The sequence below is a fragment of the Hymenobacter sp. B81 genome (assembly GCF_044628455.1).
Taxonomy (GTDB): domain Bacteria; phylum Bacteroidota; class Bacteroidia; order Cytophagales; family Hymenobacteraceae; genus Solirubrum.
The window spans coordinates 362,213-419,376 of sequence record NZ_JBIYZW010000003.1; the positions used below are offsets into that span (position 1 = coordinate 362,213).

The following is a 57,164-nucleotide window of genomic DNA, read 5'->3' on the forward strand; positions in this document are numbered from 1 at the left end:
TGGTCGACCCGAGCTACTTCTACACCGAAGCCCGCTACCAGCAGCTGCAGAAAGCCTTGCGTACCAGCCAGGGCAGCGTGGGCGACCAGTTGAACACGCCCACTAAAGCGGCCACGCCTCCTGCCAAGGTTTTGCCGTCCGGCAAGCGTAGCAAAAGCAGTGGGGGCCGCAAACCCCAGGGCTACGCCGAGCCGCCGGTGTTTATTGAGGGGCGCAAGTACGGCACGGTAGGCGCCGTGGCGCTGGACCAGTACGGTAACCTGGCCGCAGCTACCTCCACCGGGGGCATGACCAACAAACGCTACGGCCGGGTGGGTGATGCGCCCCTGATCGGCGCTGGCACCTACGCCGATAACCAGTCCTGCGCTGTGTCATGTACCGGCTGGGGCGAGTTCTTTATTCGCGCTACTGTAGCCCGCGACGTTGCCGCCCGCGTGGAGTATCAGCAGCAACCTCTAACTGCGGCCGCGCAAGCCACGCTTGACAAGGTTGCCCGGCTGGGCGGCGATGGGGGCTTGGTGGCTGTGGACGCCGCCGGTAACGTGGCAATGCCTTTCAATACCGAGGGTATGTACCGCGGCTACATCAAAGCCAACGGGCAAAGCAATGTACTGATATACAAGTAAAGCCAAGGCTTCATCAGCGGGTATCCAGTGACGTCCGCTGATGAGAACAGCTATTAAAATCCCAATTCTGCAGAAAAATCCTGCGGGTTACATAACAAAACCCCATTTTTGCGGTCATACCTTTCCGTTTAGTGGGTTTTTGCTCCGTACCAGGTTCTTGGCTTGGTTGCCGGAACCTCGCCTAACTGAACTGTAAGGGCACAAAAAAGGCGGCACCCACCCAGATGCCGCCTCTTAAAAAGAACGTACCCACCCAGATACGTTCTGCTTTTTTCCCTCCTCACTTATCATCCCTAGCGGTAGAAGGAGGAGTTGAACCTCCGCAAGGCAATAGGCCAAGCTCCCGTTCGATTCTGCTTTACAAGCCCGACTGCTAAAGTCGATAAGCGGAATGCCTTTGTTCTACCAAATCTTCAACGCCGACTGCGTTGTGTTGTAACAAATGTAATAGAAGGATTGATGATGTAAAATTTTTGCATTCAAAACACCTAATTATTTTGATAAATTTATTCTAGACCTAGTTGCCTTGACACTTCTTCAACTAACTCCTTCCAAAATGGCCCGGAATTACGAACTTGACGACACCGACCGTAAGATTCTGGCTTTGTTGCTTGACGACGCCAAGACGCCCTACACCGAAATTGCCCGCAAGGTCCACGTATCGGGGGGCACGGTACACGTGCGCATGGCTCGCCTTGAGGAATTGGGCATTGTACAGGGAGCAACGCTCAAGATCGACTATCCCAAACTGGGCTATGGGGTCCATGCTTTCCTGGGCATCTACCTGCTCAAGAGTTCGGTTTATCACAGCGTAGCGGAGCAGCTCCGGACCATCCCAGAAGTGGTGAGCATTCACTTCACTACCGGAGCCTACGGTGTTTTTGCCCGACTGGTGTGCCGCGACACCCAGCACCTGCGCGACGTGCTGCACGACCGCATCCAGCTGATCGAAGGTATCGAGCGCACGGAAACCCTGATTTCGCTGGAGGAAACCCTCAACCGTCCCATTCAGCTAATCTAGGTTTGCCTACAAGGATTGTCTGCTTGACACGACAGCCCCCTGGAGTTGAAACTCCAGGGGGCTGTTTTTTATGGTAACGGTTTTAGGACATTGCTGACGTAGTTGGACATATTAAAATAAAGATCAGGAATTGACTTATATAAGTAAAGAAGTCCAAAAGTATATTTATATAATTACATCAACTAGCTCCGGCTGTAGAATGAAAAACAAGCGGAGCTGGGTGGTCTGTGGCAGCCATCCGCAGATCTAGTTGATTTTCTCCACCAATTCCATGCATTATGAACCCTTCTGCTACGCCGAAAGGTGCCCGGCCATACCGTTGTGGCCTGTGGTTGCTGCTGCTGTTTGGTCTGCTGATTGGGCCTTTTTTCACAGCTCAGGCCCAAAATGTGGGCGACTATCGATCCTTGAGTAGCCCGGTGGGCTTTGCCAATACCGCCGGCTGGCAGCGCCGAACGGCTACCGGCTGGGTGGCTAACAACACCCGCGCCCTGGACTTCTCCAAAACGTTTTACGTGCAGCACAGCAAAAACATTGGCGGCGCCGGCATTCCCTCCACCATCGGGCGCATTGTCATTGAGCCTTCTAACAACGGGTTAACCTTGGGAACTCTCACGGTCAACAGCCGGCTGCAGTGCGGTGCCGTTGAGGTGGCCGGGAGCGGAGCGCAGATGTGGGTCAACTCCGAACTGGCAAATATTGGCAGCACGCTGGTTAAAGACAACGGTTTGGTGACGTTGGCGAGTGAGGGCCGCTTGGGCAGCGTCACCGTACAGGACGACGGCGAAGTCAAGCTGGCGCTCGGGGTAACGCCATTCACGGTGCTGGGGCCAACAATAGTAGACGACGGCGGAACGCTGAGCGTGGATGCCGACGGGCCAACCTTCGAGGCCCTGACGGTGAAATCCGGCGGGCAGATGCTGGTCAATGCCGGGGTAACGCTTACGGAAGCTAGAGTGGAGAGCGGAGGGCTACTGGTGCAACTGCCGGCCGGTGCCATTACCATTTCGCATACCACAGGCTCGACCCTGCCGGATCTGATGATGCTGGGCCAGTTCCGCAACCAGAGCGACTCGCACGATATTCAGTTCGAGCTGGGCGCTTCCATGAAAGTAGGCGCCGGTGCGGTTTACACTCATTCGGCCAACGGTGGCTCCCTGCCCATAGCCGAATGGGACCCCCAGTCGACGCTGGAAATACGTCAGGTAGTTGACGCAAGCAGCTTCGGCAACGACAACCAGATTTTCGGCAACGTGGTGTGGGAAACGCCCGATTACGGCACGTCGAGCTCGGGCAGCAGCACCTTCTACCTCAACTCAATGGGTACCCTGCGCATTGCGGGGCGGCTGACCGTGCGCAGTACCGGGCTCGGGCGACTGCAGCTTTCCCCACCCGTCGGCTCGGGCCTGACCACTACCTGGCTGGGCAGCTACGAGCAAACCGGTGGCCAGGTCTGCATTTCCCGCTTTGGTTCGTCGCGCAACCGGGTAGTCAACGTGGCGGGCAACTTTACGATGAGCGGCGGCCGGTTCGAGCTGAGCAATACCTCTTCTTCGGGGCCGGGTACCCTGCAGGTGGCAGGTGCCCTGGAACTGACCAACGCGACGCTGCTGCTGAGCGGCGCCTCCGCCAATGGTACCCTGGATTTGCAGGGCGACCTGCTGCTGAACACCGGTAGTACGTTGCGCCGGGAAGCCGTTGGCGGTACCGCCGCCGTGCGAATTTCGGGCACCTCGGTGCAGCGCTTCCGCCGCGCTTCTTCGGCGGCCATTGTGGGAGCGGTGAATGTGGCCGTCATCAGCGGCGCAACGCTGGACATGGCCGACCAGACCCTGATTGGGAGCGGTACTTTTACCGTAAATAACGGCGGAGCCTTGCAAATCGGCCACTTTCAAGGCATTTCTGCGGGCACATCCGCCACGGGAAACATTCAGGTTACCGGCACCCGCACCTTTAACGCGGGAGCTACCTACCGCTATACCGGTACTACCAACCAGATTACCGGCAATGGGTTGCCCGCTACATTGGGGGCGGGCGGCCGGCTGGAAATGGATAACAGCGGCAGCAACGTAACCCTAAGCCAGGCCACGCAACTAGCCGGCGTGCTGGGACTGAAAAAGGGCCGCCTGCTCACAACCAACACCAACTTGCTGACGATGACGCCGACCGCAACCTGGCAGGACGCTTCCGACCTCAGCTACGTAGCCGGCCCGCTGGCCCGCCAGACCAACAATACGGCGGTGGTGTATACTTTCCCGGTAGGCAGCGGTAACCGCCTGAAAGTTGCCGGCGTGAAGCCCACCGCCAACAACCTGAGCACGTTCCGCTACCTGGCCTACGTAGCAGCTGCACCGAGCCTGAACAGCCTTAACCCGGTTTCCGGGTTGTACAAAGTCAGCAGCCGCGAGTACTGGGACCTGACGCGCACCGTGGGTACGGCCAATGCCACCGTGCGGCTGTACTACACCGTGCCCTTCAGCGGAATTACCGAAACCACGGCCGCGCTGCAGGACCTGCGCATTGCCGCGCTGGTGAGCGGGCAGTGGAGCAGCTACGGACAGGCCACCCTGCCTAATACCACCCAGCGCTACCTCGAAGCCGGTACGGCCGTGGCCCTCGCCACCAACTCGGTGGTGAGCACAACTTTCGGCTCGACTTCCGACCGCAATCCGCTACCGGTGCAGTTGGTGGAGTTCCGCGCAAAAGTGCAGGGTAGCGACGTGCAGCTGGTGTGGCGTACGGCCCAGGAGAAAGACTGCGAGAAGTTTGAGGTGCAAACCTCGGTTGACGGGCTGCAGTTTGAGGTGCTCAGTAGCTACCCGGGCCAGGGAAATTCCGCCACCCCTACCAGCTACGGGCACCTGCACGCCGGCGCTTTTGCCAGCGGACCCAGAGTGCGCTACTACCGCCTGCGACAGGTTGACTTCGACGGTCAATTCTATTTCTCGGCAGTGCTGCCCGTCAGCGCCACACCAGCCTCCGCCGCTAAAATGGACGTGCAGGCCTGGCCCCGACCGGCGGCCGACTGGCTGAACGTGCAGGTGCCCGCCGTCGAGCAGGGCGAGGTCCGGCTCAATGTCATTGACGCAGTGGGGCGCACCTGCCTCACGCATACCTATCCCGCCACGGGCCAGCCAGCATTGCTGCGCCTCGATGTGGGTCAATTGCACCGTGGACTCTACTTCGTGCAGGTGGAGACGAAGCAGGGACACGTGCAGGTGCGCTTCCAGAAATTGTGAGGCGCCCGGTACCGGCCGTGGGTGGCGCCGCGGCCGGTACTATTTTTTGTAAAAATCCCAGAAGCTTGACTCCTAAGCTGTTCAAGGGCCGTATATTTCGAAACCGTTGTCTGGTAGCGGCACTTTTCCTCCCTACGGCCATGAAAGCCTTGCTCCTTGTATTGCTGCTCGGCGGAGCATTCCAGGTTGCAGCGCAGAGCCTGCCCGCGGTATATCTGAATGAGCGGGACGAGGAAACCGTGCCCGACAGTGCCAGTCACTACCGCGTGGTCGACCGGCGCCCCGAAGCCGGCGGACTGCTGCCAATGCGCGAGTATACCCTCAACGGCACCCTGTTGCTGCGCGGCTTTCTGACTCCTCAGGAGCCGCCCGTACGCACTGGGCTGTTTACGTGGTACCATCCCAATGGCGCCAAGGCCAGTCAGGTGCATTTTCAAAACGACGAAGTGGACGGGCTGTTCGTGGCCTGGTACGAAGACGGGCGCGTGCGGGAGCGGGGCGAGTACCACGACGGGCAGCGCACGGGCCGCTGGCTGAGTGTGCACCGCAACGGGCAGAAACGCTCCGAGGGTCGCTACGTAGCCAGCCGCCCCCTGGGGGAATGGCGCTACTACTACGATTCCGGGCAGTTGGCTGCGGTCGAAAACATTGAGCGGGGCCTGCCCACGGCCCTGACGTTCTACAATCCCAACGGCACCCGCTTCGACGGCCTGCTCAAGCGGCGGGAAGCCCCGGAGTTTCCTGGCGGCGAAGCAGCCCTGCTCGAGTACCTGCGTACGCACACCGAATACCCCAAGGAAGCCCGCCGCAAAGGCATTACCGGCAAAGTATACGTGAGCTACACCGTGGGGGAAGACGGCCGGGTGGGGCAGGTGCGGATTGTAAACGGCCTGTCGGCCGATGTAGACAAGGAGGCGCTGCGGGTGGTCAGGAGCTTGCCGCGCTTCACGCCGGGGCGCGAATACAACGTGCCTACTGCCTTCACCTACACCGTGCCGATTTACTTCGCCCCCGACTTCCGCCTGTTCGGCGGACCCAAGCCCGCGCCGGTTCCTCCCGTGGAAGCCCGCGCCAACTGGTAGAATCCGGCAGTAACAGCAGTGCCTGCGCAGCCGGCCTGGGGCTGGTTGCGTCCACGGCAAACGCCCGACGGCCCCGCACCTGCATGCAGGGCGGGGCCGTCGGGCGTTTAATGGGGCCTGGGCGAGCTTAAGCCGTTACCTGGGCTTCCAGCTTCTGGGCCAGCACGTGCTTGGGCACCGCGCCAACCTGCTTGTCAACTACCTGACCGTTCTTGAACACCAGCAGCGTGGGAATGCTGCGGATGCCGAATTTGGCCGAGGTCTGGGGGTTGGCGTCCACGTCTACTTTGCCGATAACGGCGCGGCCTTCGTATTCGCCGGCCAGCTCTTCTACTACCGGGCCGACCATGCGGCAGGGGCCGCACCATTCGGCCCAGAAGTCCACCAGCACGGGTTTATCCGAGTTAATGATTTCGTCGAAGTTGGCGTCGGTGATTTCAATGGCTTTGTGTCCCATTGTCGTATTCAGGTTTGAAGTGGGTGTCAGAAGAAGTTACAGTCTGCTTACGCGAGTTGGGCGCGCAAGGTAGCAGATTGGGTGTCAAACATGCGCGGCGCGGGAAAGTTCAGCGGAGCCTGCGGCCGGTTTAAATCAGCTGGCAGGCCTCGATTTCCATCTCGCGCATGCGGCGGATAAACTCCTTGGGCTCGATGCGGTAGCGGCGCGAGTAGGTGTCCACGGTGAGCTGCTCGTGGGGCTCGGCGAACTTGATTTCCAGCTTCTTGGAGCCCTGGCAACCCTCCACGGCCTCCATGAAGCGGTCCATGAAGGGCTCGGTGATGGTGCGCAGATCCAGCTGCACACGCACGCCGTTGGCCAGCTTCTCGGCCACGTTGAACAAGGGCTCCATGGTCAGGATCTTGAATTCGAACTGGTCGGAGTCGCGGAAGCGCTGGGCGTATTTGCCGCGGATGAACATGGGCGGCACCTGCTCCTTGTCGTAGTTGCGCGGGTTGATCAGGGCCGAAAACTTGCTGTAGTCGTCGCGGAACAAAGCCAGGTTGATGCTTGAGTCGTAGTCTTCCACGTTGAACGACACGAAGGGCTGGCCGGTCTTGGTGGTTTTGAACATCACGTTGGAAATCAGCCCCGCGACCGTGATGTCGCGGTTTTTGTAGGTTTCGATCTTGTCCAGCCCGCAGGTGCAGTACGAGTCGATTTCTAGCTTGAACTCGTCGAGCGGGTGGCCCGAGAGGTAAAAGCCCACCACTTCCTTTTCGCGGCGCAGCTGCTCGGTAGCGGGCCAGGGCTCCATGTCCTGCACCTTGGGCAGGGGCATGGCCACGGCCCCGAAGGCCCCACCGCCAAACAAGCTCTGCTGGGCCGAATCCTGGTCGGCCTGGTACTGCTGGCCCAGTTTCACGGCCTTGTCGATCAGGTTCTGGTCGCCCGTGGGGGCTTCCACAAACTGCCGGCGGTGGTAGCGCTCAAAAGAGTCGAAGGCGCCGGCCAGGGCCAGGCTTTCGAAAGTTTTCTTGTTGACGGCGCGCAGGTTCACGCGCTTCGAGAAGTCGAAAATATCGGAGTATGGACCTTTTTTGTCGCGCTCGGCCACGATGTTCTCGATGGCCGCTTCGCCCGCGCCCTTCACCGCGGCCATGCCGAAGCGAATCTGCCCCTTCTCGTTTACGTTGAACTTCAGGATGGATTCGTTCACGTCGGGGCCCAGCACCTCCACGTTCTGGCGGCGGGCTTCCTCGATGAAGAAAGTTACCTTCTTGATGTCCGACATGTTGTTAGTCAGCACCGCGGCCATGTACTCGGCTGGGTAGTTGGCCTTGAGGTAGCCGGTCTGGTAGGCCACCACCGAGTAGGCGGCGGAGTGGGAGCGGTTGAAGCCGTAGGCCGCAAACTTCTCCATCACGTCGAACACCTCGTTGGCTTTCTTCTCGGGAATGTTGTGCAGTTCCTTGGCGCCCTTGCAGAATTTCTCCCGCTCCTGGGCCATCTTCTTCATGTCCTTCTTGCCCATGGCGCGGCGCAAGAGGTCGGCGCCGCCCAGGGAGTAGCCAGCCAGAATCTGGGCGGCCTGCATGATCTGCTCCTGGTACACCATGATGCCCTGGGAGTAGTTCAGGATGGGCTCCAGCAGATCATGCGGGTACTCGATTTCCTCGCGCCCGTGCTTGCGGTTGATGAAGTTCGGAATGAACTGCATCGGGCCCGGGCGGTAGAGGGCGTTCATGGCAATCAGGTCCTCGATGTTGGTGGGCTTGAGGTCCTTGAGGTACATGCGCATGCCCTCCGACTCGAACTGGAACGTGCCGATGGTGTCGCCGCGCTGGTACAGCTCGTAGGTTTTCGGGTCGTCGAGCGGAATGTCGTCGATGTTGATGTCGACGCCGTGGTTCTTCTTGATCAGGGCCAGCGCATCCACGATAATCGTGAGCGTCTTGAGCCCCAGAAAGTCCATCTTCAGCATCCCGGCCGACTCGATGACCTTGCCGTCGAACTGCGTCACCAAGAGGTCCGAATCTTTCGATGTCGAGACCGGGATGTACTTAGTGATGTCGTCGGGAGCGATGATGACGCCGGCGGCGTGGATGCCGGTGTTGCGCACCGAGCCCTCCAGCTTTTCGGCCAGGCGCAGAATCTGCCCGCGCAGGTTGTCCGGCGCGTCGTCGCGGCGGATCATGTCCAGCTCCTGGTTTTCGGCGAAGGCCCCGGCCAGCGTGGTGCCGGGCTTTTCGGGTACCATCTTGGCCAGCTCGTTGGTGAGCGGCAGCGGCAGCTCCATGGCCCGGGCCACGTCCTTGATGCTGGACTTGGCGGCCATGGTGCCGAAGGTGATGATCTGGGCCACCTGCGTCTTGCCGTACTTGTCCACCACGTAGTCGATGACGCGCTGGCGGTTCACGTCGTCGAAGTCGATGTCGATATCGGGCATCGACACGCGCTCCGGGTTCAGAAAACGCTCGAACAGCAAGGAGTACTTAATGGGGTCGATGTTGGTGATGCCCACGCAGTAGGCCACCGCCGAGCCGGCGGCCGAGCCGCGGCCCGGGCCCACGGCCACGCCCATTTCGCGGCCCTTGTTGATAAAATCCTGCGTGATGAGGAAGTAGCCGGCGAAGCCCATCGTCTGGATGATGCGCAGCTCGTAGTCCAGGCGCTCCTCAATTTCGGGCGTCCGCTCGGAGTAGCGGGGCGGCTTAGTCATCGTCACGACCCCCTTGCCGGCACTCGGCCCAAACGCCCCCACGTACGTCAGCTCACGCAGAAACTCGTCGGCGTTGGCAAACGCCGCCGGAATGGGGAAGTTGGGCAGCAGAATATCGCGCTGCAGCTTGGGCGGCGTGATTTTATCGACGATTTCGTTCGTATTATCCAGGCTCTCGGGCACGTCGTGGAAGAGGGCTTCCATCTCGGCCTGGGTCTTGAAGTAGAACTGGTCGTTGGGGAAGCCGAAGCGGGAGCGGGGCTTGGGCATCTGCGCCTCCTCGTCGATGCGCATGAGCTGGCGGCGCACCTGCGCGTCGGTAGCGGCCAGGGGGCGCAGGCGGTCGAGGTGGTCGTAGAGCACCTGGTTGTCCTGCGACATCAGGCGGAAGTACTTGGTCTGAAAGTCCCCTACCGGAATGCTGTGCTCCTCGCCGGTATTCACACACAAGAGCAGGTCGTGGGGCGCGAAGTCCTGCTGATCCACGTAGTGCGAATCGTTGGTGCAGATAACCTTCACGTTGTACTTCCGGGCCCAGCGCAGCAGAATCTGGTTCAGGTCTTCCTGGCTCTTGCCCGTGTTGTCGATGTTCTCGATGCCGTGGCGCTGAATCTCGATGTAGTAGTCGTCGCCGAACACGTCGAGCCACCACTTCAGCTGCTGTTCGGCCTCGGCCTCCGATTTCCACAGCAACGCCTGCGGAATCTCCGCCCCGATGCAGCAGCTGGTGGCAATCAGCCCCTCATGGTACTGCAGCAGCAGCTCCTTGTCGATGCGCGGGTACTTGCTGTACACACCCTCGATAAAGCTCATGGAGCAGAGCTTGGCCAGGTTCTGGTAGCCGGCCTGGTCCTTGGCCAGCAGCAGCTGGTGGTGGCGCACGTCCCGCTCGCCCTTCTCGCGGCTGAAGCTTTTTTTGTGCCGGTCTTCTACCAGGTAAAACTCGCAGCCCACGATGGGCTTCACGTTGTACTTGTTGGCCTCGGCCACGAAGTTGAACGCCCCGAACATGTTGCCGTGGTCGGTCAGCGCCACGGCCGGCATGCCATCCTTCTGGGCCTTTTTCATCAGGGCCGAAATGCTGGCCTGGCCGTCGAGCAGGGAGTATTGGGTGTGGCAGTGCAGGTGCGAGAATACGGGCATGGGCAAGCGTTGCTCGGGCGCCTTAGTGAGCCGAACAGAAGGTAAAGTTACCGCCGCGGCCGGGGAAAGGAAACCTTGCGCCGGCGGTTGTTTTTGTGTAATACCCTAACCTGGAAGAGCAGTTCCCGCCACGAATTAGTCAAGCACGTTAAGGAGCTCAGCCTGGTCGAGCTGGCGCATGGCTTCGGCCAGCGCCGGATTAGTCTCGACGCGCCGGTAAAATTTCTTTAGCGCCCGGCTGGCCGCTATTTCGTTCATTCTACGCCACTGCGAACTACGCATCAGGCGGGCTTTGGCTTCCTGCTTTTGTTGGGCCGTAAGAGAAGTGTGCCACTGCTGCACTTCGGCTTTTAAAGCGGGCTTGCGGGTATTCAAAGAGCTATGCATCTGACTGATGACGCGCAGAGCGGCGGAGTCGCTGCGTGTTTCGTGCAGGCGGATAGTATGGGTGAGATAATCGTCGAGGTAAGTAAGCAGATGAATTTCAGCAGCTGAACTGGGGAGCCAGGCCGACAGGACACTGGCTGGCGTTGGCGCACCCAAAGATTGAGCCGTCGCCAGCCCGGGTAGGAGCAGCAAAAGCAAGCAGAGTAGTCGACGAAGCATAGCGGGAGTAAATGGTACGGCGCAAGTAAGCCGTTGAGACGGGATTTTGCATTGCCAAAGGGCATTTTGGCCGGTACAGCGCCTCAAGGCTGTTCGGTAGGAACCAGCACCTCCAGCTGAGCCGCGTTGAACCGATTCAGGGCCGTTTCCAGGGCGGGGTTGCGGGCGGCGCGCTCAGCCATCTTGACCGCGGCGGGGCTGCTGAGTACGGCTTGCTGCTCGCGGGTCCAGTCAGCGTCGGGGGCCGTAGCCAGTGGCGGCCGCAGCTGGCCCAGCTCCTGGCGCAGGGCGCGGCGGCGGGCCCCGAATTCGTCGACGGCGGTGCTCAGCAGGGCAATGGCGCGGCCGTCGCTGGACGCGAAGTACGCCTCCCGCAGCCGCCGGGCCAGGTCGGCATAGTATTGCTGCACGCGGGCTTCCAGGCTGGCGCGGTAAGCGGCCAGGGCCGCGGCCGGCGCTTGCGCCGCCACCGGCCGGGACCAGGCCAGCAGCGCGAATACAACCAAAGCAAGCAGTTTCATAGGCAGGCAAGGTGGGCCGACGACCCGCAGAAGTTACGGCAAAAACCTGGGCGACTAGGAGGCCGCCGCGCCCACCCGGTCGAAGCCGAAGGTATCGGCGTAGGGGTGCGGCCGGCCGGTGAGGGCGTCGCGGATGATTTCGGCGGCCAGCAAGCTGTAGGTGGTGCCGTTGCCGCCGTAGCCCAGGGCAAACCAGGTGCGCGGAAAGTCCCGGTGCCGGCCGATGTAGGGCAGCCCGTCGCGGGTTTTGCCGTAGATGCCGCCCCACACGAAGTCGCGGGTGAATGGCACGGGCTGGTCGAACAAACCGCGGAATTTCTTTTCCAGGGTATCGACCTTGCTTTCGAGCAGGGCATTGCGGATGGAAGCCCCGCTCACCGGCTCGTCGGCCCCGCCCACCATAATGCGGCCGTCGGGCGTGGTGCGGGTGTAGAGGTAGGGCCGGGCGGTTTCCCAGATCTGCAGGTCGCGCGGCAGCCCTGCTTCCGTTTCGCCGGGCCGGCTCACCACCACGTAGGTGGAGTGCAGACTCACGAGGTCCTGCGGGACCAGCTTCTCGGCGTAGTAGCCGGTGCACATCACCACGTACCGGGCCCGCACGCGGTGGTTGCCGGCCCGCAGCGTCACGCTTTGCCCGTCGGGCGCCAGCTCGTAAGTGGCCACGGGCGTGCGCTCGAACACGCGCAGACCCTGGCCCGTGGCCGCGCGCAGCAGCGTGTGAGTCAGCTGGTAGGAGTTGACCTGGGCCGTGTCGCCGGAGAGCAGGGCCGCCGAAGCTTTTAGCCGCCAGCGGCGCTGCAGCTCGGTTTCGGGTAGGAACTCGGCCGCAATGCCCAGGCCACGGCGGGCGTCGCCCTCGGTTTCCAGCGCGGCCACCTGCCGGCGCGAGCTGGCCAGGTACAGGCTGCGGCAGGGCTGATAGTCGCAGTCGTCGGGCAGCCGGTGGCAGAGGCGGCCCAGCTCGTGCACGGCGTAGCGGTTGGCCAGGTAGGCGTCGTTGGCGCGCTTGATGCCGATCTGCTCCCGGAGCTGGTGCAGGTCCACGTCGAGCTCGTACTGGCACATGGCAGTGCTGGCCGAGGTGCTGCCCGCGCCCACGTAGGCCGCGTCGAATACGGCGGCTGACACGCCGGCCTGGGCGAGGTAGTAGCCGACCAGCGCGCCGGTGATGCCGCCGCCCACGATGGCAACGTCGCAGTGCAGGTCGGCGTCGAGCACGGGGTAGCGCACGAGCCCCTGCAGGGTTAGCCAAAAGGGTTGGCCGGTAGTCAGAATCATAGCAATGAATGGGGCCGGGAAGCGGGCCGGTGGATTCGGCAGCTTCTCCCTTACGGCGGGCGGGGCCGCGCTGTTGAGCTGCCTGCGCCGATGCTGCCGGGGAAATAGTCACCTTTAGGCAAGCAACCGCCGACTCTCGTCGTTGTTGATAAGGGAGCTGCGCCGTGGTGGCCGCTGCCACCCCGTCAGCTTGCGCCCCCAACCACCAGCCCTGTCCCATGAAACCTTTGACTGCCCTTACCGACCGGACGCATCAACCCGACGAGCCGGTTTCGGCCCTGGGCCGCGGGCTGCTGCGTTTCACCCAGGACCCGCGCGACCTGCCGTTTCTCTACCTCATCCTGCAAATCAGCGCCACGCTGATTCCGCTGGCGGTGCTGCTGTACCTGCCGGGGCTGCCGGGCTGGCTGTGGGGCGGGCTGGCGGTGGCCTACCTGTTCCTGAACAACATCACCTTCAAAGGGCCCTTCGGGCTGATGCTGCACTGCAGCTGCCACCGGCCCATTTTCAAGAAGCAGTACGGCTGGCTGAACCACTACCTGCCCTGGGTGATCGGGCCGCTGTTCGGGCAAACGCCCGAAACCTACTTCACCCACCACATGGGCATGCACCACGCCGAAAACAACCAGGAACACGACCGCAGCTCCACCATGCACTACCAGCGCGACTCCTGGCGCGGGTTTGCGCGCTACCTGGGCACGTTCATGTTCGTGGGCATCTTTCAGCTGGCGCACTACTTCATTCAGCGGCGCAAGCTCAAGCTGCTGTTCCGCTCCCTGCGCGGCGAGCTGCTGTTTTTCGGCCTCTTCGTCGGGCTGTGGCTGCTCAACTGGCCGGCCACGCTGGTGGTGTTCGGACTGCCCTTCCTCATCTCGCGCGTCATCATGATGCTGGGCAACTGGACCCAGCACGCCTTCGTGGACGCCGCCGACCCCGGCAACGCCTACCGCAACAGCGTTACCTGCCTGAACACCCGCTACAACCACAAGTGCTGGAACGACGGCTACCACACCAGCCACCACGTGCGCCCGGCCCTGCACTGGAGCGAGCATCCGGCCCACTTCCTGAAAACCCTGCCCAAGTACGTGCAGCACGACGCCATTGTGTTCGACGGCATTCACTTCCTGCACGTGTTTGCCTGGCTCATGACCAAGCGCTACGACTTGCTGGCTCGCCACTTCGTGAACCTGGGCGAGCGGTACCACTCCGACGCCGAGGTAATCGAGCTGCTGAAGGCGCGCACCTGCCGCATTGCCCGCACGCCCGCCCTGGCGGCGGCCGCCTGACCCAAGCGCTACCGGCGGCGGGCTAGCGGTTTTCCTGCCGCAGCAGCTTGCCGGCGGCCGAGTAGTGCACCTGCAGCTCGGCTTCGTCCGACGACAAATCGAGCGAGTAGTAGCTGCCGGCAGTGCGGGTGTGCACCAGCAGCGGGTTGCTGGGCTCGTAGCCCTTGCTCAGAAACCGGGTCTGCAGGTCCTGGCGCACGGCCGCCGGAAATTTCTCCAGGGCCACGATTTCGGAGGTGCGCTGCCACTTGCCATCCTGGCCGATGATGAGCTGGCGCAGCGCGGGGGCCGCGGCAATGGCCACGTAGTAGCCGCGTTGCTCATCGAGCAGCCAGCTGGCGGGCTTCTGGCCGTTATTTTGGGCTGTGGCCGCGGCACGCACGGCCGCCGGTACGTCCTTTTCCTTGAGCATCTGGGCGCGGGCACTCAGGCTGAGCAAACTCAGCAGCAGGCCAAGCAGGGCAAGTCGTTTCATCGGGAAGGAACTGAGCAGGGCGCATCGGGGCGGGCCGGGCAAGCTAAATCCCACCCGGCGGAAATGCAACAAGGTGGCCCGAGGACCACCTTGTTGCCGGAAAAAAGCGGGGGCGCAGCCTATTTCGTGGGGCGCAGCGTCAGCACTTCGCCGGGGCGCACGTTGAAATCGGGCTTGTTGTTCCACTCCATGATCTGCTTGATGGTGACGCCGTACTTGCGCGAAATGGCGTACATCGACTCGCCCGCGGCCACCGTGTGCTTCACCACTCCGCCCGCCGACGCCGGCGCAGCCGCCGAAGTCGGCGCCGGCGCCGCGGCCGGAGCAGCCGTGGGAGCGGGCGCATCGGGGGCGGTCAGGCGCAGCACCTGGCCGGTGCGCAGCGCGGGGTTGGTGGGCAGGGTGTTCCAAGCTACCAGGTCGGCGGGGCGCAGGGCGTAGCGGCGGGCCACTCCGTAGAGCGTTTCGCCGGGCTGCACCGTGTGGCGGCCGTCGGCGGGCACGGGCACTACCGTTACGCTGGGCGCCGGGTAGGCCGGCGGCACCACGGCGGGCTTGGCGGCGGCCGTCGGGGCCGCAGCGGCCGGTGCTTTCACCGGAGCAGGAGTTGCGGCGGGCGCGGCAGCTGCCGAAGCCGTGGTAGCCGTGGTTTTCGGGGCGGGAGCCGTCGAGGTCGGGGCTGCCGGAGTGGCCGTAGCGGTTGGCTTGGGCTGAGGTGCCGGGGTGGCCACAGGTTTGGCGGCCGGCTTGGCCGGCGCGGCGGCTACTACTACGGGCGCCGGCTCGGCGGACGAATCGGCGGCGGGCTCGTCGGCAATGGGGGCGGAGGCGGGCAGGGGCTTGCGGGCCGCGGTACCGGTGTATACGCCGCGCGAAACCGGGGGCTGGGGCTTGGGAGCGGCCGAGCCGGGCTCGGTGCCCACCTCGTTGAGGTTGTCGACGGTGCTGTCGGCCGCGGCTTCGGTGGTTTCGTTGGCAGCGGGGCGGCGCAGGCGGCCGAGCAAGCCTTTGCTGGCGCTGCTGTCGGCCTCCTCGGCTTCCACCGCGTCGTCGAGCACGCGCTGGGCGGCGGCGGTGCGGCCGGTGTACACGTCGGCTTCCACCGGCTTACGCTTGGCGGGGGCCGGGGCGGCGGGCGCCGCCGGGGCCGGCTCGCCCAGGGGGCGCTCCAGCGCGGCTACCCGGGCCCCGTCGGCCTGCACAAACTCCACGGCCACCTCGCGCGGGCGGGTGTGCTGCAGCCACAGCACCCGGCCGGGCTGCAAGGCCTCGTTCTGCGCCATGCGGTTTTTACCGCGGATGGCCTTGGCGCGCACCCCGTACTTCTGCGACACCGAGGCCACGCTTTCGCTGGCCTGGGCTACGTGGTACTCGGTGGCGGCCTTGTCGCGCTTTTTCTGCACGAAGTAAGGCTGGCCCACCACGATGTTGTCGAAGGGCATCAGGTCGTTGAACTGCATAAACTTGCGCAGCTTCACCCCGGCCCGGCGGGCCAGCTCCTCCTTCGACTCGTTGGGCAGGGCAATGACGGCCCGAATGCCGTTCACGCTCACAAACGCCGCGTTCTTGGCGTCCGTTTCGGGCTTGCTGATCAGCTTGGTGGCGTTCTGCTTCTGCTGCACGGCCATGGCCAGCAGCTGCAGCGAGTCGGTCACGGGCACCAGGGCAGTGTAGGTTTTGTCGGTGGGCACCGCGGCGGCCAGCAGCCAGCGGTTGTGGCGGGCCAGCTCGGCGGGGTTGGTTTGCAGGGCCTGGGCCAGCACCGCCAGCGACTGGCCCGCCACGGCCGGGTACTCGCGCAGGCGCATGGGCGGGCGCGGGTTGGCCCCCACGGCGGGCTCGTAGGCCAGCTTGTGGGCCAGGAAGGTGAGAATGTACTGGTGGGTTTTCTCGGTCAGCGCCATTTCGGTGGCGTTGGCGTCGGTGGGCAGGGTGTAGGGCTTCACGCCGGTGGGGCCCAGGTTGTAGCTCAGCAGCGTGTGCAGCCAGTTCTGGTACAGGCGCTGGCTGCGCTGCAGGTACTTGGCCGCCCCGCGGGTGGCCGTTACCAGGTGCTTGCGCTCATCCACCTGGTCGTTGACGAGCAGGCCGAAGTCCGAGGCCGACTCGATTTTGAACTGCCAGTAGCCCACCGCGTCGTGAATGCTCTGCGCGTCGCCCTGCAGGCCGCTTTCCTGCAAGCTCAGGTAGCGAAAGTCCAGCGGCACGCCCTCTTCCTGAAACACCCGGTCGATGAGCGGGAAGGCCGCGTCGGCCAGGGCCACGCGGGTGAGAAAGGAGGTGGGGTGGCGGCGCAGGGCATCGACTTTCTGCTGCACCGCGGCGCGGGCGCCGTCGTTGAGGCGCAGGCGCAGGCCGGCAAAGGCAATTTCGGCGGGCACCACCACGCTGGGCAGGGCCGGGGAAGCAGGTTGGGCAGCCGCCAGCAGGGGCAGCAGCCACAGCAGCAGGGGCAACAATCGTTTCATAAGCGGGCAGAGCGGGTGGGGGCCGCGCCACGGCGGGCGGGGCGGGAGTCCTCAGCCTACAAAATAGGCGAAAAAAACCCGGGCCTGCGGCGCTGAGGGCTCAGAAATAGGCCGCTACCGCTCCCGCCGCGGCCCAAAGCCTCGGCGGTAACAAGCCCTTGCCGACGCTCCGCCGAAACCGCGGCCCCAAACAATTCGGGACAAACAATTTCAAGTTGTTTATGCCGGATTGTTTGGGGCCGCGGCCGCACACTCTAACCCAGGCGCGGGACCATTCGGCCGGCCGTAGCGGCGCGGATGAACCGCCAGCCAACGCAACAGGACCTTGCCGCGGGGCCCGGGCAGTACCGGCGCGGCAAGGTCCTGAAGGGTTTTCGGGCTGGCCTGACCAGTCAGCCAGGAAGAGCGGGTGCTTAGAACGGCGCGCCGCCGGGGCCACCACCGGGGCGGCCGGGACCGAAGCCGTCGGGGCGGCCGGGGCGGTCGGCGCCGGGCTCGTCGGGGCCGGCGGGGCCGCTGCCGAAGCTGCGGATGTTGTAGGTGAACATCAGCATCAGGTAGCGCTGCAGGATGTTGGTGCGCACGTCCTCGGTGTAGGCGGCCGTGATGTTGCGCTGAATGCTGTTGTTCTGGCCCAGCAGGTCGAAGGCGTAGAGCTGCAGCTCGCCGTTCTGCTTCTTGAACACCTTCTTGCCGATGCTGCCGTTCCAGAGCACGAAGTTCTGGTTGAAGCCCGCCGACAAGCCCGAGAAGGAAATGTGGTTCACGTCGGACTTGATGGTGATGCCGCGGGCCACGATCCAGCTAAAGCGCAGGGTGGTGTTCTGGCGGAAGTACTGGTTGTCGACCTGCCCCTCGAGCGAGTTGCGCACGTAGCTCTGCTGCGAGTTCGAGGAAAGAGTGAAGTCGAACTGCGGGCTGATGTTGCTGCTCAGGGCCACGCCCAGCCCCAGGGTAGGCGTGCGGTTGTAGTTCAGCTCCTGGTTCACGATGCCCGGCGTCTGGGTGTAGCTGCCCGAGGCGTTCAAATTCAGGTTGGACTTGAGCAAGGCCAGCGGCAAACTGTAGTTGACGAAGGAGCGCAGCGAGTACTGCTCGTTGAGGTTGATGGGCTGGGTAACCTGCCCGCCCGCCGGCACCACCACCCCGCCGATGGCCGTGGGGCGGTCCACCACGCGGGTGCTGTTGGTGATGTAGTTGTTGGTGTAGGAGCCGCCGAGCAGGGCGAAAAACGAGCGGGACTTCTCGGGCTGGGCCGAGGAGTAGCGGGCAAACAGGTTGTGGCCGTACTCCTGGCGCAGGTTGGCGTTGCCGGTGGTAATCTGCAGCGGGTTGGCATTGTTGACCACCTCCTGCAGCTGGCTGATGCTCGGGGCCTGGGTGCGCGAGCGGTACATCAGGCGCAGGTTCTGCTGCTTGGAGAAGTTGTAGCGCAGCATGGCGTTGGGCAGCACGTTCACGAACGTGCGGCGGGTGGAGGCGGCTACCGGGAAGGTCTGCTCGTTGCGCAGCTCGGCCTGCTGCACCGCGGTGCCCACCATCCACTGCAGCTGCTCGCTGTTGTAGCGGTAGCTCAGCTCCCCGGCGTTGGTCAGGTAGCGGCTCTCAAACACGTTGCTCAGCGGCAGGTTAGGCAAATCGTAGCGCCCGGTCTGGGCGTTGTAGTTGAAGGCCGGCCGCTCCGAGTCGTTGGGGGTGTAGGCGAGGCGGTAGGTGGCCTGCAGCTGGCTTTTGGGGCTCAGCGGCTCGGTGTAGTTCACGTTGCCGTTCCAGGCCCAGCCCACCTGGTCGAGGCGGGTGTACTGGTCGGTGATGCTGCGGCGCACCGGGGTGCGGGTGAAGTCCTCGTTGTCGGAGTAGAGGTAGTTGCTGCCGTTGCGGCTGTTGTAGGTCGTGTTCAGCCCCAGCGAGAGGGTGCGCCCGCGCTTCAGGAAGCGGTGGCGGTAGAGCAGCTGGTTGCCGAAGGTGATGCCGGTCTGGGCCGCGCGGTAGTCGCTGCCGTTGGTGCTGCGCAGCGAGTCGGGAATGTCGCCGATGCCGGGGCGGAAGGCCTGCCCGTCGAGGGCGCTGCGGTTGGTGTTGCGCTGCACCGTCAGGCGGGGCTGCCACAGCAGCGAGTTCAGCGAGTCAAACTTGTGCTCCACGCGCAGGTTCACCCGGTTGTTGATGTTGCGGCTGCTGCCCTGGGCCTCTTCGCGGTAGAGCAGGGGCGACACCGTGTCGGGCAGAATGAAGCTGCGGTTGGTGCTGCTGCCGAGGGTATTGTCGGCCAGGTTGAAGAAGTAGCTGCCCTGCACCTCGGTTTTGGTGCCCAGGGTGTTGGAGTAGTTGATGCCCAGCGCGTGGGTGCGCGAAATGCCGTTGCTCTGGTTTACCAGAAAGTCGCTGGCATTGCCGCCGCCTCCGCCCCCGGGGTTGCCGCCGCCCTGGCCGCCGGGCCGGCCGCCCCCGCCGCCGCGGTTGCCGCCCCCACCTCCGCCGCCCTGGCGCGAGCTGCCCACCACGCCCAGCAAGTCCTCGGTGCCGAAGTTCTGCTCGTTCACGTTGTTGGACTGGGCCAGCACCGAGAAACGCTCCTTGCCCCGGAACGAGTTGATGTTGCCGCCCACCCGGTACTTGTCGTTGCCGTTGTCGGGGCCGTAGCCGGCCTGCACGCGCCCAAACTTGCCGTTGCGAAACTGCGGCTTGGTCACGATGTTGATGGTTTTCTGCTGGTTGCCGTCGTCGAAGCCGGTAAACTGGGCCTGGTCCGACGAGCGGTCATACACCTGAATCTTGTCGATGACCTCGGCCGGCAAGTTGCGCAGCACCGCGTCGGGGTCGTTGCCGAAAAACTCCTTGCCGTCGACCAGGATGCGCTGCACCTGCTCGCCCTGGGCCTGTACCTTGCCGTCGGCGCCCACCGTCACGCCGGGCATCTTGGTGATGAGGTCCTGGGCGTTGGCGTCGGGGTTGGTTTTGAAGGCCCGCGAGTCAAACTGGGCCGTGTCGCCCTTCTGCACCGCCGCCGCGGCCTGGCCCGTCACTTCCACGCCCTTGAGCGTGATGCCGCCGCTGCTGAGGCCCAGCGTGCCCAGCACCACCGGCCCGCTGTTCACCGTTACGGCGCGCTTGATGGCCTGGTAGCCCAGAAACGACACCGTGAGCCGGTAGCGGCCGGGCGCGTTGCCGGGAATGGTGAAGTTGCCCTCGGGGTCGACGGGGGCGCCGGTGCGGGCCGAGTCGGGGGCGAGGCGGGTCAGCAGCACGTTGGCGCCAATCAGCGGCGACTGGTCTTTGCTGTCGACCACGCGGCCGCTGACGGGAAAAGACTGGGCTGCGGCCTGGCCGGCCACGAGCAGGCAGGTCAGCAGCCAAAGTAGGCGTTGTTTCATGAGTATCCGGCGGAGTGAGCCACCGCCCTCTGACAGGTCGGCGGCCCCAATGTTTAACGGGCGTTGTATACGCAGGGCCGGTTGGCAGGGTCCGCCCAAGCTTGCAAGTAGGGGGAGCCGAGCGGCAGCCGGCTGAAAGCCAGGGGCTCGTGGCTAACCGGCCTCAGCGTTTGCGGACCAGGAAAAGTCCGTCGCGCAGGGGCAAAAACACGTTTTCCACCCGCTCGTCCTGCTGCACGAAGTCGTTGAAGTCGCGCACGGCCTGCCCGTCCTTGTCGGCGGCCTTGAGCGGGTAAGCGGGCAGCACCTTGCCGCTCCACAGCACGTTGTCGACCAGCACGAAGCCGCCGGGGCGTACCCGGGGCAGCACCAGCTCGTAGTACACGCGGTTGCGAATCTTGTCGGCGTCGATGAACACCATATCCCAGGTTTCGGTTAGCGCGGGAATCAGCTGCTCGGCATCGCCGATGTGCAGGTGCACGCGCCCCCGCAGCCCAGCCTGCTGTACGTAGCGCTCCACCCGGCTGCGCAATTCGGGGTTTTGCTCCACGGTGTGCAGCTCGCCGTCCTCGGCCAGGCCCTCGGCCAAGCACAGGGCCGAGTAGCCGGTGAACGTGCCCAGCTCCAGCACCCGGCGCGGGCGTACCATGTGGCTGAGCATGCTCAGGAGTCGGCCCTGAAAATGGCCCGAAAGCATGCGTGGCATCAGCGTCTGCAGGTGGGTTTCGCGCACCAGCTGCCCCAGCAGCGCCGGCTCGGGCGAGGTATGCGCGTCGGCGTACTGCTGAACCTCGGCTTCACTCACATTCATGGGTTTTCTTGAATTACGTAAACGGTGGACCCGGGCGCGGCAACCAAAGATGCTGCCGCGCCCGGGCCTGGCCCTCCTGTTCTGTTCTGCTTGCCGGATTTAAGGGACCGTTCAGGCTTGCAGCGGCCCGTTGGCTACGAAGAAATGCTCCCGGTGGTAGGCTACGCATTCCAGGTTCAGCGTGTGCCGCTGGTGCAGTTGCAGTTTCCCCGGCATTCCCAGTAGCTCCAAATCGTTCTTAAAAGTCCACGCACCCAGGTCAAACAACACGTGGTGGTTAGGGCAAAGACACAGGGCATTGGCCAGCACGTCGGGGCCGTGGTGCGGCGCCCCCAGTGGCCGAATGTGCGCGGCTTCGGCGTACGGACCGGCCGAACCTTGCAGCCGTGCTTGGCAGACTTGGCAATGGAAATCGTAAAGGCGCTTGACTTCCCGCGTCAGGGCTGTATCGCGCACAATGCGCAGCGTGGTGGTTTCCCGGCGTTCGGGCCGGCCGTACCCGGCCGCTGGCTCCTGCACCTGGGTGAACAGATCAGTTGTTCCCGGATGCAGGGCCGGCGGCTCGGCAGTGGTTTCCGGCAGTTGCTCCAGCTCAAAGCGCCACACCCCGTGGCCCGACTTGCCCGGCTCATGCCAGAAGCGCACTACCCGGTAAAGTCCGGCGTAACGGTAAAAGCTTTGCCGGTTTTCGGTCACTTTGCGCGTCACGCGCAGCGGCAGTCCCGTGGTTTGGTTGCGCGCCAGTTCCAGGTTGGCCCCGGTCAGGGTCTGGTCGGCTACCTGCTGCCCTGATTCGGCGCTCCGCCCTCCCTTGCCGGTGTAGATGATGACCGAGCCGTAGTCGGCGTCATCTTCGTAGCCGCCCGACAGCACAATGGATTCAGCGCCCACTCCTTGCCGAGCGCTGATGCCGGCCTGGGTTTGGCGGTGGACCCCCGCGCTCCACAGTTCCATACGGTTGCGGAATTCGTGGCCTGGCAAAATGCCCGAAATGGAGCCGAAAGTAGGCGGAGGCGCTGGTGACATAGCCTGGCTACTGGTCTTAGCCCCGGGCTTTCTTGCCCTCCGGCACGTACTGCAGCATGCTCAGCTGTTCCTCGCGCAGCACCTCGTTGGCCAGCTCCTGCAGCTCCGGCGAAGTAACCTGCTGAATGCGCCCGAAGATTTCGTTGAGCGACTCCACCCGGCCCAAATCCAGGGTGCTCTTGCCCAGCAGCTGCATCATGCCGCCGTTGCTTTCCTCGGCCATGGCCAGCTGGCCCATCAGCTGCTCCTTGGCTACGTGCAGCTGCGAGCTGGTCAGGGGCTTTTCGCGCAGGGTACGCAGCTCTTTCAGTACCAGGCCGGTGGTGCGCTCCAGCTGCCGTTTCTCGGTGGCGAAGTAAATGCCGAACAAACCCGTGTCGGTGTAGGGCGAGTAGCTCGCGTCGATGCTGTACACCAGGCCGTACTTCTCGCGCACGCCCATGTTCAGGCGCGAGTTCATGCCGGGCCCCCCCAGAATGTTGGTGAGCATGAAAAACGGCAGGCGCCGGGCGTCGGGCAGCGAGTAGGCCGCGCAGCCAATGAGCGAGTGGGCCTGGGTAATGGGCTTCTCCACCGTTTGCCGGGTGGGGGCGTGCACCGCAAACGGCACCCGCGGCCGCGCCCCGGTCTGGGCCGGCAGCGGGGCCAGGTACTTATCGGCCAGCCGCTTCACCTGCTTAAACGGCAGGTTGCTCACCGAGCTGAACACCAGCCGGTCGGTGCGCACCTGCTCGCCCAGAAACCGGCGGAAGTCGGCCTGCTGAAAGCCCGACACGCTTTCGCGGGTGCCCAGGATGTTGTGGCCCAGCGCGTGCTGCCCAAACACCACCGCGTCGAAGTCGTCGATGATGGCGTCCTCGGGCGCGTCGTGGTACATGGCCATTTCCTCCAGAATCACCCCGCGCTCCTTCTCAATCTCCTTCAGCGGAAACACGGAGTGAAACGTCAAATCCGTCAGCAGCTCAAACGCCCGCTCGAAGTGGGTGCTCAGCAGCGAGGCGTAGAAGCAGATTTTCTCCTTGGTGGTGTAGGCGTTCAGCTCGCCGCCCACGTTTTCCAGCCGGTTCAGAATGTGAAACGACTTGCGCTTCTCGGTGCCCTTGAAGGCCATGTGCTCCCAGAAGTGCGCCAGCCCGTACTGCTCGGGCTGCTCGTCGCGCGAGCCGATGTCGAGCAAAAAGCCGCAGTGGGCCACTTTGGTGTGCGGCACCTGCTTGTGCAGCAGCCGGATGCCGTTGGGGTATTCGTGCAGGTCGTAATCGAGCATGTATAGCAGGCAGGCCGCCCCAGGCGGGGTGGCGCGTACAAAAACAAAAAAGAAACGTGGCCCGGGTGAAGGCGGCCGGTCTACAAAGATAGCCCCGCGCCCCGGTCCCGGTCCCGGTGCGCGTTGGGTCGCTCCCGGGCGTGCAGAGTTCAACAAGCCCACCGCCGTTTTGGTTGGCCCATTCCAGGGGAAGCCCAACCGTTTCAGGCGACTCGCCTCAGCCGAGGCTACCCGCGCCGCCGCAATGCTCCCTCTCCCCCGCAGAAGGTGCCGGGGGAGAGGCCCCCACCCACTGCTCCGCCTCGGCCAGCACCGCCAGCAGCTGCTGGGTCTGAATGCCGTGGGCGCAGTGGAAGTGGCCCAGCGGGCATTTGGGGTAGCCGTGCAGCCCGCAGGGCCGGCAGGCCAGCTCCTCGGGCAGCTCCACTACCCGCGCAAACGAGCTCAGCGGCCCAAACCCGAAGTAGGGCACCGTCGAGCAAAACACCGCGCAGGTGGGCGCATCCACCGCCGAGGCCAGGTGCTGCGGGGCCGAGTCGTTCACGTACGTGAGCACCGCCCCGCGCATCAGCGCCGCCGAGGCCAGCAGCGAGAGCTGCCCCGCCAGGTTCACCACCCCCGGCCGGCCCGCTTCCTGCAGCAGCGCCGCGCACTCGGCCGCGTCGGGCGGTCCGCCCAGCAGGTACACCGTGTAGTGGGGGGGCAGGGCCCGCAGCAGCTTCACCCACTGCTCGCGCGGAAACTGCTTGGTAAACCACACCGAAGTCGGCGCAATGCACAGGTAAGGCCCCCCGGCCGCGTAGGGGGCCGCCGCCGCCTCGTCGGCCGCGGTGGGGTAGAGGCGCGGGCGCAGCAGCAGCCCCACGCTGTGCGGGTCCAGCAAGCTCAGGTTGCGCCCCACCTCGTGCAGGCCCGCCGCAAAGCCGTGCGGCACCCGCCGCGTAAAGGCCCAGCTCAGGGGGTTTTTGTCGAAGCCCACCCGCTCCGTGGCCCCCGAAAGCGCCGTCAGCAGCCCCGTGGAGGCAAAGCGCTGCAGGTTGTACACCCGCCCGTAGCCCCCGGCCCGAATCTGGCCCAGCAGCCGCCACAGCCCCCGGTACTTTTCCTGCTTCTTATCCCACACCAGCACCCGCCGCACGTGCGGGTGGCCCTGCAGCAGCCCCTCGTTGCCGCGGCGCACCAGCACGTCCACCGGCGTCTGCGGCTCGGTCTCGTGCAGGCGCTCCAGCAGCGCGGTAGCCAGAATAACGTCGCCGATAAAGGCGGTCTGAATCAGCAGGATGGGCGCGGCAGCAGCGGGGTGGGGCATGGGCAGGTAGGGCGGACCGCAAAGATACCGCACGGCCGGCTGGCGCGGAACACCCGTAGAAGCGCTTAAAACAAGTGGTGCCACGGCTCCGAGCCGTGCCACCACTACATTTACCCCGCACCGCCGTGGCGCTACTCCGGTTGCTTCAGCGTCACCAGCACCAGCTGCGTGCCCGGCTCGGCCCCGTATCCGGCCGATTCAGCCACCGTCAGCAGCCGAATGTCGCCGAGTTGCTTGCCAATGCGCCGCCGGGCCGCCTTCTGGTTGGCGTAGATGCGCGGCGGCCGACCCGGCACCACCCACGGAATGCGGCTGCTAACGATGAGGACCTCGCGAAAAGGCTTGCAGACTACCAGGCCCAGCCTCGTCACGTCTTTCAGCACCTCCACCCGCACAAGCTGAGCCGAATTAAGCTGATCCGGCGTGTTGGTGGGCGGTAGCAGAAACCCGTCAAGAATAAGTACCGGTGGCTCGGCGGGCTTCGAAGGTTGCGGGCGCTGAATTCTCATAATCCTAAAGGGGCCGGTGGTAGCAGCTTTAAGCGGCTCCGCCACCGTTGACTGGGCGCAAAGCGGGCAGCTCAGCAGCAGGGTGGCACCTAAGAAGAGGACAGGCCTTATCATCAATTCGGCAGGAAGCATCAGCCTACGCAAGATAAGCGGCCCCGCCAATTGTCACCCGAGCAATCTGCCAGGCTGGCAACCAGCCGCTCTGGCGCTTTGGTTAACGCGCTTCCCATCCCCTTCCATGCGTCGCCGCGGCTCCCCCCCCGGAGAGGGGGCTGGGGGGTGAGGCAATCAAGGGCGGGGAGAATACTTTCTACCCCGGGGGAAATACTTCCTACCCCCGGGGGAATACTTCCCACCCATGCCGAAACCGTTTCTACCCACGCCGAAGCAAGTCCTCCCCACGCCAAAACGATTCCGACCTCTGCCGACAAGCTTCCTCCCCATGCCGAAACGATTTCTACCCACGCCGACAAGCTTCCGACCCTCGCCCAACAGCCGCCAACTCCTTCTAACTTGCAGCCCGCCGCCCCCGCGGCCGTCTTTCCCGCATTTTCGCCCCCTTCCATGCGCTACGGCTCCATCTCCCCCGACCTGTTCACCCAAAACCGCCGCAACTTCGAGCGGCAGCTGCTGCCCGGCTCCCTGGCCATCTTTCATTCCAATGATGTGATGCCCACCAACGCCGACGGCACCCTGGCGTTCCGGCAAAACAACGACCTGTTCTACCTCTCCGGCGTCGACCAGGAAGAAAGCATCCTGCTCATCTTCCCCGATGCCAAGCTGCCCCAGTACCGCGAAATCCTCTTCCTGAAGGAAACCAGCGAGCATATTCTCATCTGGGAAGGCTACAAGCTCACCAAGGAGCAGGCCCGCGAGCAGTCCGGCATCCGCACCATCCTCTGGCTCGACTCCTTCAAGCAGGTGCTGCACGCGCTCATGAACGAGGCCGAGCACGTCTACCTCAACACCAACGAGCACATCCGCGCCGTCGTCGAAGTCCAGACCCGCGACGCCCGCTTCATCAAGGAAATTCGCGAGCAGTACCCCCTGCACAGCTACAAGCGCGCCGCTCCCATCCTGCACCAGCTGCGCGCCATCAAGCACCCTGAGGAAATCCGCCTCATGCGCCGCGCCTGCGAAATCACCGGCAACGCCTTCCGCCGCCTGCTCGGGTTTGTCAAGCCCGGCGTCATGGAGTATGAAATCGAGGCCGAAATCGTGCACGAGTTCCTACGCAGCGGCTCGCGCGGCCCCGCCTACGGCTCCATCATCGCCTCCGGCGAAAACGCCTGCATTCTGCACTACGTCAGCAACGACCGGCCCTGCCAGGACGGCGACGTGCTGCTGCTCGACTTCGGCGCCGAGTACGCCAACTACGCCGCCGACCTCTCCCGCTCCATTCCCGTCAACGGCAAGTTCACCCCCCGCCAGCGCGAAGTCTACAACGCCGTGCTGCGCGTGATGCAGTACGCCAAGTCCCAGCTCGTGGCCGGCAACAACATCGAGGAGTACCACGCCGGCGTGGGCCGCTTCATGGAAGAGCAGCTCATCGGCCTCGGCCTGCTCAGCCAGGGCGACGTGAACAACCAGGACCCCGCCGCCCCGCTCTACAAGAAGTACTTCATGCACGGCACCAGCCACTACCTCGGCCTTGACGTGCACGACGTGGGCGCCAAGTACCGGGTCTTCGAGCCCGGCATGGTCTACACCGTCGAGCCCGGCATCTACATCCGCGAAGAAGGCCTGGGCATCCGCCTCGAAAACGACGTGGTCATCACCCGCTCCCAGTGCGAAGACCTCATGGCCGACATCCCCCTCGAAGCCGACGACATCGAGCGCCTGATGCAGCGCTAACTGTCATTGCGAGGACGGAGGGCGAAGCAATCTTTTCTCACGCGGCACAATCAAATGAGCCTGGGCAACCGAAAACTATTCCGGTTGGCCAGGCTCATTCGGCTTCTGCTACTAGAGGAAAGATTGCTTCGCTCTGCTCGCAATGACAGCGGGTTTTCGGCTCGTCAGGCACACTCGGCTTCTACTACGAGGGGAAGGATTGCTTCGTCCTTCGTCCTCGCAATGACAGCCGGTGGAGCCGTTTACTTCGTGATTTCGCCCGAAAGGCCGGGCAGGATTTTGGTGAGCTGGTCGAACTGGCTCTGGGTGAAGTCGCCGCTCACGGCCAGCATCACAAACGAGTCGGGCGCGTCGGTCTGGCGGCCGGTGGCCACCACCTCGCGAATCCGGTCGCCGCTACGGCGCACGGCGTAGCGGTAGGCCGCGTTGCCGCCGCTCAGCTCCTTGGTGGGCAGTGGCTCGTACCGCTCGTTGCGCAGCAGGCCGTCCACTTCATTCAGCAGGCCGCGCTCCGTTAGGTCGCGGGCTCCGGCCGAGGTAGGCGTGAAGGTGAGGGCCCGGATGCTGCGCACCTGGGTCAGCGCCTGCAAGGCGTCGGCATCGGAGAGCTTGCCCACGCGGGCCAGCAGAATGCGGGTCAGGAAGTTGGGCTCGAAAGTGGTGGCATTGAAGCCCGAGCGGTTTTCGTACTTGCCGAAAAACTCGGCCACCGTGCGGGCGGGTTTTTCGGGGCCGGCGGCGCGGCAGGCGCCCAGCCACAGCAGCACCAGCAGCGGCAGTAGGCGAAACAAACGGTTGTTCATGGCAGCGAAGGTAGGCGGGGAAAGGACGCGCCCGCCCTGCCTACGCGCCGGGGTGGGGGTGGGGTTTAGTCAAAGGCCACCGTATTCACGAAAAACACCAGCCGGTTGTCGCCGCGGTCGGGGCGTACGCGCTGGTAGCCGTAGGCCAGAAAGCGGCTGCCGTACCAGGGCAAAATGCCCTCCCGGCTGGTCGACACGATTTTCTCGCGCTGCCCTTCGTGGTTGGTTTGCACCGGCACCTGCAAGTCATTCGGCGCCGGCGCGGTCCGGTCGATGATCTTATAGCGAATCTGCTCGTCGTCGAGGTAGGCCATGGCCAGGCGCTGGCCGTCGGGCATGGGGCGCAGGCGCACGGTTTCAGCCAAGTCGTAGCGCTCGGCGTTCTTCAGCACGAAGGTGTTGTCCCACAGCAGGGTACCGTTGCTGTCGAACCCGCACACCACGGCCTGGGTCGAGCGGTAGCCGTCGAAGGTGCGCATGGAGTACAGCATGAAGCCGCCCATTGAGTCGTAGCGGTAGCGCGGGTAGTACACCTCGGCCACCAGCACGTAGCCGCCCTGAAAGGGAATCAGCCGGTGAGTAAGCAGGCGGTAGTGCAGGCGAAACGGCCGGCCCGCAGCCCGGCGCCGGGCGCTGCGGGCCCGCAGCCGCTCGGCCCGCTGCGGCCGCATAAAGTCGAGGAAGTGCTTGAGGGTGAGAAAATCGTAGAAGCGCAGCGGGGCGCGCAGCTCGCCGCGGGGCGTGAGGTCGGTGGCAAACAGGCCCTGGGAGTAGCGTGGGTCGCGCAGGGTGTAAGTGCCGGTGAGCAGGCGGGAGGTGGTGTCGCCGGGGCTCAGCTCGGCCGTTATCAGCCCCCGCTCACTTTCGGCCTGCACAAACTGCGAGCCGACCAGCTGCCCCTGGGCCGAGAGCTGCTTGATTTGCAGGCGCGACCGAAGGCCGTTGCTTTCGCTGAGCACGAAGGCCAGCCGCTTGTTCACGGAGTCGGCCAGGAAGGTGAGGCGGGCGGGCAGCGGCTCGTAGAGCGAGGCCAGCAGCCGGAACTGCTCCTGCTCCATGTCGAGGTGCAGCACGGTGAGGTGCCCGTTTACTTCGACGGTGGCAAAGAGCTTGCCGTCGAGGGCCTCCAGGTGGTAGATGTCGTCGACCGTCTTGGTGTCGAAGCTATACTGGCGCAGGGCGCCGGTTTGCAGGTCTACGCGCAGCAGCAGCAGCTTGGCGGCGGTGTAGTCGGCGCGAAACAGGGCGTAGGCGTAGGGCAGCTCGGCGCAGGTTTCGGCAAACTCGTAGTCGCGCGGCACGGGCAGCTTGATTTCCTGCCGGGTTTGCAGCTCGCGGTCGTAGTGCAGCAGCGAAAACTGCTGGCGGGCCAGGCTGGGCGGGTAGCGCTCCACCAGCAGGGCCAAGGTGGTGTCGGCCAGCGGCAGCACGTGCACCGCGCTTTCGTCGGGGTCGAGGGCCAGTTCGAGGCGGTGGGGCTGCGTGGGCTGGGCCCGCAGGGCGGCTCCCGGCGCCAGCAGGAGCATGATCCAAAGCAGCAGTGGTTTCATAGAAGGGACGGGCCAGGGCAAAAGCGGCAGCACTCCCCAAGATACGGCGAAGCCGGCAGATGGTAATGCCTAATGGGCAAGTTCGAGCAGCACGTCGAACTCGGCCGGCTGCAGCGCCATTACCGACAGGCGGGACTGGCGCAGCAGGCCAATCTGGTGCAGGCGCGCATCGGCCTTGATGGCGGCCAGCGGCACGGGGCGGGGCAGGCGCAGGGCCGGGCGCAGGTCCACGGCCACCCAGGGGCTGCCGGGCTCGGCGGTGCGGTCGGGGTAGGCGGCGCGCACCACCTCGGCCACGCCCACCACTTCCTTGTCCGATACGCTGTGGTACAGCAGCACCTGGTCGCCGGGCTGCATCTGGGCCAGGCAGTTGCGGGCCTGGTAGTTGCGCACGCCGGTCCAGTCGGTCTGGCCGTCGCGCTCCAGGTCGCTCCAGCTGTACGCTTCCGGTTCCGATTTTACAAGCCAGTAGTTCAAAGGGGGTAACAGGTAACAGGTGATGAGGAGACAGGTAACACGCGCAACGCGCCGGAACCCGGGAAAAGACGGGCGCAAAAGTACGGCGCCGCCGCAACCCGCGCCGCCCGCTAGCAACGCCGGCCATTAGTGCACGGCAGTTAGCCGGCCCGAGCCGCAACCCGGTTAAGCCGGGACAGTACCACTTGTCACTTGTCACTTGTCACTTGTCACTTGTCACTTGTCACCACTAGGCTACTTCACGTCCGGCACGGGCAGGCGGCGCACCTTCAGCAGCTCGGGCTCCAGCGACACAATTTCCAGCAGGTAATCGGGCTCGCGGCCATCGGCCAGGGAAATGCGCAGCATCCGGTCGCTCTGGCCGCGCCACTGGCCCTTGTGGCCCTCCAGCCCGTCGGTGGGGGCTATGTCGTACTGGGTGAACAGGCCATTGGCGTCGAAGGCAAAGCCCGTGCGGCCGCGCGAGGGCGGAAAGGCGTAGGTGTTGGGGCGGTACACGAGCACGTCGCCCTGGTCTTCTTCGTGGGCGTGCAGCCAGGTGCGGTAGAGGGGTTTCAATTCGGGGCGGGCCGAGCCCGTGTTGGTATAGCAGGTGCCGGCGAGCAGCAGCATGCTCAGCGCAAAAAGGAAGGCGGTGAGTCGCATAGCCGGTAACATACGCAAACCCGGCCTCTTTTGCCGAGCCCCGGGCCAACGCGGGGCGGGTGGCTGCCGTTTTGGGCCTAGCTTTGCCGCTCTTTCTGCCCGCCCTAGCTTCTTTCTGCCGTGGAAAACCGTGCCCTGATTCGTGCCTTTCGCCTGATGGCCCAGCTGCTGGAGCTGCACGACGAAAATCCCTTTAAGGTGCGCGCCTACGAGGGCGCCGCCGCGGCCCTCGAGCGGCTGGAAGTGCCGCTGGCCGGGCTGCCCGCCGCCGAGTTTACCACCACGGCCGGGCTGGGCAAAAGCGCCGCCGTGGCCGCCCAGGAGCTGTTGCGCACCGGCTCCTTTCCCGAGCTGACGCGGCTGCGCGAGCAAACCCCGGCCGGCGTGGTCGACATGCTCGGCATCAAGGGGCTGGGCCCGAAAAAGCTGCGGGTGCTGTGGCGCGAGTTGGGCGTGGAGAGCGTAGAGGCCCTGCGCGAAGCCGCCGAGCAAAACCGCGTCAGCCAGCTCAAGGGCTTCGGCCAGAAAACCCAGGAGGCCATTCTGCAGGCCCTCGAGTTCACGGCCCAAAGCCAGGGCAAGCTGCTGCTGCCCCAGGCCGAGCAGCTGGCCGCCCAGCTGGTAGAGCTGCTGCGCCGCGCCCTGGGCACCGAGCAGGTAGCCGCCGCCGGCGAAGTGCGCCGGGCCCTGCCCGTGGTGGAAACCGTGCGCGTGGTGGCGGCCACCACCCAGCCCTGGCAGGCCCACGAGGCGCTCAACGCCACCGAGGGGCTGGTGGCCGACGACGCCCACTCGGGGCCGTTTGCCTGGCGCGGCACCGCCGCCGCCTCGGGCGTGCGGGTAGAGGTGCAGCTGGCCAAGCCCGAGGATTTTACCGCCTGCCTGTTTCTGCAAACCGGCGCCGACGCTCACCTGGCCGCGCCGCTGGAAAAAGCCCCGGCCGGCACCCTGCGCGAGCTGGTGCGACGCACGCGCTTTTTCACCGAAGAAGCCATTTACGAGGCTGCCGGCCTGCAGTACGTGGTGCCCGAAATGCGCGAGGGCGCCGGCGAAGTGGCGCAGGCCCAGGCCCGCCAGCTGCCCGTGCTGCTCGAAGAAAAAGACCTGCGCGGCTCGCTGCACAACCACAGCACCTACTCCGACGGGGCCCACTCGCTGCGGCAGATGGCCGAGTTTCTGCGCGACCAAGGCTACCAGTACCTGGGCATCTGCGACCATTCGCGGGCCGCGCACTACGCCGGGGGCTTGAGCATCGAGCGGGTGCAGGAGCAGCACCGCGAAATCGACCAGCTCAACCAGCAGCTTGGGCCGTTCCGCATCTTCAAGGGCATCGAGTCCGACATTCTCTCCGACGGCTCGCTCGACTACCCCGACGAGGTGCTGGCCGGCTTCGACTTCGTGGTGGCCTCGGTGCACAGCGGGCTGAAGATGGACAAGGAGCGGGCCACCGAGCGGCTGCTGCGCGCCATTGCCAACCCCTTCTGCACCATGCTGGGCCACCCCACCGGCCGCCTGCTGCTGCGCCGTGAAGGCTACCCCATCGACTACGAAGCCGTCATCAACGCCTGCGCCGAGCACCGCGTGGTCATCGAAATCAACTCCAACCCCTGGCGCCTCGACTTGGACTGGCAGTGGGTGCGCTACGCCCTGGACCAGGGCGTGCGCCTGAGCATCAACCCCGACGCCCACCACACCGACGGCTACGCCGACATGCGCTTTGGCGTGCTGCAGGGCCGCAAGGGCGGCCTCACCGCCGCCATGACCCTGAACGCGCTGACCGGGGACGAGCTGGACGCATTTTTCCGCCAGCGCCGCGAGCAGGCCCTGAAATTCGCCGGACCGGCCCCCGCCAAAAAGCCCACCGATTTCGGCCCGCTGTTCGGGTAAGAAGCTGGCGCCCGGCCGGGGCGCTGCAACCAAACCGGCCGCCGCGGCCTTCTTGCCAACGGGCCGCCGGCTTTTCGTTCCCGCCGGCCCGTCCGACCTTTGCTGCCGTGAAAATCCTGATTCTGCGCTTTTCCTCCATCGGCGACATTGTGCTGACCACGCCCGTGGTGCGCTGCGTGAAGCAGCAGGTGCCGGGCGCGCGGGTGCACTTTGCCACCAAGCCCGCCTACCGCGGCCTGCTCGAAGCCAATCCCTACGTCGACCGGGTGCACTGCCTCACGGGTACGCTGGGCGAGCTGGTGCGCGAGCTGCAGGCCGAGGAGTTCGACTTCATCATCGACCTGCACCACAACCTGCGCACCGCGCTCATCAAACTGCGCCTGGGCCGCCCCGGCGCCAGCTTCGACAAGCTGAACTGGCAGAAGTGGCTGCTGGTAAACACGAAAGTGAACGTGCTGCCGCCCGTGCACATCGTGCAGCGCTACCTCGCCGCCGCCGCGCTGCTGGGCGTGCAGGACGACGGCCGCGGCCTCGACTACTTTATTCCGCCCGCCCAGGAAGTGGAGGTGGCGGCGGTATTGCCGGCGGCGTTTCGGGGGGGCTACGTGGCCTTTGCCATTGGGGCGCAGCACGCCACCAAGCGCCTGCCCGTGGAGCGCATCATCGAGCTGTGCAGGCAGCTACGCCAACCCGTGGTGCTGCTGGGCGGCCCCGAAGACGAAACCACTGGCCACGTGGTGGAGCTGGCTTTTCAGGGCCCGGCCGTCCAAGCAACCGTAGTGTACAACGCCTGCGGACGATTTTCGCTGCACCAATCGGCTTCGCTGGTGCGGCAGGCGCAGCTGGTGGTCAGCCACGATACCGGGCTGATGCACATTGCCGCGGCCTTCCGCAAGCCCATCGTGAGCGTGTGGGGCAACACCGTGCCGGCCTTCGGCATGTATCCCTTTCGCACCCCGTTCCGCGCTTTAGAGGTGCCGGGGCTGGCCTGCCGGCCCTGCTCCAAAATCGGCTACGCCAAGTGCCCCCAGGGCCATTTCCGCTGCATGCGCGACATCCGCTTCGACCTCGACGTGCCGCCGGCCGCTCCCGGGGGCCAAGGCTGAATTCAGCGGCGCTTTCGGCCTGACGCCGGGTGCCCGGGCGCAGCTGGGCCGGTTTTCTTGCAGCCATTGGGCTGAGGGCGGGTCTTTTCAGAGGCAATAAAACCTTGGAAAATGCCTATCTTCCGCTGAGGCCAAACCCATCTGCTCATGGAAACGCAAGCCAAACACTACGATACCCTGCTACAGGCCGTGCGCGACCTGAACCGCCGCGGGTACACCGCCGACTTCAACGTGGTCGACGACCGCCTCTACTGCCCGGGACTCGACCTGAGTCTGCACCCCCAGGAGTTTCACGTGCGCGAGTTCCACCGCTTCGAGGGCACTTCCGACCCCGGCGACGAGTCGGTGGTGTACGCCATTGAGTCCGACGATGGTATCTGCGGGGTGCTGGTCAGCGCCTTTGGTCCCTACTCCGAACCCTGGGCCGACGAGCTGATGCACAAGCTGCAGATGCCCCACGAATAAGCCCGCAACCAGTCCCTGATAAAAAAAGCCCTTTGCCGCGTGGCGAAGGGCTTTTTTTGTGGAAAGCAGCGGAACAATTACCCGAGCTGCTCGAAGCCGCAGTAGCGGTGCAGCACCTGGGGCAGGCGGATGCTGCCGTCGGGCTGCTGGTTGTTTTCCAGCAACGCCGCCACGATGCGCGGCAGCGCCAGGGCCGAGCCGTTGAGGGTGTGCAGCAGCTGCATTTTGCCACCCTGGTCCTTGTAGCGCAGCTTCAGGCGGTTGGCTTGGTAGGTTTCGAAGTTCGAGCACGACGACACTTCCAGCCAGCGGCCCTGCGCCGCGCTCCACACTTCCAGGTCGTAGGTGAGGGCCGAGGTAAAGCCCATGTCGCCGCCGCACAGGCGCAGCACGCGGTAGGGCAGCTCCAGCTTCTGCAGCAGCTGCTCGATGTGGCCCAGCATGCGCTCCAGCGTGGCGTAGCTGCGCTCGGGCAGGTCAATTTCCACGATTTCCACCTTGTCGAACTGGTGCAGTCGGTTGAGGCCGCGCACGTGGGCGCCCCAGGAGCCGGCCTCGCGGCGGAAGCAGGGCGTGTAGCCGGTGTTGCGAATGGGCAGGCGCTCGGGATTGATGACCTCGTCGCGGTACAGGTTGGTGATGGGTACCTCCGCCGTGGGAATCAGGTACAGGTCGTCGGCGGTAGCGTGGTACATCTGGCCTTCCTTGTCGGGCAGCTGACCGGTGCCGTAGCCCGAGGCCTCGTTGATGAGAATGGGCGGCTGAATCTCGGTGTAGCCGGCGGCCAGCGCCTCGTCGAGGAAAAAGTTGATGAGGGCGCGCTGCAGGCGGGCGCCCGGGCCTTTGTAGACCGGAAAACCGGCGCCGGTAATCTTGTTGCCCAGCTCAAAGTCGATGATGTCGAGCTGCTTGATCAAGTCCCAGTGGGGCAGGGCGCCGGCGCCCAGCTCGGGGCGGCGGCCCACTTCGCGCACCACCTCGTTCTCCTCCGGCGTGCGGCCTACAGGTACGCTCTCGTGGGGCAGGTTGGGCAGGCGGTAGAGCGCATCCTGCAGGGTTTTTTCCACCTGCGCCAGCTCTTCCGAGGCCGTTTTGGTGTGGGCCTTGAGCGTGGCGGTGCGCGCCTTCAGTTCCTCGGCTCCGGCTTTGTCGCCGCTTTTCATCAGTCCCCCGATCTGCTGGGCCAGCTTGTTGGCCTCGGCCTGGGCCTGGTCGTGCTGGGTTTGCAGCTGGCGGCGACGCTGATCCAGCTCCAGAATGGCTTGCACCTCGGCTTCGGCGTTGGCGTAGTGCTTTTTGGCCAGACCGGCCAGCACGCGGTCGGTTTGCTCTTTCAGAACGGATACTTGCAGCATAGGAGGGCGGGGTTGCGCGGTAGAAGTGGGCAAAAGTAACCCGTAGAATCAACAGCGTACAAGCCGCCCCGCCGATTGGGTGCCCCAACCGCAACCGGCGGCTACCGCGGAAAAATCAAACTTCCCGGCGCCAATCACAAAAACGGTGTATCTTGTTGGGCGATTTAGGCGTAATGTGTAACATTGCGCTAGCAAGCCGGCAGCTGATGCCGGGCCTCGCCTTCGATAGCAGCCCCGGCCAAACGCGATGCTGCCCTTGTGCTGAAGCGGCCCGATTAATTCCAGCGCCGGAGTCTCTACCTGATTTGTCACCTTGCCCGGCGCCTTGGCGCCGCCCCCCGGTTGGGCTCTTTCCGTTGATTCCGGTGGCCGTTGCGCCGCCGCGGTCCTTGGGGACTGCCTACCCATATTCCCCTCCCCGTACCCCAGTATGTACACTATTGATGAGCTGAAGGACCGTTTGCTGTCCGAACTGAAAGAAGTTGCCGAATCGTTGAACGTGGGCAACTTCCGCCGCCTCAGCAAGCAAGACCTCATCTACAAGATTCTCGACCAGCAGGCCATTACGCCGCCCGAGCAGCTGCCCGGCAAGCGCCGCGCCGCTGATGAGGCCGCCCCGGCCGCCGAAGCTGCCGCGCCCGCGCCCGCCCGCCCCGAGCGCCGGGCCGCCCGCCCGGCACCGGTCCGCGCCGCTGCTGCCCCCGCCGCACCCGCAGCCGCTGCGGCCGTCGATTCCCCCGCCCCGGCCGCCGAAGCCGCCCCGGCAGCGCCGGTCAACGGTCGCGCCCCCCGCGCCGGGCAGCGCCCCGAGCGTCGCCGCTCCGCCCCAGTGGCTGAAGCGGCTCCGGTCGAGGCCGCTGCGGCTGAAGTCGTAGCTCCCGAGGCCACCGGCGTGACCATTGCCGTGCCCGAGGTGCCTACTCCTGCCCAGCCGGTGGAGGCCCCGCCCATGCAGCTCGTCGACAGCACCGGCCCGGCCGTGGCGGCTGAAGCGCCCCGCGAAAACCGCCCCGTGCAGCGCTTCGTAGTGCCCCAGCCCGGCCGCACCATGCGCGAGCCCCGCGAAGGCCGCCGCGACGATTTCCGCCGCAACCCCCAGGCTCCGGCCGAGCAGCCCGGGGAACTACGCGACAACCGCGAGCAGCCCGCCGCACCCGGCACCGAGCAACCCGCATCGCGCCCCATGGAGCAGCCCCGCCCCGGCGGACCGAGCCAGCTGCCGCCCCGGGAAGGTGGCCGCGACCCGCGCGAAATGCGCCGCGACGACCGTGACCCGCGCCGCGAGGAACGCCTCGGCCGCGACCCGCGCCAGCCCCAGCAGCCCCGCATGGATCGACCCGACCGGCCCGAACGCCCGGAGCAGCGCCCCGATCAGCCCCGACAGGAGCGCGGCGACCGGAGCGAGCAGCCCCAGCGCAACGACCAGGCCCGGCAGCAGGCGCCGCGCGTCGAGTCGCTCGACATTACCATTCCGAGCGAGGGCGCCCTGGAAATGATGCCCGACGGCGGCTACGGCTTCCTTCGCTCGCCCTACTACAACTACCTGGCCTCGCCCGACGACATTTACGTGTCGCCCCAGCAGGTAAAGCAGTACTCGCTCAAGGCCGGCGACACCGTAAAATGCACCGTGCGCCCGCCCAAGGAAGGTGAGAAGTACTACGCCCTGGTGTCGGTGGAAAGCATCAACGGCCGCACCGTGGACGACGTGCGCGACCGGATTTCCTTCTCGCACCTGACGCCGCTCTTCGCCAATGAGCGCCTGAAGCTGACTACCACGCCCTCGCAGCTGAGCACCCGCATTCTCGATTTGTTTGCCCCCATCGGCAAGGGGCAGCGCGGCCTGATTGTGGCCCAGCCCAAAACGGGTAAGACGGTGCTGCTGCAGGAAATTGCCAACTCCATTGCCGAAAACCACCCCGAGGTGTACCTGATGATTCTGCTCATCGACGAACGCCCCGAGGAGGTAACCGAGATGCAGCGCACGGTGAAGGCCGAAGTGCTTAGCTCGACCTTCGACGAAACGGCCGACCGCCACGTCAAAATCGCCTCGATGGCGCTGGACAAGGCCAAGCGCCTGGTGGAGTGTGGCCACGACGTGGTGATTCTGCTCGACTCCATCACCCGCCTGGCCCGCGCCTACAACACGGTGCAGCCCTCCAGCAGCCGCATCCTGTCGGGCGGTATCGACGCCGGCGCGCTGCAGAAACCCAAGCGATTCTTCGGCGCGGCCCGCAACGTGGAGAATGGCGGCTCGCTCACCATCATTGCCACCGCCCTGATCGACACCGGCTCGAAGATGGACGAGGTTATCTTCGAGGAATTCAAGGGTACCGGCAACATGGAACTGCAGCTGGACCGCAAGCTGGCCAACAAGCGCATTTTCCCGGCCATCGACGTGCCCGCCTCGGGTACCCGCCGCGAAGACCTGCTGATGGGCAAGGAAGAGCTGAGCCGTACCTGGGTGCTGCGCAAGTTTATGTCCGACATGTCGGCCACCGAAGCCATGGAATTCCTCAAGGACCGCATGCGCGGTACCAAGGACAACCTGGAGTTCCTGGTGTCGATGAACGGCTAACCCACGCCGCCCGCAACGCATAAAAGCCCTTTCGATTTAGTAGTCGGAAGGGCTTTTTCGTAGTGAGTGGTTTTCTGTGATGAAACGTTTGCGGCGCGACGCTGTCCCGGCTCGCTTGCCCTGCGCCCGACCACGTGGCAAACCACGGCTCGGCGGGCTTGTTTCCCCATCGTCCGCTGTCAACCTTTGCTTTATGGAACCACGCGCCCTGCCCGATACCCAGCTGCTGTACATTTTCGACCCGCTTTGCGGCTGGTGCTACGGCATGAGCCCGGTGATGAAACGCCTGGCCGAGGAATATGCTGACCGCCTGCCCGTAACGGTGCTCAGCGGCGGCATGATGACCGGCGACGATGCCGGGCCCATGAGCCGGATGTGGCCCTACATCAGTCAGGCTCTGGCGCAGGTCGAGCAGGTGACGGGCGTGCAGTTCGGGGCGGACTTCCGGGAGCTGGGTGCGGCCGGCAGCTACCGCAACGACTCGGAGCCGCCGAGCCGGGCCCTGCAGGTGTTCAAGCAGCTCGACCCGCTGGGCCGCGAAATGGCTTTTGCCCACGCCGTGCAACAGGCTCATTTCGGCCAGGGGCAGGATCTGAACGACTTTGCCACCTACCAGGCCCTGCTGCCGGCCTTTGGCCTCGAGGCCGCGGAATTTCGCCGGTGGTGGGACAGCGACGCCGCCCGGCAGGCTACCCGGCACGAGTTCGATGTGGTGCGGCGCATGGGCGTGCAGGGCTTTCCCACGCTGATTTTCGCCCACGGCCAGCAGGGCCACGTGCTGGCCCGCGGCTACCAGCCCTACGAGCAGCTGCAAGCCGGGCTGGAGCAACTGCTGGCCGACGTAGCCAACGAAGCGAAGTAAGCTTCATCGGCCAACCTGAAGCGCGGTACTGCGGGCGTATAGCCGCCTCCATAATCCGCCTGAGCCAGTCCTAGCCGCCTAAGCTGCCGTAGCGCACCACTTGCTTTTTCAGCGGCGACCAGGCAATGCGGCGGCCGTCTTCCTTGCCCACCAGGTAGCGGAAGCTCCAGGCGTCGGGGCGGCGGCGTAAATCGTCCCAGGTAGCGCGGTCGGTGAGGCCGGGCTGGTAATTTTCCTGGGGGCCGATGGCCGGGCGCCGGAAATTCTTTTCGGCAAAAAACTCGTCCATGCGGCGGCGCAGGTAGGCTTCGCGTTCGGCCTTGGTGGCGCCGGGCCGGGTCATTTCATAGACCAGGGCGGCTTCCAGATCGGCCGAGCTGAGCGTTTCGCGGAAAATCACCGTGCCGTCGGCGGCCGTGATGCTGAAGGTGGCCTCGCTGCTGAGCAGGGAGTCGCCGCGCAGCACTAGCTGGAACAGGTCGGGGGCCGAAGGGGACGAAAACAGGTGCCGGGCGCGCACGGCCTTCAGCGTGTCGGACTGCGCGTGGGCCACCGATGCCGTGGCCGTGTCCAGCGGCTCGGGAGCAGCCACATCGGTCGAATCGGTGGTGGTAACCGGCGCGCTGGTCGAACGGTCGTTGGGCGCCGAGCAGGCGGCCAGCAGCCCGCTCAGCAGCAGAAGATGGGTGCGGCGTGTCATGCGCAGTGGTACGACGACTGCCGTTCCGGCGTTGGGTTGCCAGGTGGGGCGGCTGGATCTAAAACCAGAGCCGCAGGGCCAGCATCAGCATAAAGGCGGCGCTCAGGCACAGCGACGATACCTGGTTCATGCGCATGGTGCGGCGAAAATCGGCGGCGGCGGCGTTGCGCCACACCTGCCAGACCCAGCGGCCGAACAAGGTGACCACGGGCAGGGTAGCCAGGGCAAATACCGCCAGAAACAGCAATTCGCCCCGCCACCAGTACACCGCGCCCAGCACCGCCGCGCCCAGCAGCAGCCCCGCGCCGGCAAACACAAACGTGCCGCGGATGCCCAGCAGCAAGCTCAGCGTCCGGTCGCCGCGGCGGGCGTCTTCCTGGTGCTGGTACACCTGCGTGAGGGGGTAGGAGCCGCTCAGAAACAAACTGCTGACCAGGGCCAGCGCCAGGTTGGGCGGCGCCAGAATGGCGGCGGAGTCAGCGCCCACGCCCACCTGCGTCATCAGAAACGTAAAGGCGCCCTGAAACACCACCACCACCAGGGTGCTGAGGATGGGGTACTTCTTGAGGCGGATCCGGTCGTAGCTGTAGGCCTTCGATACCAGCAGGTACAGCGTCAGCAGCAGGGCAAACGGCAGCGACACCAGCAGGGCACCCAGCACGGCCAGCACATCAAACAGGACCACCAGCTGCCACAGTTCGGGCGTTACCCGCGGCGGCCGCTCCAGCCCGCCGATGCTGCCTTCGTCGCGGTCGAACCAGGAGTTGTAGCCGTTGGAGGCCGGGTAAGCCAGCAGGTGCAGCACCAGGAACACCGCCGCGGCCCGGCCGGGGGAAAACGGCGGCGGCAGCGCGCTGAGGGCAAACCAATACACCGGCATCAGGTACACCGAAAACGGAATACGCAGCAGCGGCAGCGCCTTTAGGTAAGGGGTAACGATCAATGAGCAATGAACAATGAAGAGTGAACGAGGTGACCGGCGCGGCAAAATCGGTTAGCTACAACAACCTGGTGGCTTCAGGCAGGGCAAGAAACCGATTCTGCCCCGCTTTATCATTCTCCGGCTACGCCCTCCCATGGCTCCTTGTCGATTGCTCATTGGCTTTTCGGCCAGCCCACCAGGTAGGTAACCTGCGGCCCCCAGGCGTGGCGCACCTTGCCGGCCTGCCAGGCATAGTGGCCCGCGGGGTCGGCGCGCCGGGCCATAGCCAGCAGGGCTTCGGGCGAATACAGGCGTAGAATGCTCACGGCCCCGTCCCACATGGTGCACAGCGGAATCAGCGGCACGAGGTAGGTGAAAAACAGTCGGCTGAACCGGAACGGGCGGATGAGCGGGGTGATGAGCAGCTGAATCACGGGCATCAGGGTGAGGGCCAGCAACAATTCCAGCCAGTGCTTGCCCGCACCCTCGAACACGCCGATGCCCCGGCCGGCCTGCACCGCGTCGCGCAGCAGCGCCTCACCCAGGGCCGGCCGAAAATGGTGAAAGGCCGAAAACACCGCCCGAAAGCCCGGCAAATCGGCTGGCACCTGCAGGGCATTTACCGGGGCGGGCACAAAACCGATGGCGCCGGCCGTAGCCGTTTGCTGGTATTGCCAGGCCGTGGGCTGCGGGTACAGGTCGGTGAGAGTAATGCGGGCGTCAGTCAGGCCTACGGCGCGCAGAGCCCGGAGCACGTCCTCGGCCCCGCCGCCGGCGCCGGCGCACAGCTCCAGTACCTGACTTTGGCCGCTGCGGCGCAGGCCTTCGGCCATCAGCGGGGCAATGGGCCGGTAGGTATGCAGCCGGGTAATCATGAAGCGCAGGTAGTCCATCATGCCCGCCCGGATAACTCCGGGAAACCAGGGTTGGTCTTCAAACTCAAACAAATGCAGGCGTAGCTTCATGCCAGACAATGGGTAAACCCCGAGCGGCGGATTGCCGGGAAGAAGATCTGTGGCCAGCCGGAATCAGAAACAGGCTGGGGTAGTTGGAAATAAAGTACGCGCAAAAGTTGGCGGAGTGCTCGCTTTACCTCAGCTTTGCAGCTCAAAGCGCTCTGAAAGTATGAAGCCCGCCGTCGACCCGCTCGCCCAACTCACCGAGATTCGCGCCATCATGGAGCGCTCTTCGCGCTTTATCTCGCTCAGCGGCCTCTCGGGCATTGGGGCAGGGGTAGCTGCCCTGGCCGGAGCGGCTTTCGGGCACTGGTACCTGCGCAGCGAGTACGGCGAAGCCGGGTTTGTGCGGCTGCTCGAAGGCTCGTCCGAGATGCGCCTGAGCGCCCTGCCGTTTCTGCTGGGGCTGGCCGTGGGCACCGTGTTGCTGGCCGTAGTGGCGGCGTTCTGGTTTACGCGCCGCCGGGCCCGGCAGGAGGGGCGCTCGTTGTGGGACGGGGCAGCCCGGCGCCTGTTCTGGAGCATGGCCATTCCGCTGGTGGTGGGCGGTTTGTTCTGCCTGCAGCTGTACCTGCACGGCACGGCCGGCCTGGTGGTACCCGCCATGCTGCTGTTCTACGGCCTGGCCCTGCTCAACGCCAGCAAGTACACCGTCGACGAAATTAAGCTGCTGGCCCTGACGCTGCTGGCTCTGGGGTTGGTGGCCAGTTTCCTTCCCAACTACGCATTCCTGTTCTTTGCGCTCGGGTTCGGGTTGGGCCACATCGGCTACGGTTTGCTGATGTACAACCGCTACGAACGCGCCCCTCGCTCGTGAAGCATGCCATCCACCAGCTCAACAAGGCCTTTGACCACCGCGTGCGGCTGGGCGTCATGGCCGTGCTCATGGCGGGCGAGGCGGTGAGTTTCAACGACCTGAAGGAAACCCTGGACCTGACCGATGGCAACCTGGCCAGCCACGTGGCGGCGCTGGAAAAAGCGGGTTACGTGCAGGTAACCAAGCAGTTTGTGGGCAAGAAGCCCAACACTACCTACCACGCCACGGCCGAGGGCCGGCAGGCGTTTCAGGACCACCTGAGCACCCTCGAAAAGCTGCTCCGCCAGGACGGCTGATTTTTTTTGCCCATAAACTTTGTAATTCAAAGCACTTTCAAATCATGGCTACATCTTCGGTATTTCCGCTGCGCTGGGCCGGGCCCGCCGCCACCCGCCCGCCACTGGTGCTGACTGCCGCGCAGAAACTGCTGCTGCCCCTGGGTGTGCTGCTGTTCGACCTGCTGTTCTGGCGACAGGGCGTGGGGCTGAACCTGGCCATGTACACCCTGCTGGCGGGGGCGGCGCTGCTGACCACGCGGCCCCGGGCGGCGTGGCGCTCGGGCTACTTTCGGCTGCTGCTGGCGGGCACGGGGCTGAGCTGCGCGGCCGTGCTGCTCTACGGCTCGGCCGTGGCCGGGCTGGCCTGCGTGGCCTCGCTGGCCATGCTGCTGGGCTACGCCAATCAGCCCCACCTGAAGCAGCTGGCGCTGGCCCTGCTCACCAGCCTGCACAGCGCGCTGATGGTAGCCACGGGGCTGCCGCAGCTGCTGGCCCACCGGCCCAAGTGGCTGGACCGCACCGAGCGGGTAGTGTGGTACGTGCGCCTGCTGGTGGTGCCCGCGCTGGTGCTGCTGGTGTTTCACGTGCTGTTCTCGCTGGCCAACCCCGTGTACGCCGACCTCACGCAGCGGGCCCTGGCGGCGGCAGCCAACTGGGTAGGGGAGTGGCTGGCGGCGCTGCTGCCGGTAGATCTGGTAGCCCACGGCCTGTTTCTGCTGCTGGGACTGGTGCTCACGGCGGGCGCCCTGCTACGGGTGCCGGTACCCGGGCTGGCGCAGTGGGAGGCGCGCTTTGCCGAGTTCATCCGCCGCCGGCGCGACGGGGTGGCTTCGTTTGGCGTGCGCAACCCCGACTTCCGGGCCGGGCGGTTTCGGGTGGCCGATCTGCGCAAGGAGTACCTGGCGGCGCTGGCCGTGTTCGGGCTGGTAAACCTGCTGCTGCTGGCCGTCAACGTCATCGATATCCAGTGGCTCTGGTTTGGCTTCGTGCCCGCGCCGGACTTCGACCTGGCGCAGTTCGTGCACGAGGGTACCTACGTGCTCATCTTCAGCATTCTGCTGGCCATGGGCATCGTGCTGTGGTTTTTCCGGCGCAACCTCAACTTCTACCAGCCGGGGCTGCCCGCGCTGCGCTGGGGCGCCACGGTGTGGGTACTGCAGAACGCGGTGCTGGCTGCCTCGGTGGGGCTGCGCAACTACTACTACATCTCGCACATGGGCCTGGCCTACAAGCGGGTGGGCGTGTGCTTTTTCCTGCTGCTGACCTTGTTCGGGCTGGGCACCATCCTGCTCAAGATCTGGCAGCGGCGCTCCACCTTCAGCTTGCTGCGCCTCAACAGCCTGGCGGCCTACGCGGTGCTGCTGCTGCTGGCCCTGGGCAACTGGGAAATCTGGATTGCCGGCTACAACCTGAGCAGCCGGCAGGAGCGCCCGCGCAAAGACCCGCGCCACCTCGACCTGGGCTTTCTGCTGAACATGCCCGGCCGGGTGCTGCCCACACTGGTGCGGCAGCGCGCCGCCCTCAACGACTACCCGCACCTGGCCGTGCGTGCGCCCTACCAGCCGCAGGCCACGCGCCTCACGCCCGCCGCCGCGCAGCGCGCCCTCGATGCCCGGGTGGCCGACTGGCTAACCCACTACCAAACCCAGGCCAGCTGGCACGACTGGACCTACGCCGACTGGGCCGCCTACCGGGCGCTGACTGCGCCGCCGCGCCGCTGACTCCCGCCTTTCCCACCCCTCACGCCAAGCCCCACTGCCATGACTTTTGCCGACTGGACGGCCTACTTCCGCCGCAACCGCACCCACCTCGACGCCTTGAGCTGGGACGAAGCCTACCGCCTGTCCGACCACGAGCGGCGGGCCGTGGTTCGCTCGCTGCAGCATTTTCAGCGGGGCGAAAGCTCCGAGGGCCAGCACCTGTACCGGCGCGCCCAGGCCAGCGGCCACTCCGGCTACCTGGAGGCGGTGCGCCTGTTTATTGCCGAAGAGCAAAACCACGCCCGCGTGCTGGGCCGCTTTCTGCAACAGCAAGGCCTGGCCTGCCTGCGCAGCACCTGGATCGACCGGGCGTTTCGGCGCCTGCGCCAGTGGGGCGGGCTCGAGCACACGGTGCGGGTGCTGCTCACGGCCGAAATCATTGCGGCGGTGTACTACCAGGCGCTGTTTCGGGCCACGTATTCCAGCCTGCTCCAGCAAATCTGCCTGCGCATCCTGCGCGACGAGCACATGCACCTCAACTTCCAGTGCTTCACGCTGGCCAAGGAGCGGGCCCGCAGCAGCGGCCCGGGCTGGTGGCTGCGCCAGCAGCTGCACCGGGGCCTGCTGGTGGGCACCGCCGCCCTGGTGTGGCTGAGCTACAACCGCACGCTCTGGGCCGGCGGCATGGGCCCCATCGGCTTCGCGGCCGAGGTAGCCGCGCAGTGGGACCGGGTGTGCGCCATGCTGCGCCACCCCCACACCATCGACATTCGCGGCGCGCAGCCGGCCGGCTCGCCGACCATCGGCCACCCGGCCGCGGCCTCGCCCACGAACCTGACGGCGGCCGCTTCCTGAAAGGCGCCCGGTGCTATCCGCGGCTGGTCGGCTCCGGCCGCGAAAGCAACCACCATTGCCGAAGCCCCGGACCCGGCCGCTGACGGCTACTTAACTCTTCCCGAACCGCCGGCCATAGCAACTCAACCCCCAGTTCTGTCAACCCAGGCAGCACCACTGCTCAGCTAAGCCGAGCGGATAGCGGCTGAAGCGACGTCGATACGAGCTGAAGGAGCAGCTATACCGACCGAAGAACGAAAAAATCCTATAGATGGAGCTTCGGGTCCTATAGATGGCTCTTCGGTCGTTATGGTTGAAGCTTCGGTTGCTAGGGATACCTCTTCGGTTACTATCGACGGAGCTTTGGTTGCTAGGGATGGAGCTTCGGTCGTTATAGATGGCTCTTCGGTTGCTATCGATGGCGCTTTGGTTGCTGATTTCGGAGCTTGGGGCGCTGGAAACGGTTGCTGCGGGCCCGGGGGCCTAGCGCTGAACGCTGCCCGAGTTGCAGCGCGGCGGCTGGGCGGGGCCGGGTGCCTGGCCGCCGGCGGCACGGCCGCGGGGGCCGGGGCCCGCGGCGGCAAGTAGCTGAGCCGGCGCCGGGTGGGCGGCGGTGCGCGCGGCCCGGCGGCATCCGGTATATTTGTAGTATCGCCGGAGTTGGGCCTTTGCCCCGCGTCCGGCCTTAGTCCGTGCCAATGCCCTCAGCCGATACCCCGCCCAAGTCCTCGTCGAGCCCGAAACCCAGCCGCCCCCGGCGCAGCTGGCCCAACCGCCTCTCGCGCGTGCTGTGGGCCGGTTTTGCGGCGGCGGCGGGCTTTTTTCTGCTGCTGCCCATTCTGGTGTCCACCAACTTTTTGTTCCTGTTCGGCAAGTCGCCGGGGCTGGAAGAGCTGGAAAACCCGCGGGTGGAGCAGCCCTCGGAGCTGTACACCGCCGACGGGGTGCTGATTGGGCGCTACTACCGCGAAAACCGGGTGCCGGTGCCGCTCAGCGGCATGTCGCCCATGCTCATCAAGGCCCTGGTAGCTACCGAAGACGTGCGCTACTACGAGCATGCGGGCATCGACCCCGAGGCCATGGTGGGCGCCGTGTACGCGGCCCTGCGCGGCGACAAGCGCGGCGGCTCCACCATCACCCAGCAGCTGGCCAAAAACCTCTACAAAACCCGCCGCGGCGAAACCCGCGGCCTGCTGGGCCACGTGCCGGTGGTGAGCACCCTCATTGCCAAGATGAAGGAGTGGCTCACGGCCGTGGAGCTGGAGCGCCGCTACACCAAGGAGGAAATCCTGCGCATGTACCTGAACACGGTGGACTACGGCTCCAACGCGTTCGGCATCAAAGTGGCCGCCAAGACCTTCTTCAGCACCTCGCCCGACAGCCTCACGACCGAGCAGGCCGCCACCCTCATCGGGGCCCTGAACGCGCCCACCACCTACAACCCGCGCTTCCGGCCCGAGGCCTCGCGCAAGCGCCGCAACCTGGTGCTGGAGCGCATGGGCCAGGCCGGCTTTCTCACCGAAGCCGAGGTAGCCGCCCTGCAAGCCAAGCCCCTGGAAGTGAAGTACCAGGTGGAAAAGCACGTGGACGGCCCCGAAACCTACTTCCGCGGCGCCGTCAGCTCGTTTGTGAACCGCTGGTGCGAAAAGAACGGCTACGACATGTACCGCGACGGGCTGCGCATCTACACCACCATCGACTCGCGGGTGCAGGAGCACGCCGAGGCAGCCGTGCAGAAGCGCATGAAGCAGCTCCAGCAGCAGTTCGACCGGTTCTGGCGCAACCGCGACTCCAACCCCTGGGTGGACGAGGATGGCAAGGAAATTCCCGGCTTCATCGAAACCCAGATGAAGCGCACCGACCAGTACAAGCGCCTGGCTGCGCGCTACCAAGGGCAGCCGGCCCGGCTGGATTCGGCCCTGAACGCCAAGCGCCCCATGAAGGTGTTTACCTGGAAGGGCGACGGCGACACCACCCTGCTGCTTTCCCCGCTCGACTCGCTGGCTTACTACAAGCACTTCCTGCACGCGGGCATGATGAGCATGGACCCCTACACCGGCCACATCAAAGCCTGGGTGGGGGGGCTGAACTACCGCTTTTTTCAGTACGACCACGTGAAGCAGGGCCGCCGCCAGGCCGGCTCCACTTTCAAGCCCTTCGTGTACCTGACGGCCATTGACAAGGGCTACGCGCCCTGCGACCGGATTCGGGACGAGCGGGTGACCATCAACTACGTGGAAAACGGCAAGCCCATGCAGTGGCAGCCCGACAACGTGACGCGCGAGTACACGGGCATGAACATGACCCTGCGCCACGCCATGGCCCGCTCGGTAAATTCCGTGACGGCCCAGCTCACCGAGCGCGTGGGCTGGGGCGAAGTGGCCAAGTATGCCAACCGCGTGGGCATTCGCAGCCCCTTGCTGTCGGTGCCCAGCATCGGCCTGGGCTCGGGCGGCGACGTGAGCGTGTATGAGATGGTGAATGCCTACAGCACCTTCGCCAACGGCGGCTTCCGCACCGAGCCGCTCATCGTCACGCGCATCGAAGACCGCAACGGCAACGTGATCAAGCAGTTTGACCCGGTGCAGAAACGGGTGATTCCGGCCGAAACCGCCTGGCTGATGCTGTACATGCTGCGCGGCGGCATGGACGAGCCCGGCGGCACTTCGCAGGCCCTGTGGGAGTACGAGCTGTGGCGCAACAACAACCAGATCGGCGGCAAAACCGGCACCACCTCCAACTACTCCGACGGCTGGTACATGGGCGTGACCAAGGATTTGGTGACCGGCGTGTGGGTGGGCGGCGAAGACCGCTCCATTCACTTTTTCCGCAGCCAGCAGGGCGAAGGCGGGCGCATGGCCCTGCCCGTGTTCGGCATGTACATGGAAAAGCTCTACCAGGACCGCAACCTCGACATCACGCCCGGACCCTTCCCCAAATACCCCGGCAAAATCAGCAAGAAGTACATCTGCTACACCGAGGACTACACCCGGCCCCGCCGCGAAGCCGTGCAGATCGACTCCATTGCCGTGGACAACCTGCTCGAGCGCATCAACAGCGGCGAAGTAGCCGTGCCCGACAGCCTGCAGGCCCCGTAACGCCGCCGGCCGCCGGGCACGGTGAATACATTGGCCGGAAAAGCTACGAGGGGTTGTTCGTGGTAGAGGGCTCCTCGCCGCCGCAGTCTTTGCATTCCTGCAGCGTCTGAAACGGCACGATGCCGCCGCAGCCGCCCCAGATAAACTCCTTGCAGCGCTTGTCCACGGGGTCGTAGTAGTAGCGCGGCATGGCGGCATTGCACACCCCGGGGTCGGGCTTGAGCAGGCAGCGCTTGGGCAGCTCGGGTTGGGGGCACTGGTCCGATTCTTCTTGGCAGGCGGGCAGCAGGGTGCTGGCCGCGAGCAGTAGCAGGGCGTAGCAAGTTGGTTTCATGTACCGGGGAGGCCCGCGCCTGGCGGAAAAGTTGCATGCGGGAAGGTCTCCTTCGTGGCCTGACTGGTAGCTGCCTGAGCCGGCCCCAAACGCCAACGGCTCCCGCAAGCAGGAGCCGTTGATGGTGGTTATTGAAATCCGGCGTTGGCTATTCGGCCTCGCGCTGGTAAAACGACTCCAGGGCGGCGCGCAGTTCGGGGTACTCGAAGCGGAAGCCCTGCTCCAGCACTTTCTGGGCACTCACGCGCTGCGAGGCCAGCACAATCTCGCTCATCTCGCCCATCACCAGCTTCAGGCCGAATTCGGGCACCTTGGGCAGCACCAACGGGCGGTGCAGCACCTCGGCCAGCAGGGTGGTAAATTCCTTGTTGGTGACCGGGTTGGGTGTCACGGCGTTGTAGGTGCCCTGCCACTCGGTTTCCTCCATCATCTGAATCAGCAGCCGGCACAAATCGTCGATGTGAATCCACGACATGTACTGCCGGCCCGAGCCCAGGGCTGCGCCGGCCATCAGCTTGATGGGGCGCGCCAGCTGCGGCAGGGCGCCGCCCTCGTTGCTGAGCACGATGCCGATGCGCGTGACCACGGTGCGCACGCCCAGCTCCTGCACCTGCTGGGCGGCCTGCTCCCACTGGGTAGCTACCTGGGCCAGGAAGTCGTCGGCCGGGGCGGGCGGGTTAGTTTCCACCAGCATGCGGTCGTCGGCGTCGCCGTAAATGCCAATGGCCGAAGCCGAGATGAACGCCTTTACGTGGTGGGGGCGGGTGCGCAACTCGCGGGCCAGCAGGTTGGTGGCGGCCACGCGGCTGGTCATGATTTCGCGCTTGCGCTCCTCGCTCCACTTCTCGTCCGACACGCTGGCGCCGGCCAGGTTCACGATGTAGTCGGGGTAGTTAAGCGCAGCTTCGTCGATTTGCCCGGTGGTCGGGTCCCAGCGAAACGAGCAGTAGTGCCCGTGCGAGGTTTGCCGGCTCAGGTGCGCTACCTCGTAGCCCGCGTCAATCAGCATTTCCGACAGGCGCATCCCAATCAGGCCGCGTCCGCCCGAAATCAACACTTTACGCAACGACTGTTTCATAGGTAAGGACCGCGCTTGGCTTGAGCGTCAGCGCGAAAGGGCCGCAAAGCTACTCGGTGGCTGGCGAAATTCGTGCAGGTGCAAAACATAATATCCGGGCCCCGGCCGGCGCGGGCCCGCATGCCGGGGCTTACTTGCCGATCAGGCGCAGAAACTCGCGGCGCAGGTGCTCGTCCTGGCCAAATACGCCGCCGTAATCGGCCGTGATGGTGGCGCTGCTCGTATCGTTCACGCCGCGGCTCATCACGCACAGGTGGTCGGCTTCGATGAGCACGGCTACGTTGTCGGTGTGCAGGGCCTGCTTGAGCTCCTCGGCAATCTGGCGGGTGAGGCGCTCCTGCACCTGCGGGCGGCGGGCATAGTACTGCACCACGCGGTTGAGCTTGGAGAGGCCCACCACGTGTTCCCCGGGCAGGTAAGCCACGTGCGCCTTGCCCACGATGGGCACGAAGTGATGCTCGCAGCAGGAAAACACGGTGATGTCGCGCTCGACCAGCATCTGGTGGTAGTCGTAGCGGTTCTCAAACAAACGCACGTCGGGGCGGTGGGCCGGATCGAGGCCGCGGAACCACTCGTGCACGAACATCTTGGCCACGCGCCGGGGCGTGCCTTTCAGGCTGTCGTCGGTGAGGTCGAGGCCCAGCAAATCCATGATGTGGCGGAAGTGCTGCTCGATGCCGTTGATTTTGTCTTCCTCGCTCAGGGCGAAGGCGTCGGAGCGCAGGGGCGTGCGCAGGCTCGGGGTCAGGTGGGCGTCGGCAGCCGAAGGGGCCGCCGCGGGGTCGGGCTGGTTAGCCATGGTATTCTGCTACGTTGCGGTCCGTCTCGTGGAGCGTGACCGATAGAGCCAACTCGGGAGCCAGGTGCGGGCGCAGCCGGTTCCAGCACACCACGGCAATGTTCTCGGCCGTGGGGTTGAGCTGGCGGAAATCCTCGGTGTCGAGGTTGAGGTTTCGGTGGTCAAAGGTATCCAGAATCTCGCGCTTGATGAGGGCGCTCAAATCCTTCAGGTCGTACACGTAGCCCGTGTCGGGGTGGGGCTGCCCGGTGAGGCGCACCGTGAGTACGTAGTTATGGCCGTGGTAGTGCGGGTTGCTGCAGGGGCCAAACACGGCAACGTTCTGCTGGTCAGTCCACTCGGGGTGGTAGAGCCGGTGCGCGGCGTTGAAGTGCTCGGTGCGGCCAATGGTTACCTTCATACGCGCCCTAACTTACCGCTTAGCGCTTTTGTTTCAGCAAATTCCGCATTGGGAAATCCGGGGAATGAATTTGCCAAAAACCGGCTCTTTAATGGTACTTATTTATATTTTAACATGAAATATCTAATAAAAGCACAATCCTCGCAAAAAAATCAGGTATATCGACTGGTGCATTGCAACGGCGTGGTTAAATTTGATGAAAACCTCCCCAAACAAGTCGGAAAGCTTTTCACGCTCACACACTTACTTACACACCTCATTTTGCATCGTATGAAATCAGGCGTACTCCTCTCGTTGCTTTTGTTCGTCCTGACGACCGCCGGCTTTGCCCAACGCTCGCCCGTTGACGAGACCGAAATGGCCATCAAAGGCATTCCCCGCAAGGGTCAGCGCGTCACCATTCAGCTCGACAGCAAGCGCGTCGAAGACTCGTGGGTGAAATACATCAACGAAAAAATCGGCAAGGTTAAAGTCGACAAAGGCGTGTACAGCATGGACGGTGTGCTGGTTGACGCCATTTCCAAAACCCCGATCCGCATCATTACCAAAGTAGACGCCGTTCCCACCGGCACCACGGTATGGTGGTCGATTGACCTGGGCAACGCCTACCTGAGCAAGGATGCCACGCCCCAGCAGTGGAAGTCGGCCGAAAACTACCTGAAGGACTTTGCCCGCAGCCTGTACCGCGAAGACATTGCCCTGCAGGTACAGGAAGCCGAGCGTGCCCTGGTGAACTCGCAGAACAACCACATGGCCGTTATCGGCAAGCAGGACGCCATCAAAAAGGACATCGAGAAAAACAAGCTGAAGAAAACCGAGATTCAGCAGATGCTGGCCGAAAACGCCGCCGAACTGGTGAAGCTCAACAACCTGGTAGACGCCAACCTGAAAGAGCAGGAAGCCGCCCGCGCCGACATTGTGAACATGCGCGTGCAGCTGGAGTCGGTAAAGGAGCGCATGAACAAAATTGAGTAGTGCCGCCACGCGACCTGCTCGCGTTGGTTCTACCCGAAAAGGCCCCGCCGGTTTGCCGGCGGGGCCTTTTCTTTGGTCAGCAGGGCTGAAATCAGCGCGGGTAGCGGAGGTGCTAAGGCTGCGGCAGCCGGACTTTACGGATGTGCTCGGCGGCAGCCTGCTCGTTGCGCCAGCCCATCACGCGCACGCGGCCCGGCCCGGCGTGGTGCTGATACCACAGGCGCAGCAACTCGCGCACGGCCGGGTACTGGCGGTTCAGCTCGTCCCAGGAGCCCACGGGCAGCACCTGCTGGCTGGGGCGGGCCGGCACCGTCACTACCACCGATTCCAGCTCACCCGCGTTGTCGAGCAGCAACAGGGCCAGCGGCACCACTTCGAGTACCGTGCCGGCGGGCTGGCTTTCGGCCAGCACCAGCGCAGACTGGGGGCGGAAGCTGGTTGACGCGCTTCCGGGCCGGCGGGTAGCAGGAATAAAGCCTGCGTTGACGGGGTAGGGCAGGAACTGCACCAAGCGGTCGGTGCCGGCGTGCTGCTCGGGTACGAAAGCGCGCTCAGGGAGCGAGTACCGCTGCGGGTGGTTGCTGCCGGCCGGCGTTTCCACCACCACCTGCAGTAAATGGCGCTCCTCGGAGTAAGTGGGCAGCTCATCGTAGCGCGGGGTGCCGCAACCGGCCAGCAGCAGCGTGGCGCACCCAACCCCGGTCAGGTGCGCCACTACGGAACAAGGCAGACGAAAACGCATCGGCTATTGAAAGGTCTGGTCGAGCAGGCGCAGCGGGTTGAGTTGTTGCAGGTTGAACACGAAGCGGATGCGCTGGGTGAAGTCCTTCCCGCTGCCGGGCAAGCCGTTGTCGTACTGCGAGCCGGCCAGCGGCAGGTACAGGCGCAGGGCCCCGTCGAGAGTCGATAAGGCCAGGCCCGCGTCGTAGAACAGGCGCTGGCTGCGGTCGGGGCGCAGCAGCTGGCGCGCGTCGGTGGCGCCGAAGTCGGCAAAGACGATGAGCGGAGTTTTGGGCAGGTCGGCTTCGAGGTTGAGCGTGGCTAGCCAGCGCTGACTAACCACCGGCAGATAAGCCTTGAAGGCTCCGTCGCGGTCGTCGGTCTGGTGGCGCTGGGCCGTCCAGGTGTGGGAAATCTGCTGCCGGTCGAGGAAGGTAGCCTGGCGGCGGTAGTCGGGGCTGCCCGAGAGGCCCAGCACGAAGGGCGAACCGGCAAACTGGTGCAGGAAGCGCCCGCCGAACAGCCGCACGCGCACGCTGCGCTTGGGCGCGTAGTGCTGCTCGTAGGTAGCGGCGGCGCGCAGCAACTGAGTGGCCTGCGAATTCAGGCCCAGCGAGTCGGGCACCAGCACGTTCAGCTCGAGGTCGGCCCCGAAGCGGCGCACGGCGTCGCCCCCGCTCAGCACGTAGCGCAGCGTGGGCACGAAGTAGCCCTGGTCGAGCTTGCTGCCATCGAAGGCGCGGCGGCTGGGCTGGCTGATGCTGGTGTAGGCCAGCTGCACCTGCTGGCGCAGTCGGGCCGCCGTGGCCGGCTGAAAGTCCAGGGTCAGGCTGGGCTCAATCTTGGTGTAGCGCTCGAAGCGCGTGGCCAGCAGCGCGGTCGTCACGCGCTGCAGCACGCGATTGTTCGAAATCGACGTCAGCTTAAGCTGGCCCAGGCCCTTCAGGTCGTTGCGGTTGAAGCTGTACATGGGCATGAGCAGGTAGCTCAGCTTTTTGGGAACCAGCGGGTTGTTGTAGAACGCGGCGCCCAGCATCAGCTTGTCGTGGGTGTTGGCGCCCAGCACCGGCAGCCAGTACAGGCTGGCCTGGTCCCAGCGTTCCAGCCCCGCCAAGGGGCGCAGCTTCAGCGGCTCGAGGCCCTTGAAGGCGCCGGTGAGGCGGTACCGGTCGTCGCGGCGGTTGAGCTGGGGCGTAAGGTAGTGGGGGTCGACCACCACGGCGGCCACCTCGGGCGTGCGGCGGAAGTTGAGCTGGGTGACGTCGGTGTCGAGCAGTTCCGAGGCGTTGGCTTCAGCTTCGGGCCCGCCGAAGGCCGGCGTCCAAAGCAGCTCCAGCACCTTGCCCTGGGCACCGACGGTAGCCACGGGTACCGCAAACGGCGCGTTCGACTCGTTGCGCACCAGCACCTTCACTTGGTCAGGGGTTTGCAGCACGTCGGCTACGGTGGCGTTGTAGCGGTTGGTGGTGGTGAGCATGGGCCCGAAAAACCAGTCCAGCTTCTGGCCCGCGGCTTCCTCGAAGGCCGCCTGCATATCGGCCGGCGCCGGGTGGCGGAACTTCCACCGCTCGAAGTACAGGCGCATGCCCGCGTCGAACTTTTCCTGACCCAGGTAGCCGGCCAGGTAGCGCAGCAACCCGGCGGTTTTCTGGTACACGATGGCGCCGTAGTTGTAGCTGGGGTAGCGCGTAGCCGCCGTGTTGCCCACGGGCTGGTCGAGGCCCCGACTGGCGGCCACCTGCCAGGCGGCGTGCTCCAGGGCGTCGGCCGGAACGCCGTCGAGGCCCAGCTTTTTCAGCGGCATGGCATCCAGGGCGCCCAAAAAGCTTTTGTTGGGCTCGTCAACGCGTTGGACGCGGGTTTCCACGTAGCTGTTCAGACCCTCATCCAGCCAGGGCTGCTCCCGCTCGTTGGACGCCAGCATGCCGTAAAACCAGTTGTGGCCCACTTCGTGGATGATGGCCATGGGTTCGGTCACCGTCACCATGGGGTATTCCATGCCCGCGCCCGCGCTCAGGGCCGCATCCACGGCCGTGGCAGCCGGGTACGGGTAGGGACCCACCCACTGCGAGTAGCCCAGCAAGGCCTTTTTGATGTCGTCGCGGCGGCTAAGCCAGTCGCCAGCGTTGCGGTTGGTAAACAGCAGCCAGGTTGTAACGGGCTGCGCCGCGCCGGGAATGGTAACCGTGTCCTTGAGCACGTTGAAGCGCTTGTCGGCAAACCAGGCGAAGTCGTGCACCTGGCTTTGGGTGAAGCGCAGCGTTTTGGTGTTGGCCGATGAGGGCGGAAAGCTCAGGTCGGTGCCGAAGTCCTCGGCCTTGGTTTTGCGGGCCGTAGCGGTGGCCAGCTGGTCGAGGCGCTGCTGCTCGTCGGGGTTCTGCAGCTGGCCGGTGGCGCCCACCACGTAATTTTCGGGCAGGGTGATGCGCACGTCAAACGAGCCAAACTCGGAATAGAACTCGCCCTGGTCGAGGTAGGGCATGGGGTGCCAGCCGCGGCGGTCGTACACGGCCGGCTTGGGGTACCACTGGCTGATCTGGTAGCTCTGGTCGACGTGGCCCAGGCGCGAAAACGAGGCCGGCAGCTTTACGCGAAACGGCGTGCTGAGGGAGGCGCGCTGCCCGGGTGCCAGCGGCGTGGGCAGCAGCAGGCGGGCCATATCGGGGTTCTGCGGGTCATACTCGAGGCGGGCCGGCTGGCCGTTTACCTTGAAGTCGAGCTGGTCGATGAAGCCGCGGTCCTGGGCGGGGGCAAACTCAAAGCGGCGCTTGCCCTGCTGGCGCTGCTGGCGGGCAAAAGCGGTGCCGTTGTCGCGGTAGGCATTGGGCCAGAGGTGCAGCCAGATGAAGGGCAGCGCGTCGGGCGAGTTGTTGATGTACTCGATTTCTTCGCGGCCCGTGAGCACATGCTGCCGGTCGTCGAGGGCCACGTCGATGGAGTAGTTGACTTCCTGCTGAAAGTAGGGCGCGGCGGGCGTCTGGGCCAGCGCGGCGAGGGGCAGGGCGGCCAGGAGCAGGCCGACCAGAAACTTGGCCATAGGGGAGCGGGTAAGGAAAGGCACGGCGAAAGTACGGCTTCGGGGCCGATGCCGTTGAGCAGGCTGCTGCAAGTACCGTTGCGCGCCAGGGCACAAAAAAGCCGGGCTTCCCGCTTGGGGAAGCCCGGCTTGAGGCGGGTAGCTCTGCAGCTTAAGCGCGCTTTTCTTTGATGCGAGCCGCTTTGCCCGACAGGCCGCGCAGGTAGAACAGACGGGCGCGACGTACTTTGCCGCGGCGCACCAGCTCGATTTTGTCGATGTTGGGCGAGATGATCGGGAAAATACGCTCGGTACCGATCTGGTTCGATACTTTCCGCACCGTGAAGGTTTCGCCGTTGGTGTTGGCGTTGCGGCGCTGGATAACCACGCCCTGGAACTGCTGAATGCGCTCCTTGTTGCCCTCGCGGATTTTCACGTGGACGTTGATGGTGTCGCCGGCGGCGAATTCAGGAAAGCTAGCGCGGCGCTCTTTGGATTCCTGGTTGATGAGGTCGATTAGTTGGCTCATGACGGCAAAAAATTCAGAGGGACGGCGCCGCCGCCCACATGGGTTCGGTAAGGAGGCGCAAATATACGAGATTGAGGCGTAGCTACAACACTAGGCCTTAAGGATTTTTGCGAGGCTTGCGGCGGCTCCGCCCGGGGCGGGGGGCCTCGAAGGCTTCAGCGGGCAAATCAGCCAGCAAATCAGGGCGGCGCTGGCGGGTGCGCTCCAGCGCCTGCTCCTGCCGCCAGTCCTCCACGCGGGGAGTGTCGCCCGAGAGCAGCACGGCCGGTACTGCGCGGCCCCGCCACTCGGCCGGGCGCGTGTACACCGGCGGGGCCAGCAGGTTGTCCTGAAACGAGTCGCTCAATGCCGACTCCTCGTTGCCCAGCACGCCCGGCAGCAGGCGCACCACGGCATCGGCTACCACGGCCGCGCCCAGCTCGCCGCCGCTGAGCACGAAGTCGCCGATGCTGATTTCCTCGGTTACGTACTCCTCGCGGATGCGCTCATCCACGCCCTTGTAGTGTCCGCAGAGCAGAATCACGTTTTGCAGCAGCGAAAGGCGGTTGGCCGTGCGCTGGTTGAACGTGGGCCCGTCGGGCGTGAGGTAGATGATGGCGTCGTAGGGGCGCTGGGCCAGAAGGCCGTCGAGGCAGGCGGCAATGGGCTCGGGGCGCAGCACCATGCCGGCCCCGCCGCCAAACACGTAGTCGTCGATCTGTCCGTGCTTGTTGATGGCAAACTGGCGCAGGTCGTGCAGGTGTATTTCGGCCAGGCCCTTGTCCTGGGCGCGCTGCACGATGGAGTAACCCAGCGGGCTGCGCAACAGCTCGGGCTGGCAGGTAACGATGTCGAAGCGCATGAGAAAGGGTGCTAGCGGCGGGCGGCCAGGGGCCAGCCAGCCGGGTTAGGCTTCGTCGGGCTCGTCCCGCTCGCGCGAGGGCGGCGTCAGGTACACTTCCAGCAAGCCTTCGGGCAGGGTTACGTGCAGCTCGCGGGCGTCTTCATCGGCGTGCTGAATCAGCGCGTCGACCACCGGAATCAGTACTTCCTGGCCCTGGTAGCGCATGGCCAGCAAATCCTGCTCGGGCATCTCGTAGAAGGCTTCCACGGTACCCAGCCGGCCCAGGTTGGCGTCGACAACGGCGAAGCCCACCACGTCGTGGAAGTAAAACTGGTCGTCTTCCAGCTCGGGCAGCGCTTCCAGGGGGCGGAACAGCTTGAGGCCGCGCAGCAGCTCGGCGTCTT

At 64.9% G+C, this 57,164-nt stretch carries 47 protein-coding genes (2 of these 47 running past the window's edge); 17 read left to right on the forward strand and 30 right to left on the reverse strand.

What is annotated here, in order from left to right; translation table 11 throughout:
• The 4 genes from ACE191_RS18380 to ACE191_RS18395 all read left to right on the forward strand — a co-directional run.
• On the forward strand, positions 1 to 626 hold the 3' portion of the coding sequence (locus ACE191_RS18380) for an isoaspartyl peptidase/L-asparaginase family protein (RefSeq protein ID WP_400193700.1). 493 nt of this gene lie to the left of the window's left edge; 626 of the gene's 1,119 nt are visible here — the last part of the coding sequence; its start codon lies beyond the left edge, outside the window; its stop codon occupies positions 624 to 626.
• 556 nt (positions 627 to 1,182) lie between these two features.
• Complete coding sequence (locus ACE191_RS18385) at positions 1,183 to 1,647, forward strand: Lrp/AsnC ligand binding domain-containing protein (protein WP_400193701.1); 465 nt, start codon at positions 1,183 to 1,185, stop codon at positions 1,645 to 1,647.
• Positions 1,648 to 1,925: 278 nt separating this feature from the next.
• A complete protein-coding gene (locus tag ACE191_RS18390) occupies positions 1,926 to 4,886 on the forward strand; it encodes a hypothetical protein (RefSeq protein ID WP_400193702.1) in 2,961 nt (986 codons plus the stop codon).
• A gap of 140 nt (positions 4,887 to 5,026) precedes the next feature.
• Positions 5,027 to 5,968: a TonB family protein gene (locus ACE191_RS18395; protein WP_400193703.1), complete on the forward strand. Its 942-nt coding sequence runs from the start codon at positions 5,027 to 5,029 to the stop codon at positions 5,966 to 5,968.
• A gap of 127 nt (positions 5,969 to 6,095) precedes the next feature.
• Here ACE191_RS18395 and trxA read toward each other — a convergent pair whose 3' ends face one another.
• From trxA to ACE191_RS18420, 5 genes are all read right to left on the reverse strand, one after another.
• A complete protein-coding gene (gene trxA / locus ACE191_RS18400) occupies positions 6,096 to 6,425 on the reverse strand; it encodes a thioredoxin (RefSeq protein WP_345221841.1) in 330 nt (109 codons plus the stop codon).
• Between the two features lie 130 nt (positions 6,426 to 6,555).
• Entirely contained in the window at positions 6,556 to 10,272 is a 3,717-nt protein-coding gene (gene dnaE, locus ACE191_RS18405; RefSeq protein ID WP_400193704.1) for a DNA polymerase III subunit alpha, read from the reverse strand.
• Positions 10,273 to 10,407: 135 nt separating this feature from the next.
• Positions 10,408 to 10,878, reverse strand: a complete 471-nt coding sequence (locus ACE191_RS18410) for a hypothetical protein (protein WP_400193705.1) — start codon at positions 10,876 to 10,878, stop codon at positions 10,408 to 10,410.
• Positions 10,879 to 10,961: 83 nt separating this feature from the next.
• Positions 10,962 to 11,399 carry a hypothetical protein gene (locus ACE191_RS18415; protein WP_400193706.1) on the reverse strand — a complete coding sequence of 146 codons (438 nt, stop codon included), beginning with the start codon at positions 11,397 to 11,399 and terminating at the stop codon, positions 10,962 to 10,964.
• 54 nt (positions 11,400 to 11,453) lie between these two features.
• The gene (locus ACE191_RS18420) at positions 11,454 to 12,677 is read right to left on the reverse strand and encodes an NAD(P)/FAD-dependent oxidoreductase (RefSeq protein ID WP_400193707.1); all 1,224 of its coding nucleotides are present in this window, start codon (positions 12,675 to 12,677) and stop codon (positions 11,454 to 11,456) included.
• 218 nt (positions 12,678 to 12,895) lie between these two features.
• Between ACE191_RS18420 and ACE191_RS18425 the strand changes: the two genes are divergently transcribed.
• Positions 12,896 to 13,963, forward strand: a complete 1,068-nt coding sequence (locus ACE191_RS18425) for a fatty acid desaturase family protein (RefSeq protein WP_400193708.1) — start codon at positions 12,896 to 12,898, stop codon at positions 13,961 to 13,963.
• A gap of 22 nt (positions 13,964 to 13,985) precedes the next feature.
• Here ACE191_RS18425 and ACE191_RS18430 read toward each other — a convergent pair whose 3' ends face one another.
• From ACE191_RS18430 to ACE191_RS18465, 8 genes are all read right to left on the reverse strand, one after another.
• Positions 13,986 to 14,438, reverse strand: a complete 453-nt coding sequence (locus ACE191_RS18430; RefSeq protein WP_400193709.1) for a hypothetical protein — start codon at positions 14,436 to 14,438, stop codon at positions 13,986 to 13,988.
• 119 nt (positions 14,439 to 14,557) lie between these two features.
• Complete coding sequence (locus tag ACE191_RS18435; RefSeq protein WP_400193710.1) at positions 14,558 to 16,906, reverse strand: LysM peptidoglycan-binding domain-containing protein; 2,349 nt, start codon at positions 16,904 to 16,906, stop codon at positions 14,558 to 14,560.
• A gap of 413 nt (positions 16,907 to 17,319) precedes the next feature.
• Positions 17,320 to 20,280: an outer membrane beta-barrel protein gene (locus ACE191_RS18440; RefSeq protein ID WP_400193711.1), complete on the reverse strand. Its 2,961-nt coding sequence runs from the start codon at positions 20,278 to 20,280 to the stop codon at positions 17,320 to 17,322.
• Between the two features lie 163 nt (positions 20,281 to 20,443).
• Positions 20,444 to 21,091, reverse strand: coding sequence for an O-methyltransferase (locus ACE191_RS18445; RefSeq protein WP_400193712.1), 648 nt, complete (start codon positions 21,089 to 21,091; stop codon positions 20,444 to 20,446).
• A gap of 111 nt (positions 21,092 to 21,202) precedes the next feature.
• Complete coding sequence (locus ACE191_RS18450) at positions 21,203 to 22,117, reverse strand: YDG/SRA domain-containing protein (RefSeq protein WP_400193713.1); 915 nt, start codon at positions 22,115 to 22,117, stop codon at positions 21,203 to 21,205.
• 16 nt (positions 22,118 to 22,133) lie between these two features.
• A complete protein-coding gene (locus ACE191_RS18455; protein WP_400193714.1) occupies positions 22,134 to 23,384 on the reverse strand; it encodes a M16 family metallopeptidase in 1,251 nt (416 codons plus the stop codon).
• Between the two features lie 217 nt (positions 23,385 to 23,601).
• Positions 23,602 to 24,693, reverse strand: coding sequence for a glycosyltransferase family 9 protein (locus ACE191_RS18460; protein WP_400193715.1), 1,092 nt, complete (start codon positions 24,691 to 24,693; stop codon positions 23,602 to 23,604).
• A 131-nt stretch (positions 24,694 to 24,824) separates the two neighbouring features.
• Positions 24,825 to 25,334 (reverse strand): hypothetical protein, encoded by a 510-nt coding sequence (locus ACE191_RS18465; RefSeq protein ID WP_400193716.1) that lies wholly within the window; start codon positions 25,332 to 25,334, stop codon positions 24,825 to 24,827.
• A gap of 432 nt (positions 25,335 to 25,766) precedes the next feature.
• Between ACE191_RS18465 and ACE191_RS18470 the strand changes: the two genes are divergently transcribed.
• Positions 25,767 to 27,056 carry an aminopeptidase P N-terminal domain-containing protein gene (locus tag ACE191_RS18470; RefSeq protein ID WP_400193717.1) on the forward strand — a complete coding sequence of 430 codons (1,290 nt, stop codon included), beginning with the start codon at positions 25,767 to 25,769 and terminating at the stop codon, positions 27,054 to 27,056.
• A gap of 242 nt (positions 27,057 to 27,298) precedes the next feature.
• Here ACE191_RS18470 and ACE191_RS18475 read toward each other — a convergent pair whose 3' ends face one another.
• The 4 genes from ACE191_RS18475 to ACE191_RS18490 all read right to left on the reverse strand — a co-directional run bounded on the left by ACE191_RS18475 (position 27,299) and on the right by ACE191_RS18490 (position 30,498).
• Positions 27,299 to 27,859, reverse strand: a complete 561-nt coding sequence (locus ACE191_RS18475; protein ID WP_400193718.1) for a DUF4252 domain-containing protein — start codon at positions 27,857 to 27,859, stop codon at positions 27,299 to 27,301.
• 65 nt (positions 27,860 to 27,924) lie between these two features.
• Positions 27,925 to 29,409, reverse strand: coding sequence for a hypothetical protein (locus ACE191_RS18480; RefSeq protein ID WP_400193719.1), 1,485 nt, complete (start codon positions 29,407 to 29,409; stop codon positions 27,925 to 27,927).
• A gap of 69 nt (positions 29,410 to 29,478) precedes the next feature.
• Positions 29,479 to 29,886: an EVE domain-containing protein gene (locus ACE191_RS18485; RefSeq protein ID WP_400193720.1), complete on the reverse strand. Its 408-nt coding sequence runs from the start codon at positions 29,884 to 29,886 to the stop codon at positions 29,479 to 29,481.
• Positions 29,887 to 30,120: 234 nt separating this feature from the next.
• Positions 30,121 to 30,498 carry a hypothetical protein gene (locus tag ACE191_RS18490; protein ID WP_400193721.1) on the reverse strand — a complete coding sequence of 126 codons (378 nt, stop codon included), beginning with the start codon at positions 30,496 to 30,498 and terminating at the stop codon, positions 30,121 to 30,123.
• Positions 30,499 to 30,651: 153 nt separating this feature from the next.
• Here ACE191_RS18490 and polX point away from each other — a divergent pair, with 153 nt between their 5' ends.
• The 3 genes from polX to ACE191_RS18505 all read left to right on the forward strand — a co-directional run bounded on the left by polX (position 30,652) and on the right by ACE191_RS18505 (position 33,989).
• The gene (gene polX / locus ACE191_RS18495) at positions 30,652 to 32,418 is read left to right on the forward strand and encodes a DNA polymerase/3'-5' exonuclease PolX (protein WP_400193722.1); all 1,767 of its coding nucleotides are present in this window, start codon (positions 30,652 to 30,654) and stop codon (positions 32,416 to 32,418) included.
• Between the two features lie 107 nt (positions 32,419 to 32,525).
• Positions 32,526 to 33,524, forward strand: coding sequence for a glycosyltransferase family 9 protein (locus ACE191_RS18500; protein ID WP_400193723.1), 999 nt, complete (start codon positions 32,526 to 32,528; stop codon positions 33,522 to 33,524).
• Positions 33,525 to 33,671: 147 nt separating this feature from the next.
• Positions 33,672 to 33,989, forward strand: a complete 318-nt coding sequence (locus ACE191_RS18505) for a phosphoribosylpyrophosphate synthetase (protein WP_400193724.1) — start codon at positions 33,672 to 33,674, stop codon at positions 33,987 to 33,989.
• A 77-nt stretch (positions 33,990 to 34,066) separates the two neighbouring features.
• On the opposite strand, the gene serS is transcribed toward ACE191_RS18505, so the two are convergent.
• On the reverse strand, positions 34,067 to 35,344 hold the full coding sequence (serS, locus tag ACE191_RS18510) for a serine--tRNA ligase (protein ID WP_400193725.1): 1,278 nt from the start codon (positions 35,342 to 35,344) through the stop codon (positions 34,067 to 34,069).
• Between the two features lie 430 nt (positions 35,345 to 35,774).
• Between serS and rho the strand changes: the two genes are divergently transcribed.
• Together rho and ACE191_RS18520 are read left to right on the forward strand one after the other, a co-directional pair.
• Complete coding sequence (rho, locus tag ACE191_RS18515; protein WP_400193726.1) at positions 35,775 to 37,919, forward strand: transcription termination factor Rho; 2,145 nt, start codon at positions 35,775 to 35,777, stop codon at positions 37,917 to 37,919.
• A gap of 193 nt (positions 37,920 to 38,112) precedes the next feature.
• Positions 38,113 to 38,781, forward strand: a complete 669-nt coding sequence (locus ACE191_RS18520) for a DsbA family protein (protein WP_400193727.1) — start codon at positions 38,113 to 38,115, stop codon at positions 38,779 to 38,781.
• Positions 38,782 to 38,851: 70 nt separating this feature from the next.
• On the opposite strand, the gene ACE191_RS18525 is transcribed toward ACE191_RS18520, so the two are convergent.
• From ACE191_RS18525 to ACE191_RS18535, 3 genes are all read right to left on the reverse strand, one after another.
• On the reverse strand, positions 38,852 to 39,481 hold the full coding sequence (locus ACE191_RS18525; protein WP_400193728.1) for a hypothetical protein: 630 nt from the start codon (positions 39,479 to 39,481) through the stop codon (positions 38,852 to 38,854).
• Positions 39,482 to 39,539: 58 nt separating this feature from the next.
• Positions 39,540 to 40,424 (reverse strand): UbiA family prenyltransferase, encoded by an 885-nt coding sequence (locus ACE191_RS18530; protein ID WP_400193729.1) that lies wholly within the window; start codon positions 40,422 to 40,424, stop codon positions 39,540 to 39,542.
• 152 nt (positions 40,425 to 40,576) lie between these two features.
• On the reverse strand, positions 40,577 to 41,368 hold the full coding sequence (locus tag ACE191_RS18535) for a class I SAM-dependent methyltransferase (RefSeq protein ID WP_400193730.1): 792 nt from the start codon (positions 41,366 to 41,368) through the stop codon (positions 40,577 to 40,579).
• Positions 41,369 to 41,528: 160 nt separating this feature from the next.
• On the opposite strand from ACE191_RS18535, the gene ACE191_RS18540 reads away from it, so the two are divergent.
• The 5 genes from ACE191_RS18540 (at position 41,529) to ACE191_RS18560 (ending at position 48,086) form a co-directional block, all read left to right on the forward strand.
• A complete protein-coding gene (locus ACE191_RS18540) occupies positions 41,529 to 42,176 on the forward strand; it encodes a hypothetical protein (RefSeq protein ID WP_400193731.1) in 648 nt (215 codons plus the stop codon).
• Complete coding sequence (locus tag ACE191_RS18545; protein WP_400193732.1) at positions 42,173 to 42,472, forward strand: winged helix-turn-helix domain-containing protein; 300 nt, start codon at positions 42,173 to 42,175, stop codon at positions 42,470 to 42,472. The genes ACE191_RS18540 and ACE191_RS18545 overlap by 4 nt, the downstream gene beginning before the upstream one ends.
• 44 nt (positions 42,473 to 42,516) lie before the next feature.
• Complete coding sequence (locus ACE191_RS18550; RefSeq protein ID WP_400193733.1) at positions 42,517 to 44,175, forward strand: DUF4173 domain-containing protein; 1,659 nt, start codon at positions 42,517 to 42,519, stop codon at positions 44,173 to 44,175.
• Positions 44,176 to 44,214: 39 nt separating this feature from the next.
• Complete coding sequence (locus ACE191_RS18555; RefSeq protein WP_400193734.1) at positions 44,215 to 45,009, forward strand: hypothetical protein; 795 nt, start codon at positions 44,215 to 44,217, stop codon at positions 45,007 to 45,009.
• 677 nt (positions 45,010 to 45,686) lie between these two features.
• Entirely contained in the window at positions 45,687 to 48,086 is a 2,400-nt protein-coding gene (locus ACE191_RS18560) for a transglycosylase domain-containing protein (RefSeq protein ID WP_400193735.1), read from the forward strand.
• Positions 48,087 to 48,129: 43 nt separating this feature from the next.
• On the opposite strand, the gene ACE191_RS18565 is transcribed toward ACE191_RS18560, so the two are convergent.
• The 4 genes from ACE191_RS18565 to ACE191_RS18580 form a co-directional block, all read right to left on the reverse strand.
• Positions 48,130 to 48,420: a BPTI/Kunitz domain-containing protein gene (locus ACE191_RS18565; protein WP_400193736.1), complete on the reverse strand. Its 291-nt coding sequence runs from the start codon at positions 48,418 to 48,420 to the stop codon at positions 48,130 to 48,132.
• Positions 48,421 to 48,568: 148 nt separating this feature from the next.
• Positions 48,569 to 49,498: a TIGR01777 family oxidoreductase gene (locus tag ACE191_RS18570; protein WP_400193737.1), complete on the reverse strand. Its 930-nt coding sequence runs from the start codon at positions 49,496 to 49,498 to the stop codon at positions 48,569 to 48,571.
• 130 nt (positions 49,499 to 49,628) lie between these two features.
• The gene (gene folE, locus ACE191_RS18575; RefSeq protein WP_400193738.1) at positions 49,629 to 50,297 is read right to left on the reverse strand and encodes a GTP cyclohydrolase I FolE; all 669 of its coding nucleotides are present in this window, start codon (positions 50,295 to 50,297) and stop codon (positions 49,629 to 49,631) included.
• Positions 50,290 to 50,697 carry a 6-pyruvoyl trahydropterin synthase family protein gene (locus tag ACE191_RS18580; protein ID WP_400193739.1) on the reverse strand — a complete coding sequence of 136 codons (408 nt, stop codon included), beginning with the start codon at positions 50,695 to 50,697 and terminating at the stop codon, positions 50,290 to 50,292. Before ACE191_RS18580 ends, folE begins: the two co-directional genes overlap by 8 nt.
• A 270-nt stretch (positions 50,698 to 50,967) precedes the next feature.
• On the opposite strand from ACE191_RS18580, the gene ACE191_RS18585 reads away from it, so the two are divergent.
• Positions 50,968 to 51,672: a hypothetical protein gene (locus tag ACE191_RS18585; RefSeq protein ID WP_400193740.1), complete on the forward strand. Its 705-nt coding sequence runs from the start codon at positions 50,968 to 50,970 to the stop codon at positions 51,670 to 51,672.
• A 112-nt stretch (positions 51,673 to 51,784) separates the two neighbouring features.
• Here the strand turns inward: ACE191_RS18585 and ACE191_RS18590 are convergent, their stop codons facing one another.
• The 5 genes from ACE191_RS18590 to rimM all read right to left on the reverse strand — a co-directional run.
• A complete protein-coding gene (locus ACE191_RS18590; RefSeq protein ID WP_400193741.1) occupies positions 51,785 to 52,414 on the reverse strand; it encodes an inorganic diphosphatase in 630 nt (209 codons plus the stop codon).
• Between the two features lie 3 nt (positions 52,415 to 52,417).
• The gene (locus ACE191_RS18595) at positions 52,418 to 55,429 is read right to left on the reverse strand and encodes a M1 family metallopeptidase (RefSeq protein WP_400193742.1); all 3,012 of its coding nucleotides are present in this window, start codon (positions 55,427 to 55,429) and stop codon (positions 52,418 to 52,420) included.
• Between the two features lie 151 nt (positions 55,430 to 55,580).
• Positions 55,581 to 55,937, reverse strand: a complete 357-nt coding sequence (gene rplS / locus ACE191_RS18600; RefSeq protein ID WP_400193743.1) for a 50S ribosomal protein L19 — start codon at positions 55,935 to 55,937, stop codon at positions 55,581 to 55,583.
• 97 nt (positions 55,938 to 56,034) lie between these two features.
• The gene (gene trmD / locus ACE191_RS18605) at positions 56,035 to 56,778 is read right to left on the reverse strand and encodes a tRNA (guanosine(37)-N1)-methyltransferase TrmD (protein WP_400193744.1); all 744 of its coding nucleotides are present in this window, start codon (positions 56,776 to 56,778) and stop codon (positions 56,035 to 56,037) included.
• 45 nt (positions 56,779 to 56,823) lie between these two features.
• A protein-coding gene (gene rimM / locus ACE191_RS18610; protein WP_400193745.1) for a ribosome maturation factor RimM crosses the window boundary here: on the reverse strand, positions 56,824 to 57,164 show its 3' portion. It continues 232 nt past the right edge of the window; the window shows 341 of its 573 coding nt (coding positions 233-573); its start codon lies off the right edge, out of view; the stop codon is at positions 56,824 to 56,826.

Bases quoted from the DNA above. Each gene is read 5' to 3' on its own strand.
- ACE191_RS18420 (WP_400193707.1), bottom strand. From the start codon at position 12,677: ATGATTCTGACTACCGGCCAACCCTTTTGGCTAACCCTGCAGGGGCTC.
- ACE191_RS18465 (WP_400193716.1), bottom strand. From the start codon at position 25,334: ATGCTTCCTGCCGAATTGATGATAAGGCCTGTCCTCTTCTTAGGTGCC.
- ACE191_RS18470 (WP_400193717.1), top strand. From the start codon at position 25,767: ATGCGCTACGGCTCCATCTCCCCCGACCTGTTCACCCAAAACCGCCGC.
- ACE191_RS18580 (WP_400193739.1), bottom strand. From the start codon at position 50,697: ATGAAGGTAACCATTGGCCGCACCGAGCACTTCAACGCCGCGCACCGG.
- ACE191_RS18520 (WP_400193727.1), top strand. From the start codon at position 38,113: ATGGAACCACGCGCCCTGCCCGATACCCAGCTGCTGTACATTTTCGAC.
- ACE191_RS18540 (WP_400193731.1), top strand. From the start codon at position 41,529: ATGAAGCCCGCCGTCGACCCGCTCGCCCAACTCACCGAGATTCGCGCC.
- ACE191_RS18430 (WP_400193709.1), bottom strand. From the start codon at position 14,438: ATGAAACGACTTGCCCTGCTTGGCCTGCTGCTGAGTTTGCTCAGCCTG.
- ACE191_RS18480 (WP_400193719.1), bottom strand. From the start codon at position 29,409: ATGAAACCACTGCTGCTTTGGATCATGCTCCTGCTGGCGCCGGGAGCC.
- ACE191_RS18570 (WP_400193737.1), bottom strand. From the start codon at position 49,498: ATGAAACAGTCGTTGCGTAAAGTGTTGATTTCGGGCGGACGCGGCCTG.
- folE (WP_400193738.1), bottom strand. From the start codon at position 50,297: ATGGCTAACCAGCCCGACCCCGCGGCGGCCCCTTCGGCTGCCGACGCC.
- rplS (WP_400193743.1), bottom strand. From the start codon at position 55,937: ATGAGCCAACTAATCGACCTCATCAACCAGGAATCCAAAGAGCGCCGC.
- ACE191_RS18565 (WP_400193736.1), bottom strand. From the start codon at position 48,420: ATGAAACCAACTTGCTACGCCCTGCTACTGCTCGCGGCCAGCACCCTG.
- ACE191_RS18585 (WP_400193740.1), top strand. From the start codon at position 50,968: ATGAAATCAGGCGTACTCCTCTCGTTGCTTTTGTTCGTCCTGACGACC.
- ACE191_RS18595 (WP_400193742.1), bottom strand. From the start codon at position 55,429: ATGGCCAAGTTTCTGGTCGGCCTGCTCCTGGCCGCCCTGCCCCTCGCC.
- ACE191_RS18555 (WP_400193734.1), top strand. From the start codon at position 44,215: ATGACTTTTGCCGACTGGACGGCCTACTTCCGCCGCAACCGCACCCAC.
- ACE191_RS18445 (WP_400193712.1), bottom strand. From the start codon at position 21,091: ATGAATGTGAGTGAAGCCGAGGTTCAGCAGTACGCCGACGCGCATACC.
- ACE191_RS18410 (WP_400193705.1), bottom strand. From the start codon at position 10,878: ATGCTTCGTCGACTACTCTGCTTGCTTTTGCTGCTCCTACCCGGGCTG.
- ACE191_RS18475 (WP_400193718.1), bottom strand. From the start codon at position 27,859: ATGAACAACCGTTTGTTTCGCCTACTGCCGCTGCTGGTGCTGCTGTGG.
- ACE191_RS18525 (WP_400193728.1), bottom strand. From the start codon at position 39,481: ATGACACGCCGCACCCATCTTCTGCTGCTGAGCGGGCTGCTGGCCGCC.
- ACE191_RS18440 (WP_400193711.1), bottom strand. From the start codon at position 20,280: ATGAAACAACGCCTACTTTGGCTGCTGACCTGCCTGCTCGTGGCCGGC.
- rho (WP_400193726.1), top strand. From the start codon at position 35,775: ATGTACACTATTGATGAGCTGAAGGACCGTTTGCTGTCCGAACTGAAA.
- ACE191_RS18385 (WP_400193701.1), top strand. From the start codon at position 1,183: ATGGCCCGGAATTACGAACTTGACGACACCGACCGTAAGATTCTGGCT.
- ACE191_RS18490 (WP_400193721.1), bottom strand. From the start codon at position 30,498: ATGCTGCTGCTCGCCGGCACCTGCTATACCAACACGGGCTCGGCCCGC.
- ACE191_RS18550 (WP_400193733.1), top strand. From the start codon at position 42,517: ATGGCTACATCTTCGGTATTTCCGCTGCGCTGGGCCGGGCCCGCCGCC.
- ACE191_RS18425 (WP_400193708.1), top strand. From the start codon at position 12,896: ATGAAACCTTTGACTGCCCTTACCGACCGGACGCATCAACCCGACGAG.
- dnaE (WP_400193704.1), bottom strand. From the start codon at position 10,272: ATGCCCGTATTCTCGCACCTGCACTGCCACACCCAATACTCCCTGCTC.
- ACE191_RS18390 (WP_400193702.1), top strand. From the start codon at position 1,926: ATGAACCCTTCTGCTACGCCGAAAGGTGCCCGGCCATACCGTTGTGGC.
- trmD (WP_400193744.1), bottom strand. From the start codon at position 56,778: ATGCGCTTCGACATCGTTACCTGCCAGCCCGAGCTGTTGCGCAGCCCG.
- ACE191_RS18415 (WP_400193706.1), bottom strand. From the start codon at position 11,399: ATGAAACTGCTTGCTTTGGTTGTATTCGCGCTGCTGGCCTGGTCCCGG.
- ACE191_RS18455 (WP_400193714.1), bottom strand. From the start codon at position 23,384: ATGCTCGATTACGACCTGCACGAATACCCCAACGGCATCCGGCTGCTG.
- serS (WP_400193725.1), bottom strand. From the start codon at position 35,344: ATGCTGCAAGTATCCGTTCTGAAAGAGCAAACCGACCGCGTGCTGGCC.
- ACE191_RS18535 (WP_400193730.1), bottom strand. From the start codon at position 41,368: ATGAAGCTACGCCTGCATTTGTTTGAGTTTGAAGACCAACCCTGGTTT.
- ACE191_RS18460 (WP_400193715.1), bottom strand. From the start codon at position 24,693: ATGCCCCACCCCGCTGCTGCCGCGCCCATCCTGCTGATTCAGACCGCC.
- ACE191_RS18505 (WP_400193724.1), top strand. From the start codon at position 33,672: ATGGAAACGCAAGCCAAACACTACGATACCCTGCTACAGGCCGTGCGC.
- ACE191_RS18435 (WP_400193710.1), bottom strand. From the start codon at position 16,906: ATGAAACGATTGTTGCCCCTGCTGCTGTGGCTGCTGCCCCTGCTGGCG.
- ACE191_RS18590 (WP_400193741.1), bottom strand. From the start codon at position 52,414: ATGCGTTTTCGTCTGCCTTGTTCCGTAGTGGCGCACCTGACCGGGGTT.
- ACE191_RS18450 (WP_400193713.1), bottom strand. From the start codon at position 22,117: ATGTCACCAGCGCCTCCGCCTACTTTCGGCTCCATTTCGGGCATTTTG.
- ACE191_RS18560 (WP_400193735.1), top strand. From the start codon at position 45,687: ATGCCCTCAGCCGATACCCCGCCCAAGTCCTCGTCGAGCCCGAAACCC.
- ACE191_RS18395 (WP_400193703.1), top strand. From the start codon at position 5,027: ATGAAAGCCTTGCTCCTTGTATTGCTGCTCGGCGGAGCATTCCAGGTT.
- trxA (WP_345221841.1), bottom strand. From the start codon at position 6,425: ATGGGACACAAAGCCATTGAAATCACCGACGCCAACTTCGACGAAATC.